Below are 57,034 nucleotides of genomic sequence, written 5' to 3' on the forward strand. Positions count from 1 at the left end.
CGCCAAGGCCCGCGAGGCGACCGAGCGGCTCGACAAGGGCGAGGCGATCGAGGAGGTGGCGAAGTCCCTCGGCCAGGAGGCGAAGACCGCGACCGACATCGCCCGCGGCCGCGGCCGCGACGGCCTCTCGACCGAGAGCGTCGCCCGCCTGTTCGCGACGCCGGTGGGCAAGTCGGGCACCGCGTCCGGCGAGGCCACCGCCCGGGTTGTGTTCCGCGTGACGAGCGCCACGGTGCCGGCCTTCGTGCCGAGCGCGGCGAGCGCGGTGGCGGTGGAGCAGCAGTACCGCACGGCGCTCGCCGACGACGTGCTCGCCCAGTACATCGCCGACGTGCAGAGGCAGGCCGGCGTCTCGGTCAACGAGGGCGCGTTCCGTCGCGCCATCGGCGGCGAATACTGATGCTCGTCGCCCCCTCCCCGGAGGCCGCCGCGGCGGCCTATGCCGAGGACCGCCCGGTCCTCCTGCGCGCCACCCTGGTGGCCGATCTCGAGACCCCGGTCGCCGCCTTCCTGAAGCTGAAGGCGGGACGCGAGGGCGCAGCCTTCCTGCTCGAATCGGTCGAGGGCGGCGCCGTGCGCGGCCGCTACTCGATGATCGGGCTCGATCCCGACCTGATCTGGCGCTGCGCCGGGGGCCGGGCCGAGCGCGCCAGCGCGCCCAACCTCGCCGCCTTCGCGCCCGAGGAGGCTGCGCCCCTCGACAGCCTGCGGGCGCTGATCGCCGAGAGCGCGATCCCCGCCGAACCCGGCCTGCCCCCGATGGCGGCGGGCCTGTTCGGTTATCTCGGCTACGACATGGTGCGCGAGATGGAGCGGCTCGACGCGCCCCATCCCGACCCGATCGGGGTGCCGGACGCGATTCTGGTCCGCCCGACCGTGATGGTGATCTTCGACGCCGTGCGCGACGAGATCGCCCTCGTGGCGCCGATCCGCCCCCTCCCCGGCCTCTCGGCGAAGGCGGCCTACGAGGCGGCGATGGCGCGGCTGGAGCGCGCCGCCGACGCGCTGGAGGGCCCGCTGCCGGTCGAGGCGCGGCAGAACCCGACCGAGATCCCCGCGCCGTCCGCGGTCTCGAACGTCGCCCCCGACGATTTCTTGAGCATGGTGGCGCGCGCCAAGGAGTACATCGCCGCCGGCGACATCTTCCAGGTGGTGCTGTCGCAGCGCTTCGAGGCGCCGTTCACGCTACCGCCGCTCGCGCTCTACCGCTCGCTGCGACGGGTCAACCCGGCACCGTTCCTGTGCTACCTCGATTTCGGCGATTTCCAGATCGTCTGCTCGTCGCCCGAGATCCTGGTCCGGGTGCGCGACGGCGCGGTGACCATCCGCCCGATCGCCGGCACCCGCCGCCGCGGCGCGACGCCGGAGGAGGATCGCGCGCTCGCCGACGAGCTGCTCGCCGACCCCAAGGAGCGCTCCGAGCACCTGATGCTGCTCGACCTCGGCCGCAACGACGTCGGCCGCGTCGCGGAGATCGGCAGCGTGCGGGTGACGGATTCGTTCTTCCTCGAATTCTACAGCCAGGTCATGCACATCGTGTCGAACGTCGAGGGCCGCCTCGACGCGCGCCACGACGCCCTCTCGGCACTGGCCGCGGGCTTTCCCGCCGGCACGGTCTCGGGCGCGCCCAAGGTGCGGGCGATGCAGATCATCGACGAGCTGGAGCGCGAGAAGCGCGGGCCCTACGGCGGCTGCATCGGCTATTTCGGCGCCGACGGCCAGATGGACACCTGCATCGTGCTGCGCACCGCCATCGTTAAGGACGGGCGGATGCACGTCCAGGCGGGTGCGGGCATCGTGCACGATTCCGATCCGGCCTCCGAGCAGCAGGAATGCGTGAACAAGGCCAAGGCGTTGTTCCGGGCGGCGGAGGAGGCGGTGCGGTTCGCCGCGCAGGCGCGGCGGGGGCAGTAGGCGTGGTAACTCGACGTTCGACTACGAGTGCGAAGGGTCTCTAAACCTCTCGCGATAATTCGATAGACGAACCTGGCTCGCCCATTCTGGAGGTGGGCTCCTACCGGTGCCTGTGTGATTTGTGAGGACGGTGGCCGAGAGACCCGTCTTTATCCCATCCATGACCTCATCCTGATGTCTTGGGTGGGACGAAATTTGCCGATCAGCCAAACTGGATTTCAGCGCGATCGGTAGTGCGCTCACTTGTACCGACGCTTGCCGGAGCGGCACTTCGCATCCGCACTTCAACACCCGCACGGGCTGGCTGCAATCGAAATCCCGGATCAGATCGCTGCTCCTGCAGCTCCGGTTACACCTATAGATGTCGCCGCTCCCGTGGCCCCGGTTGCGCCCACATTCTGCTCTGCTCCTCTGGTCCCCTCTGCTCCCGTGGCCCCTGTTGCTCCGGTAGGCCCCTCCGATCCTCGCGGCCCTGCCGGCACAACATCCGTCCTATTCTCTGGAACACCCAAGTTTTTGCCGGCAACTGTGGCCCGCGTTCCGAAATAGAAACTGACGGCAGAAGTCATTAGTGTGCCTATCAGAACGATCAACTGCTTTCCGACATCGTTCCTTTCCGTCGAAAGTGAGTCTCGGACAAATATGGTGTAAACGCCCTTCCCGTTGTCCTCCCATCCAGCAAATGCTGTACCGAGCTTGGCGACCTGACTATCCCGGTCGCCAGCGTTCGATACGGATAGTTTTCTTAATCCAGCATCTCCCATAGTAGTAAGAACAAAAACAGAAAGTATTGCAAATAATACTATCAATGAAAGTGCTATAACGGCCTGGATAGATCCAGGCGGTAGCCCGAGAGCCTGTTTTTTATCGTCAAGATTAACTCTTACGAAAACATATGAAATCCCAGATAAACATAGGAGCAGTGATACAATACCGAGAATCGATATCATAGGAAGTATGACAGAATGCGACGCATCTTTGAGAGAGAAAATCAATAGACCAAAAATAACTGTAACAATTATGATGCCGATTAAAAATAAAATTATTTCCTTAAATTGACTTATTATACCTGCAGATTTATTGATGCTTGGCGTACTGCTTGGCATTCTTCTCTCCTGATGATTTTTTGATTCATGCAGGCAAGTTAGATCTCGGGGCTCGTATTTGCAGAGCCCGCGCATGTGCACAATGGATGAACTAAACTATCAATTCAAGTCGCGCTCATGGCGATCGAAAGATTTCTGCACGCTGCAAGTGCATGTCAAAAAAATATTATATTTTTTATATCAAAATAAAATTGGATATAATTTTTTGTATAGACTGTTTTTGTTTGTGTCTCTTAACTAAAATCGGTAATTATATTTTAAATAATATAATATTAAATTAATAAAATTCAACTTTATATTTGAATCATACCATCTCAGCATGTCACTTGGCCATAGATATTTGAGTAGCAACCGGGAAAAGCGCGAAGATCTTGATGGGATCACCGCGCTTGGATTTTATCCGCGCAAGCCTACTCCGCCGGCGCCGGCCGCTGCCCCCCCTCGTGCCCCGGCGGCTCGTCCACCGCTCCCACGAACCGCCCGAGCAGCCGCCCCATCAGCCGCGACAGGTCGTCCATCAGGAGGAAGATCGCCGGCACGAAGACCAGCGACAGCAGGGTCGAGACGATCAGGCCCGAGATCACCGCGATCGCCATCGGCGAGCGGAATTCGCCGCCGATGCCGAAGGCCATCGCGCTCGGCACCATGCCGGCCGCCATGGCGATCGTCGTCATCACGATCGGGCGGGCGCGCTTGGCGCCGGCCTGGGTGATGGCGGTGACGCGGTCGACGCCGCGGGCCATCTCCTCGACGGCGAAATCGACCAGCATGATGGCGTTCTTGGTCACCACGCCCATCAGCATCAGGATGCCGATCACCACCGGCATCGAGATCGGCCGGTTGAAGATCAGGAGCCCGAGGATCGCGCCGCCGATCGACAGCGGCAGCGAGAACAGGATGGTCAGCGGCTGGAAGAACGAGCCGAACAGCAGGATCAGCACGCCGAGCACCATCATCAGGCCGGCGCCCATCGCCATCGCGAAGCCCTCGAACACCTCGCCCATCACCTCGGCGTCGCCGGTCTGGCGCAAGGACACCCCGGGCGGCAGGTTGCTGGCGGTGGGGGTGCTCATCGCGAGCTTGATCTGCTCGCCCAGCGCGTCCGAGCCCTGCATGTTGGCCTCGAGCGCCACGCGTACCGCCCGGTCGTAGCGGTCGATCGCGGTCGGCCCGCGGCCGAGGCTGATGTCGGCCACCGCCGAGAGCGGCACCGAGGCGCCGTTCTTGGCCGGCACCTTCAGGCTCTCCAGCGCCGAGAGGTCGCCGCGCAGGGCCATCGGCAGCTGCACCCGGATCGGGATCTGCCGGTCGGTGGCGTTGAACTTGGCGAGGTTCTGGCCGATGTCGCCGATCGTGCCGACGCGCACCGTCTCGGCGATGGTGTCGGTCGAGACGCCGAGATCGGCGGCCACGCCCGCCTTCGGACGGATGCGCACCTCGGTCCGGTCGAGCGGCGCGGTCGACATCACGTTGACGAGGTTCGGCAGGGCCGCGACCTCGCGCTGCATCCGCTCCGCCACCTCGGTCACCTGAGCGGTGTCGCCGCCGGCGACGATGAGGGTGAAGTCGCGCTGGCCGCCCTCGCGCAGCGACCAGTAGCGCACGTCCGGCTCGTCGCGCATCAGGTCCATGATCGCCGCTTCCACGTCGGCCTGCTTGCGCACCCGGGCGTTCTTCGGCGTCAGGTTGATGGTGAGGGTGGCGAGCCGCACCTCCTTCTTGCCCGGCAGCTGCCGGCCGCCGTCGACGAAGACGGAACGGACCTCCGGCAGGGTGCGGATGCGCTGCGCGACCCGGTCGGTGACGGCGATCGTATCCTCGAGCCGCGCGCCCGGGGGTAGCTCGACGACCATCAGGGTGCGGGCCGCGTCCTCCTTGGGCAGGAAGCCGGCCGGCAGCAGGCTCGTCGACATGATCGAGGCGGCGAACAGCGCGAGGCCGACCACGAGCGTCACGTATTTGTGCCGCACCGACCACAGCACGACCCGGTTGTAGGTCCGCATCACCGGACCTTCGCGCTCCTCGTGGTGGCCGTGGTCGCGCAGGAAGTAGGCCGCCATCATCGGGGTGATGAGGCGCGCGACCAGCAGCGACATGAACACCGCCGCCGCGATGGTGAGGCCGAACTGCTTGAAGTACTGGCCCGCGATGCCGCCCATGAACGAGACCGGGGCGAAGATCGCGATCAGCGTCGCGGTGATGGCGATGACCGCGAGCCCGATCTCGTCGGCGCCCTCGATCGCTGCGCGGTAGGCCGACTTGCCGAGCCGGACGTGCCGGACGATGTTCTCGATCTCCACGATCGCGTCGTCGACCAGGATGCCGGTGACGAGGGTGATGGCAAGCAGGCTCACCGCGTTGAGCGAGAAGCCCATCGCGCTCATCGCCCAGAAGGTCGGGAAGACCGAGAGCGGCAGCGCCACCGCGGCGATCAGCGTCGCGCGCCAGTCGCGCAGGAACAGGAACACCACCAGCACCGCGAGCGCCGCACCCTCCATCAGGCTGTGCATCGCGGATTCGTAGTTGCCGATGGTGTTGGTGACCGAGGAATCGATCCGGTCGAAGCGCACGCCCGGGTATTCCTTGGCGAACTGCTCGATCCGCTTCGCCACCACCTCGCCGACCGAGGCGTCGCTGGCGCCGCTCGCCCGCGAGATCGCGAAGGCGACGACCGGCTCGCCGTTGAGGCGCGCGAAGGTGCGCGGCTCCTCGGCGCCGTCGTTCAGGGTCGCGAGGTCGTCGAGGCGGACCTTGCGCCCGCCCGGCAGCACGATCGAGGTCGCCGCCAGCGTCTCCAGGGTCGAGGAGGCGGCGAGCGTCCGGATCGACTGCTCCTGGCCGCCGACCTCGGCCCGGCCCCCGGCCATGTCGGCGGAGGTCAGGCGCAACTGCCGGTTGACGTCGGCGGCGGTGATGCCGAGCGCGAGCAGGCGGTCGGGCTTGAGGGTCACCCGCACCTCGCGCGCGACGCCGCCCAAGCGCTCGACGCCGCCGACGCCGCGCAGGCCCTGGATCTGGCGCGCGACCACGTCGTCGACGAACCACGACAGATCCTCGGGCGTCATCGCGGGGGCCGACGCGCCGTAGACCATGATCGGCAGGCCGGCGATCTCGACCCGGGTGATGATCGGCTCGTCGATCGTCCGAGGCAGGTTCATCCGGATCTTGGCGATCGCGTCCTTGACGTCGTTGACGGCGCGGTCGGTGTTGACCTCGAGGCGGAACTCGATCGTCGTAGCCGACGTGCCCTCGGTGATCGCCGAGGTGATGTGCTTGACGCCCTTCACGCCTGCGACCGCGTCCTCGACCCACTTGGTGACCTGGGTCTGCAACTCGCTCGGCGCGGCGCCGGCCTGCGTCACCGTCACCGAGACGATCGGCACGTCGATGTTGGGGAAGCGGGTGATCGGCAGACTGCGGAAGCTCACGAGGCCGAGCAGCCCGAGCACCAGGAAGAGCACGATAGAGGGGATCGGCTTGCGGATCGCCCAGGCGGAGACGTTCAGGCGCATCGTTCGGGACCGCTAGAGCATTTTCCGACGAAGTGGATACCGGTTCGTCGGAGAAAATGCGGCAAAACAAGAACTTAGAGCACTTCACGATTGCAGCGCGATCGTGAAGTGCTCTAGGTAAGGGATCGGGAGCCGGGCGTCAGGGACGCCCGGCCTCGGCGGTCGCCGGGAGGGCGGGGTAGATCGGCCGGACCCGGTCGCCGTCGCGCAGGAAGCTGCCGGCCCGCGCCACCACGGCTTCGCCCGCCTTGACCCCGTCGCGGGCCTCGATGAAGCCGCCGGCCGAGAGGCCGGTGCGGATCGCGCGCGCCTCGACCCGTTCGCCGGAGACCACCAGCACGGTCGGGCCGGACGGCCCGTAGACCACTGAGGCGATCGGCACCGCCACGCCGGTGCGCCGCGCCGCCTCGACCGCGCCGCGGGCGAAGGCGCCGATGCGCAGGCGCGGATCGGCCTCGAGCTTGATCCGCACCTTGCCGAGCCGCGTCGCCCGGTCGATCTCCGGATAGACCACCCGGACGCGGCCGGAGACCGCGACCGGCCCGTCCGTCGTGTCGAGGTCGAGGCTGGCGGGGGCGCCGGCGCGCAGGCGCGCCAGCCCGGTCTCCGGCACCTCGCCCTCGAGCTCGATCTCGCCGCGGGCGATCAGCCGGAACAGCGGCTCGGCGGAGGCCGACGCCGTGGCGCCGACCCGGGCGGTGCGGCGGCTGACGATCCCGGCCTCCGGCGCGCGGATCTCGGTGCGGGCGAGCTTCAGGTCGAGTTCCGAGCGTTGCGCCCGCGCCTGGGCGAGGTCGGCCTGCGCGATGGCGAGGCCGTTGCGGGCGGCCGAGAGTTTGCCCTCGGCGCCCTTCGCGGCCGATTCGCGCTGCTCCAGCACCGCCGCGGTGCCGTTGCCGGTCTTCATCAGCGACTGCGCGCGCTCGAACGCGAGCGCCGCCTCGACCTGCGCGGCCTCGGCCTGCACGATGGTGCTGCGCGCCTGCGCCACCGCGCCCTCCGCCCGCGCGATGGCGGCGGCGTTCTGGGCGAGCTGGGTGTCGAGCATCTCGCGCGAGAGCCGCGCCAGCACCGCGCCCTTCGCGACCCGGTCGCCCTCCTCGACCAGCAATTCGGTGATGCGGCAGCCCTCGATCTCCGGCGAGACCAGGATCTCGTCGCGCGGCACCAGGGTGCCGGTGACGACGGCGCGCTCGACGATCTCGCGCTCGGCGGCCACGACGACGGTGACGGCGGGCGCCGGCGCCGCCGTGACCACGGGGCCGGCGGTGGGCAGGGTCTCGGCGGCGATGGCGGGCGCGGCGGCGAAGAGTGTCAGGATGGCGGCCGAAATGCCGGCGCGGCGACGGGGGCGGGTCATCGGGCGGGTTCCGGGTTGGGGGTGCCGGTCGGGTCGAAGCGGCCGTCGAGCGCCGCCCCGATCAGGGTCAGCATGGCGTCGACGACCGGGCCGGGGTCGAACTCGGGCGAGAGCGCGCGGCGGACCATCAGGCCGTCGGCCATCACCATGGCGAGGCGGGCGAGCGCCTCCGGGTCGGCGCCGGGCGTCGCATGCGCGGCACGATCCTGCGCGCGGCGGTAGAGACCCGAGAGGCGCGCCGCGATCTCGCGCTCGAAGTCCCGGCAGATCGCCGCCATGGCGGGGTTGCGGGTCGCCTCGGCCCACATCTCCAGGCACAGGACGGCCTTCTCGGTCGGCGCCTCGGCGAGGTGGCGCCGCGCCAGGGCGGCGAAGGCCTGCATCAGGTCCGGTGCCGTCTCGATGCCGGAAAAATCCTCCGCCACCGCCGCGCGGTCGCGCTCGGCGAGGCCGGCGACGATCGCGTCCTTCGAGGGGAAGTAGCGATAGAGGTTGCCGGGACTCATCCCGGCCTCCGCCGCCACGTCATGCATCGTGGCGCGGTGGAAACCGTGACGGACGAAGCAGGCCTCGGCCGCGTCGAGGATGCGGGTGCGGCGCTCCTCGGTCGTGTCGAGGCGGGCGGAGGTCGATGGGGACGGCACGCGGCGGGAGCCCTGAGAATGAACGTTCATTCTCTAACCCGAAAGCGGGCGTTCCCGCAACGTTCGATTCGGTGCAACCTCCATCGCGCGGCACGCGTTGAGCGTCCGGATACCAGTCTTCAGCGGGAGGACGTTTTTCATGGCCATCTTCCAGGTCAGGCAGGCCGCGACCGGCGCCATCCTGTGGACCGGCGGCGCCGAGAACGAGCAGCAGGCCCTCGACGCCATGGCGCGCGAGGCGGGCTACGCGGACTTCTCGGCGATCCCGGAATCGCTGCGCGGGGCCGGCACGAAGGTGGACCGCCTGAATCTCGGCTGAGGCGGGGCGCGCCCGATCGCCGAACGGCAAGCCGGGGTTCGCGCCCCGGCTTTTTTCATGCGCGGACAGGGTCGGGTGGTTTGGTTAAGAAAAGGTTACCGTGTGTCTCGCCGGTGTTTCGGGCCTTTATGCGGCCGGACCGGCGGTGATCCTGCGCCGGGGCGCTCCCGTCCGTGACAGGCGCCTGACCATGTTCGAACCCTCCTTTGTCACACTGGGGCCGCGCAGCGGAGCCCGGGAGGACAAAGGAGAGGTGTCGGCCGGTGCGGCAGGTCGATCGATGCTCGCGATCGAACGGTCTCTCAGGTGATCCGCCCGATGATCGCCTCCCGCGCCGCCCGCGAGCCGGACAGCCGCTTCCTCGCCCGGTCCAGCACCTCCGGCGGTGCCTCGTCCGGGGTGCCGGCACCGAAGGGCGGGGCCGGCGCGTATTCGAGGGCGAGCTGCACCGTCTCGGCCTCCTCGCGGCCGAGGAGTTCGGCCACCACCGCCAGCCCGAAATCGATGCCCGAGGTCACGCCGCCGGCAGTGATCAGGGAACCGTCACGCACCACGCGGTCCTGCACCGGCACGGCGCCGAAGCGGGCGAGGAAATCGTGCGCGTACCAGTGGGTGGTGGCCCGCTTGCCCTCGAGCAGCCCGGCCGCGCCGAGCACCAGCGCCCCGGTGCAGACCGAGGTGAGGTAGCGCACCTCCGCCGCTCGCCCGCGCACGAAATCGAGCACGTCCTCGTCCTCCAGGAGCGCATTCACCCCGGCGCCGCCGGGGACGCACAGCACGTCGAGGGGTGGGCAGGTCGCGAAGGTCGCGGTCGGCACGAAGGGCAGCCCGGTCGCCGAGCGCACCGCCTCGCCGTCCTTCCAGATCAGGTGGACTGCGCTGTCCGGCACCGAGGCGAAGACCTCGTAGGGACCGGTGAGGTCGAGCTGCTGGACCTGCGGAAAGACGAGGATTCCGAAGCTGAGCGACAAGGGCGGGCCTCCCGTTTGGGCGGCAGGATCCTATGCGGGGGGTTGGGGTGCAAGGGGCGTGAGGACGTCACCTCTCCCGCGAGCCGTAAGATCATTGTCCCTGATCCTGGAGCGGCCCTTCGCCGAACCCCAGCCGCGCCCGCACCTCGCCGGCGCTCACCCCCCGCTCCCGCAACGCCGCCAGCGCCTCCGAGCGTAGGCTCTTCGACAGCTTCTCCCCCGCCTCGTCCCGGATCAGCCGGTGATGGTGGTAGCGCGGGGTCGGCAGCCCGAGGAGCCGCTGGAGCAGGACGTGGAGGTCGGTGGCGGCCTCGAGGTCCTGGCCGCGGACCACGTGGGTGATGCCTTGCGCGGCGTCGTCGAGCACCACGGCGAGGTGGTAGCTCGTCGGCACGTCCTTGCGGGCGAGCACCGCGTCGCCCCAGCGGGCCGGGTCGGCGATGCGGATGGCGTCGGGCGCGCCGGGCGCGAAGGCGGTGTAGGCGAACGGGCCCGGGCACAGCGCCAGCGCCCGGGCCATGTCGAGGCGCCAGGCATGGGGCGCGTCCGGCACCGGCCGGCCGCGGCAGGTGCCGGGATAGAGCGGCGCGCCATCCGGATCGCGGGCATCGCCGGCTGCGTCCTGAATCTCCCGGCGGGTGCAGGTGCAGGGATAGACGAGCCCCCGCGCCCGCAACGCGTCGAGGGCGGCGCGGTAGGTGAACATCCGGGCCGACTGGCGCCAGACCGGCTCCGGATAGGCTAGGCCGAGCCAGGCGAGGTCGGCGATGAGCGCCTCTTCCAGCTCAGGCCGGCAGCGGACCGGGTCGATGTCCTCGATGCGCAGCAGCACCTCGCCGTGCAGCGCCCGCGCCTCCTCGGCGTTGAGGAGGGCCGAGTAGGCGTGGCCGAGATGCAGGCGCCCGTTCGGGCTCGGGGCGAAGCGCAGGCGGGGAGACGGCACGGCGGGATGCGGACGCGAAAGACTCTTCCAGCCATAAGCCCGCCGGCGCCCGGCGTCACCGGCCGGCTGCTCGATGACGAGGCCGCCTTGCAGGAAGGCGTGGCGGCCCTGTCGCGCCTCGATCCGGTGATGGCGCGGCTGGTGGCGGAGGGCGCGGTGCCCTCCTTGCGCAAGCGCGCGCCGGGCTTCGCGGGCCTTGCCGGCATCGTGGTGTCGCAGCAGATCTCGACCGCGAGCGCCGCGGCGATCTGGGGCCGGCTCACCGCCGCCCTGCCGGATCTCACCGCCGGGGCCCTGGCGGCGGCGCCCGACGAGACCCTGCGCGGGGCCGGCCTGTCGGCGCCGAAGATCCGCACCCTGCGGGCGGCGGCTGCCGCCGTCATCGCCGGCGCCCTGCCGCTCGACGCCCTGCCCGCGATCCCGGCCGACGAGGCCCATCGCCGGATGGTCGCGGTCCACGGCATCGGCCCGTGGACGGCGGACGTCTATTTGCTGTTCTGCCTCGGCCATCCGGACGCCTTCCCGGCCGGCGACCTCGCCCTCCAGGAGGCGGCGCGCCTCGCCGACGGGCAGGAGACGCGACCGAGCGCCGCCGCCCTGACGGCCCGGGCCGAGGCCTGGCGGCCCTGGCGCGGGGTCGCCGCCAAGGTGCTGTGGGCCTATTACCGGGTGGCGAAAGCGCGCGACGGCGCCCCCCTCCCCTGACCCGAACGGAACCCGACCCGATGGCGATCCTCACTGGCCCGCGCCTGATGCCCCGCTCCGGCGCGAAACCGCGCCAGCTCGTCGTCCTGCTGCACGGCTTCGGCGCCGACGGCAACGACCTGATCGACCTCGCGCAGGAATGGCAGCCGCTTCTGCCCGACGCCGCCTTCGTGGCGCCGCACGCGCCCGAACCCTGCATCCAGGGCTTCGGCCGGCAATGGTTCTCCCTCACCTTCCGCGATCTGCACGAGCGCTGGCGCGGGGTGAACCGGGCCGGGCCGACGCTCGACGCGTTCCTCGACGCGGAGCTGGAGGCCCACGGCCTCGGGCCCCACCAGCTCGCGCTGGTCGGCTTCAGCCAGGGCTGCATGATGGCGCTGCACGTCGCCTTGCGCCGCCCGGCCCCGGTCGCGGCTGTGGTCGGCCTGTCGGGCATGCTGGTGATGGAGGAGGGAACCGGGCCCGAGAGCCTGAAGCCGCAGGTCCGCGCGGTGCCGCCGATCCTGCTCGCCCACGGCGACCAGGACGAGGTGATCCCGGTCGACGCGCTGTTCCTCTCGGCCGAGGCGCTGGCGGCGGCGGACGTGCCGGCGGAGTGGCACCTCTCCGCCGGGATCGGCCACGGCATCGACGACGGCGCCCTCCATCACGGCGGGCGCTTCCTCGCCGCCGGCTTTGCGCGGGCCGCGCGCCGGGGCTAGCCTCGCGCCTCCCGCAAGGCGGCGGCCGCGCCGGCCCGGAGCAGGGGACCATCGCCCGAGAGCGCGATCAGGTCGAAGCCCTCGGCGATCAGCTCGCGGGTGCGCGGGCCGGACAGCGAGTAGATGCCGATCCGCTTGCCCGCCGCCCGGGTGCGCGCCATCGCGTGCTTGAGCGCGTCGCGCACCGCCGCGCCGTCGGGGTCGAGGCCGGCACCGTTCGAGAGCGCAATCGAGAGGTCGGAGGGGCCGATGAAGATGCCGTCGATCCCGTCCACCGCCAGGATGTCGTCGAGGGCGGCGAGCGCCTCCCGGGTCTCGATCATCGCCAGCGTCTGGCAGAAGCCGTTGGCCTCCTTCAGGTAGGCCTCGGGCGCGAGGCCCGAGAGAGCGAGCGCCGGGGCCGGGCCCCAGCTGCGCTCGCCGAGCGGCGGGTACTTGGCCATCGCGGCGAAGCGCTTCGCATCCTCGACGGTGTTGACCATCGGGGCGATGATCCCGGAGATGCCGGCGTCGAGCAGGCGCGACACGGTCGCGAATCCGCCGACCGGCACCCGCGCCAGGGTCGGCTTGCCGCGGGCCGCCACCAGGGCGACCGTGCGGGTGATGCTGTCGAAGTCGTGGGCGCCGTGCTGCATGTCGAGGGTGACGGTGTCGAAGCCTTCCGCGGCCAGCAGCCCGGCGATCGTCGGCTCGGGGATGCCGCACCAGGCCGTGATCAGCGGCTTGCCCTCGCGGAACCGCGCCGCCAGCGCGGCCACCGCCCCGCCGCGTTCCGCCATCGCCCGTTCCGCCATCGTCGTCCCTCCCGGATCGGCCGCGTGATCGCCGCGGCTCGTCGCGCGAGCTTAGGGCAGGGGCAAGCCCGCCGTCGAGGCGCGAGGCCCCCCGCCCGCGACATGCCGCCCCCTCCCGCCACGCTTGCAACATCGTCGCGGCATGCGCATATCGACGCGACCAACGACCGCAATCCATCGCAGCGGCGACCGGGCTCGTCCCGGCGCATCGGCTAACGCGTTGTGCTGCCTTCGCGGTTCGGGTAATTTGCCCCCGGCCGCCGGGACGCCCCGGATCGACGCGTCCCCCGGCCCGACCTCTTGTCGTCAGAGGTCGCCGCGCCGCGGGTCCACACGTCGTCAGGAGCCTCGGCCCCATGGACTTCCTCAAACCACGGTACACGCCTATGAACCGCCGCCGTCGCATCTACGAGGGCAAGGCGAAGGTCCTCTACGAGGGGCCCGAGCCCGGCACGCTCATCCAGCATTTCAAGGACGACGCGACCGCCTTCAACGCCAAGAAGCACGAGGTGATCGACGGCAAGGGCGTGCTGAACAACCGGATCTCCGAGTTCGTGTTCCAGCACCTCAACGACATCGGCGTGCCGACGCACTTCATCCGCCGGCTGAACATGCGCGAGCAGCTGATCCGCGAGGTCGAGATCATCCCGCTCGAGGTGGTGGTGCGCAACGTGGCGGCGGGCTCGCTGGCGACGCGACTCGGCCTGGAAGAGGGCACGCAGCTCCCGCGCTCGATCATCGAGTTCTACTACAAGAACGACCAGCTCAACGACCCGATGGTGTCGGAGGAGCACATCACCGCCTTCGGCTGGGCGACGCCGCAGGAGATCGACGACATCATGGCGCTGGCCATCCGGGTCAACGACTTCATGTCGGGTCTCTTCCTCGGCGTCGGCATCCGCCTCGTCGACTTCAAGATGGAGACCGGCCGGCTCTGGGAAGGCGACATGATGCGCATCGTCGTCGCCGACGAGATCTCCCCGGATTCCTGCCGCCTGTGGGACATCAAGAGCCAGGACAAGCTCGACAAGGACCGCTTCCGCAAGGATCTCGGCGGCCTGATCGAGGCCTATTCCGAGGTGGCCCGCCGCCTCGGCATCCTGGGCGAGAACGAGAAGGTGCAGACCGGCGGGCCGCGGCTCGTGCAGTGACGCGCTCCGGCTGACGCCGGATCGAGACGAGGGCGGGGCCGCTTCCGGGAGGAGGCGGCCCCGTCGTCGTCTCGGTGCGGGTCCGCAAAATCGAAAACGTTTCACGGTAGAGCGCGTCCCCCTCTCCCGTGTGGGAGAGGGGTTAGGGGTGAGGGTGACACGCTTCAGTATAATCCTGAGAGTGTCGGACTGGCAGCGTGACGGTTCAACTTTATTCTGAAGCGCGTCACCCTCACCCCTACCCCTCTCCCACACGGGAGAGGGGATCCCGCGACTCTCTGGAACTCAGCAGAATTCAGCGGAAACGGGCTCACCGCATCCCTGCCCCCTCCCACGTCCGCAACCGCGCGTACGTCCCCGTCCGCGGATCGAAGCCCGGGTGGTACCAGGGATCGGCGTCCAGCCGCGCCCCCCACCGCGCCCGCAAAGCCGCCACCTCGGCCTCGTGGCGGTTCTTCGCCTCCGGGTTCCAGCGCCGGCTCGCCGCCTCGTGGTGGTAGAGCACGGCCCCCGGCACCATCATCGTCCGGTATCCCGCCGCCTCCAGGCGCAGGCAGAGGTCGACGTCGTTGAAATCGACCGCGAAGGCCTCCGCGTCGAAGCCGCCGACCGCCCGGAATTTCTCCGCCTCGACCGCGAGGCACGCCGCCGTCACCGCCGAGACCCGGTGCGTCGCCCGCAAGGAGGCGAGGTAGCCCGGCGCGGTGCCGGGGAAGTGGCGGTGGGCGTGGGTGACGAGGCCGCCGGTGCCGAGCACGATGCCGCCGTGCTGGATCCGCTCGCGCACGTCGAGGAGCTTCGCCCCCACCGCGCCGACCTCCGGCCGCAGGGCCTCCTCGGCCATCCGCCGCAGCCAGTCGCCCCGATACGCCACGACGTCGTTGTTGACGAAGACCAGGAGCGCGCCGCGGGCCTCGGCGGCGGCGCGGTTGTTCATCGCCGCGAAGTTGAACGGGCCGGGACAAGGCAGCACCCGCACCCCCTCCCCCGCCAGCCGCTGGAGATAGGCGAATGTGCGCGGGTGACGGCTGTCGTTGTCGCAGACGATGATCTCGAGGGATGGCCAGTCGGTATGGGCGCGCAGGCTCTCGATGCAGGCGCGCAGCAGCTCGACCCGGTCGCGGGTCGGGATGATGAGGCTGGCGAGCGGCGGATCGGGCAGGTTGCGGCGCAGGTTGAGAATCCCGCCCGTCACCTCGACGCGGCCGGTTCCGGCGAGGTGGCGCTCGGCGAGTGCCCGGTGCGACGCCGCCCAGGCATCGGGCGGTGCGGCCGCGAAGGGCGCCCAGGTCGAGAGGAGGCGCGGCAGGTGGCGCACGCCCGCTTCCAGCCGCAGCAGCAGGTCGGGGACTTCCGCTCCCGGTAGGGTGGGATCGAGCCCGAGTCGGTCGAGCACCGCCCGGCGAAAGGCAACCACCGGGCCGACGTAATCCGCGGCGAGCAGGTAGTCGGGGTCGAAGGCCGGGCGCAGCAGCGGCAACAGCGGCTCGCCCCGGGGCCCGAGCACCACGGCGTCGCCGTAGAGGGCGTCGAGGCCGGGATCGGCCGCGAACGCCGCCGAAATGGCCCCGGCCGCCCCCGGCACGAGCCGGTGGCCAGGGGCCGTCAGCACCACGATCTCGGCCGGGCCGGTGCCGCCGGACAGGATCTCGGCCGGGGTGGCGATGCGCAGGCCCGGCACCGTCTCGGCCTCGCCCGCCGGGAGGGAGGGCGGCGTCAGGGCGTGGCGGGCGCCCCACAGGATCGCGGCGCGGTCGCGCGCCCGCACGCGCTTGCCGGCGAGCGCCGCCCGGACGACCTCCCAGGCCTCGCCGGGGCGCTGGAGCGCCAGGAGCAGCCGCACGATCCAGCGCCGGGCGGGACCGGGCTGGTTCTGCGTGAAGCGCAGGATGTCGAAGGCCGGGTGAGGCGGCAGCCTCATTCCAGCTCCTCCCCGAAGGTCGTGACCGAGAAGGCCGGGTGGTAGTACGGATCGTCGCGGATCACCGCCCGCCAGCGCGCGGCGAAGCGGTCTCCTTCCGCCTCGAACCGCGCCCGCGCCGGACCGACGCTCGGGCCGCGGCTGACCGATTCGTGGTGGGCGAGCACCGCCCGCGGGGTCCAGACCGACCGCCAGCCCCGGGCGGCGAGGCGCAGGCAGAGATCGATGTCGTTGAAATCGACCGGGAACGCCTCGGCGTCGAGCCCGCCGACCGCCTCGAACTTGTGCCGTGCCACCGCAAGGCAGGCGGCGGTGACGCCCGCGACCTCGTGCGCGACGGTCAGACGATTCAGATGGCCCGGCGTGTCGGCGGGTCGGTTGCGCAGGATGTGCCCGGCCCGGCCGCCGAGCCCGACCACGACGCCGGCATGCTGGATCCGCCCGTTGCCGAACAGGAGCTTGGCGCCCACGGCGCCGACCTCCGGCCGCAGGGCCTGGCGCACCATTGCGGAGAGCCAGTCCGGATGCAGCGCCTCGACGTCGTTGTTGAGGAGCACCAGCACCGCGCCGCGGCTCGCAGCCGCGCCGTCGTTGACGAGGCGCGAGAAGTTGAACGGGCCCGGCCGGTCGAGCCGGCGCACCCGCGGGTCCGCCTCCCACTCGGCGTAGAGGGCGGCCACTGCCGGATCGGTCGAGCCGTTGTCGACGATGACGAGCTCGATGGCCGGATAGGCGGTGTCGTGCAGCACGCCGCGCACGGCGACGCGCAGCAATTCCGGCCGGTCGCGGGTCGGGACGATGACCGAGACCAGGGGGGGGTCGTCGGGCAGAGGCCAGTCGAGGTCGAGGGTGTCGCCGTTCCGCACCAGGGCGGCGGGGGCGCCGGCCCGGTCGAGCGCCCGCGCCAGGTCGGCGGCGTGGCCGGCGGGATCCGGCGCGTCCGTGGCGACGCGGCAGAGGATGCGGGGGATGCGCCGCACCCGCTCGGGGCCGGCGAGCGTGGCGGCGAGGAGGAGCGCGCGGGTCCCCTCGCCCGGCGCCCAGCCGCTGCGCGTGACGAGGTCCCGCGCCACCAGGAGCGGGCGCCCGGGATAGAGCGTGGTCAGGGCGAGGTCCGGGCTCCAGCCCGGCTTGAACCGGGGGCGCGGGCCCTCCGGGGTTTCGGCCTCGCTGTCGGCATAGGCGAGGTCGGCGGGCTTTCGCCCCGCGAAGGCGGCGGCGAGATGGGTGAGCGCGTCGGGGGCCAGCGCGTCGCCGGGGCTCAGATAACCGATCGCGACGCCGTCCGGCAGGGTGTCCGCGGAGATCCGCAGGTCGCCGGGGAGGCCGGCGGGCGCCGGCCCGCGCCAGTGCAGGGCGAGGCGCCAGTCGCGGTGGCTCTGGGCGAGTAGCGTCGCGAGGGTGCGCCGCACCGCCTCGTCGTCCCCCGGCGCCGCCTCCAGGATCAGGCCGAGGCGCGGCAATTCCGGCGGCACCCGGTCGAAGGCGGGCTCGAACGGCCGGGCCCGCTCGGTCTTCCACAGCGGGTACTGCGCCAGTGGCCGCACGCCGGCTGCGATGCGCAGGGTGTTGCGCAGGCGGCGCGCGTCGCGGCGCAGCCACTGGTAGAGCGCGATCGGCAGCTTGTCCGGCCGGCGGCGGGCGCAGAAGGCGAGCAAAGCCGCGCGGGAGTGGAGCCGCGCCGCCTCGATCCGGAACCCCTCCGCCGGAGCGGCGAGCCGGATCTCATGGGTGCCCGGCGGCACCGGCCCGAGCCACGAGGCGCGGCCGAGCACCGGGCCCGGCAGCAGCGCATCCTCGTGGGTGCCGTCCGCGAGGATGAAGCGCAGCATCGGCCGCACCGGGTCGGCGAAGCGGTCGAGGGCGTAGTCGAGGGCGAGCCAGCGCTTGTCCGTCGGCCGCTCGAAGACCAGGGCGCGGGAGAAGTCCGGATCGTCCGGGCGGGAGGCGATCCGCCAGGCTGCGGCCCTGGCGGTCAACCGTCGGCCGGCGCCGCGGCGGCGGGCTTGCGCCGCGGCGCCCGGGCGGGCTTCGGCGCGCCGCCGAGGCCGACCTCGATCTCGAAGTCCTGCGCGAGGTTGGCCGGCACGGAGATCCCCTCCTCCACGACCGTGAAGCTGCCGCTGGCCGAGCCGGCGGGAATCGTCGCCGCGGCCTGGCGGCTGCGCCGGGCGATGACCTGGGTGCCGCTCTTGACCGTGATGGTCACCGGGGCGTTGAAGCGGCCGGGAGCGCCGCCGGGCCCGAGCAGGACCACGCCCTGCACGCCGACCGCGACGGTGACGCCGCCGCCCGGTCCGGGCTGGCAGGACCGGCTGATCTGGCCGAGGCGGATCTGCGTGCGCACCGTGCCGCCCGCGATCGTCTGCAGCGAGGAGCCGCCCTCGCTGATGTCGATGATCGGGCAGTAGACGTCGTCGACGCTCGGCGGCGCCTCGGGCGGCTTGGTGGTGCCGCCGTACTTGAAGATGTTGAGGAGCGGATTGCCGCCCTCCTGCGGTGCGGCGGTCTGCGCCCGCACCGGGGTGGCGAGCACGCCGAGCGCCGCAGGCACGCCCAGCGCCAGCGCGAGGCCCAGGGTCCCGAGGCCGAGGGTGCGGAGACTGCGAGCCGTCACGGTCCTCTCCCGTTCGTCGATCACTTCAGGCTGTCGAAGCCTTCCTTGAACCCCTTGAGGGAGAGCGGGATGCCCACACCCTCCTCGGGCGTCTGGAAGACGATGAAGGTGGCCTGCTGGCCGCCCTTGAGCTGGCTGATGAGCTTGTCGTCCATCACCACCTCGGCGACGCAGCCGGTGGAGAGACAGCGCACGAACGAGGTGCGGCCGATCTCCGCCTGGTCGACCTTGAGCCCGAGGCCCGAGGGCAGGAGCACGCCGAGCGGCGCCACCACCCGCAGCAGGATGCCGCGGTTGTCGGCGGTCTTCAGCACGATCACCACCAGGGAGAGGTTCGGCCGGTCCTCCGCCGCGACGTACTGCACCAGGGCGCATTGCTCGGCCTTGGCGCCGGCGGGCGTCTCGCAGCGCAGCTGCCAGTCGTCGAAACTCTGCTTGACCGCGCCCTGCGCCAGGGCGGTCCCGGCCGGCAGGCCGAGCGTCAGCGCGAGCCCGAGGGTAGCGGCCCGCACCCGGCGTCCGATCCGTCGCACGCTGTCTCCCACGCCGCTCACCGCTCCGCTGCCCGGGCCATCGTCCGGCCCGGGGGCGTTCCGACCACGGGGCCGGGATGCTGTCAAGCCGAGGCGCCGATTCGTCATCGGGAACTGTCATCGAGAACTCTTGCCGGGAACCGGTGCCGCCGGACCGGCTTAGCTTTATGGCCCGAGCCGGGCTGCGTCCGGGGCCGCCTGCCGTTAGTGGTTGTGCATGGTTTCCGGTTCATATCGGACCGACCGACCCGGACACGCCGTCACCGTCCTCGCGAGAGCCCCCGATGAGACTCGCCGCCCCCTCCCTCGCCCTCCTGATCCTGGCCGCCGGCCCGCTCGCCGGCGCCGCGGCCGCCCAGTCGCTGCCCGTCGACGAGACCACCTATGTCGAGCGCTCGCTCAACCGCGACGCGACGCTCACGATCGAGCACCCGCCGGTGCCGCGCAACCCGCGCGGGCGCCGGGCGTCGCGCTCGGCCGAGATCGCCGGGTTCTGCCGCGACGCCGGGGTGATCCGGCGCCGGGGCGAGCAGGGCGAGATCATCCTGCGCCAGCGCGAGACCTGCGACAGCATCGCGCCCCGCACCCTCGCCCCCGGCGAGGTCGATCCGCGTCCGGCCTGGCCGGTGCAGCGCCAGCGCGTCGTGGTCGTGCGCACCAAGGGCTGATCCGTCACCCGTAGCGGTGCAAGTCAGTGCCGTGCCGTTTCAGCCAGGCCTCGGGCTCGTCGTAGCCCGGGGAGAGCTTGTCGACGACGCGCCAGAACCGGTCCGAGTGGTTCATCTCGGCCAGATGCGCGACCTCGTGCGCCGCCAGGTAGTCGAGCACCGGGGGCGGCGCCATGATGAGGCGCCAGGAAAAGTTCAGCTGGCCCGCCGCGGTGCAGGAGCCCCAGCGGCTGCGGGTGTCGCGCACGGTGAGGCGCTTCGGCGTGCGGCCGAGCGCGCCGGCATGGCGCGCCACCGCCGCGGTGAGGTCGCGGCGCGCCTCGGCTTCCAGGAAGTCGCGGACCCGCCGCGCCACGTGCGGCAGCCCGCACGACACCGCGATGACCGGCGCGCCGTCCGGGTCGGTGGTGGCGACGGTCGCGCCGGCGGCGGTCGACCAGTGCAGGATGCGGTGGGGCACGCCGCGCAAGGGCACGACCGCGCCGGGCACGAAGGCGACGCGCTCGGGCAGCTTCGCCACCCGGGCGGCGATCCAGGCGCCGTGCGAATCGGCGAAAGCCTGCGCCGCCGCGAGGGCGGTGCGCATCGGCAGGGTCAGGACGATCTCGCCGGTGGCGCTCGAGACCCGCAGGGTGATGCGGCGGGCGGCCGTGCGGCGGCGAACAGCAACCGGGTAGCAGGTGCCGGCGTGGATGACGGTGACGTGGGTGGGTTCGGGCGCCGAACGGCGAAGGAGCGCGACTCGCATGCCACCCTTGTACCCGGGAGAGCCGGTCTCTGTCAGCGTCCCGCTCGGTCGCGCGAGGCGGAGGAGACGCGAGACCCAGTCGCGCAGGGAACGGCTAGACGGCATCGGCGGGGAGCCGGCGCCGCGGGGCGGCGCCGGATTGCCTGACGATCAGGAGGCCGCGCGCAGGTCCTCGACGGCCTGCGTGCCCTGCATCGCGTGCATGAAGGCGGAGATGCGCGGCGCGATGTTCGAGCGGAAGCGCGAGCCGTTGAAGACGCCGTAATGGCCGACGCCCTTCTGGAGATGGTAGAGCTTGCGCTCCGGGGCCAGGTTCGGCGTCAGGTCGTGCGCCGCCAGGGTCTGGCCGACACCCGAGATGTCGTCGTTCTCGCCCTCGACCGCCATGATGGCGCAGTGGCGGATCGCCGTCGGTTCGACGAGCTCGCCGTGGTGGCGCATCGTGCCCTTCGGCAGGGCGTGCTCGACGAACACGGTGTTGACGGTCTGGAGGTAGAACTCCGCCGTCAGGTCCATCACCGACAGGTACTCGTCGTAGAAGTCACGGTGCTTCTCGGCCGAGTCGCCGTCGTGGCGCACCAGGTGCTTGAACATGTCCCAGTGCGCCGTCAGGTGCCGGTCGAGGTTCATGCCCATGAAGCCGGAGAGCTGGAAGAAGCCCGGATAGACCTCGCGCCAGGTGCCGGGATAGCCCGGCGGCACCACGGTGATGCAGTTGCGCTTGAACCACTCCGAGCCGCGCTCGGCGGCGAGGCAGTTCACGGCGGTGGGCGAGCGGCGGGTGTCGATCGGCCCGCCCATCAGGGTCATCGAGGTCGGCACGCCGGGCATGCCCTGCGCCTCCATCCGGGCGACGGCGGCGAAGACCGGCACCGAGGGCTGGCAGACCGCGATCACGTGCAGGTCCGGGCCGAGGGCCTGGAACATCTCGATCATGTAGTCGATGTAGCTGTCGAGGTCGAACCGGCCGGCCTCGAGCGGCACCATTCGGGCGTCGATCCAGTCGGTGATCATCACCTCGTGGGCCGGCAGCAGCGCCTCGACCGTGCCGCGCAGCAGCGTCGCGTAGTGGCCCGACATCGGCGCCACCACCAGCACCTTCGGCTGGGCCTGGACCGTCGGGCGCTTCAGGGCGCGGTCGAATTTGAGGACCTGGCAGAACGGCTTCGACCAGACCACCCGCTCGGTGACCTCGGTCACCAAGCCCTCGACCACGGTCGTGGGCAGGTTGAAGGACGGCTTGCCGTAGCGGCGCGTGGTGCGCTCGAACATCTCGCAGGCCGCCGACACGGTCCGGCCGTAGGGAGTATAGGTGATCGGGTTGACGGGATTGTTGAACACGAGCTGCGTGGCGTCGGCGGCCGCCCGGGCAGGCGTCAACATCCAGTGCGCGGCTTCATACCAGAAATACGAGAGATCCATGACGCCACCGTCCACGATTGACCCAGCGGCGCGCGCACCGTCGCCGTGAGACGCCTGTCCCGATCGGGAATCGGGACAATAGAGAAACGATATAGAAGGGCAACATCTGCGGAAATCCAAGGTGTCAAAAGGTGGAACTGTGCCTTTTTTACCTCAATTCCTGCGTGTGCCTTGTGCAGTGCGGCAACCGGGCCAGCCCCGCCGCTTAGGCGAGGCTGAACCGGCGAGTTCACCACCCACAATAACGCACTGGAGCACGAAGGGTTTCCGCCCCGTCGCCCTGGCCGCCCGGCGGTCGCGCACTATGGTTTCGACCATGTTCGAGACCTTGCAGACCGACCTGGTGCGCGACGCCCGCCACCTGCGCCTCGATACCCTGGTGCGGCTGCGCTGGCTCGCGGTGGCGGGCCAGGGCGCGGCGGTGGCCGGCGCCCATCTCGGGCTCGGCCTGCCCCTGCCCTTCGGCTGGTGCTTCCTCGTCATCGCGGCCTCGTCCTGGCTCAACCTGACGCTGCGCATCCGCTACCCGGCGAGTCACCGGCTCAGCGACGACGCCGCGGTGCTGCTGCTCGCCTTCGACATCATCCAGCTCGCGGCCCTCCTCTTCCTCACCGGCGGGTTGCAGAACCCGTTCGCGCTCCTGTTCCTCGCCCCGGTGCTGATCTCCGCCACCGCCCTGCCGCCGGCCCGCACCCTGGCGCTCGGCCTCCTGGCAGTCGGCCTCTCGACGCTGCTGGCGCTGGTCTACCGGCCGCTGCCGTGGTTCGCCGGCGAGAAGCTCGAGCTGCCGTTCCTCTACGTGTCGGGGGTCTGGACGGCGATCCTGCTCGGCACCGCGTTCACGGGGGTCTATGCCTGGCGCGTCGCCGAGGAGGCGCGCCAGCTCGCCCAGGCGCTCGCCGCGACCGAACTGGTGCTCGCCCGCGAGCAGCACCTGTCGCAGCTCGACGGCCTCGCCGCCGCCGCCGCCCACGAGCTCGGCACGCCGCTCGCCACGATCACGGTGGTGGCCAAGGAACTCGACCGCCAGCTCGGGCCCTCCGCCTCCCCGAGCGTGGCCGAGGATCTGGCGCTCCTGCGCGACCAGGTCGAGCGCTGCCGCGGCATCCTCGCCAAGCTCACCTCGCTCGACGCCGACCAGGGCGGCTTCATCGAGACCATCTCGCTCAGCCACCTCGTCGAGGAGCTGGTGGCGCCCCAGCGCGCGCTCGGCATCGTGCTCGACGTCACGACGAAGGGCGACGGGCCGGAGCCGGCCTGCCGGCGCAACCCGGGCGTGATGTTCGGGCTCGGCAACATCGTCGACAACGCGGTCGACTTCGCGGAGAGCTGCGTGGCGATCGAGGCGCGCTGGAGCCCCGACCGGGTCTCGCTGGAGATCCGCGACGACGGGCCGGGCTTCGCCCCCGAGGTGCTGCTGCGGGTCGGCGAGCCCTATGTCAGCACCCGCAGCGCCGCCAAGGCCGCGCAGGACAGCGCCGGACCGGACGGCGGAACCGGCCTCGGCCTCGGCCTGTTCATCGCCAAGACCCTGATCGAGCGCTCCGGCGCGCAGCTGGCGCTCGCCAACGCGGTCGACCCCTCAACAGGCGCGGTGGTGCGGATCGTCTGGCCGCGTCACGTTTTCGAGAGGGAGGCCAAAGGCCCGCGAATCCCGGGTACGGGGGCCGCCGCACCCCTGACGCAGGCGCCCGGCGTTCCTATATAACGCTCTGAAGAGACTGATTGAAATTCGAAGGAGCGTCTCCTGATGACGCAGTACGGAACACTGAGCCCGGAGGCCGCGGCGGGGACCATCCCGGAGGGCGACGCCCTGCTCAACCACGCCGACCGCAGCCTGCTGATCGTCGACGACGACAAGCCGTTCTCGACCCGCCTCGCCCGGGCGATGGAGGCGCGCGGCTACCGGGTGCACGTCGCCGAGAGCGTCGCCGAGGGCGTGTCGGCGGTCGACGCGCAGCCCCCGGCCTTCGCGGTCATCGACATGCGGCTCGGCGATGGCAACGGCCTCGACGTGATCGCCCGCCTGAAGGAGCGCCGGCCCGAGGCCCGCGGCGTGATCCTCACCGGCTACGGCAACATCGCCACCGCGGTGACCGCGGTGAAGCTCGGCGCCTTCGACTACCTGGCGAAGCCCGCCGACGCCGACGAGATCCACGGCACCCTGATGGCCGAGCCCGGCGAGCGCGCCGACCCGCCCGAGAACCCGATGTCGGCCGACCGGGTGCGCTGGGAGCACATCCAGCGCGTCTACGAGCTGTGCGGCCGCAACGTCTCGGAGACGGCGCGCCGGCTCAACATGCACCGGCGCACGCTGCAACGGATCCTGGCGAAGCGCGCGCCGCGCTGAAGAGCCAGTCCCGCGAATCTCGAGAAGGGCCTGATGCCTGCCGGCACCGGGCCTTTCCCGCGTTCGTAGACTACCTGAGCAAGTCACCGGATGTAACATCCGTGCGTCTCCGCCCTGCCGCACCCCATTGATACCCTGGCGTGAGAAGCTGTGCGGGCGAAGCGATGAGCGAAGACCCTCGGCGGGATTTCGACGGCGCGATCCCGGATTTCTACGAGCGCGGCATGGCGCCGGTGATGTTCGCGCCGGCTGCCGCGGTGACCGTGGCGCGGATCGCGGAACTCGCGCCGCAAAGGGTTCTCGAGATCGCGGCCGGCACCGGGCAGGTAACCCGGCTGCTCGCCCCGAGGCTGCCCTCCGGCACCGCGATCACCGCGACCGACCTCGCCCCCGCGATGCTGGCGCTCGCTGGCGAGCACCTGCCCGCCGACGTGGACCTGCGCCCGGCGGACGCCCAGGCGCTGCCCTTCGCGGAGGCCGCCTTCGACCTCGTGCTGTGCCAGTTCGGCGTGATGTTCTTTCGCGATCGGGCCGGCGCCATGAGGGAGGCGGCGCGGGTGCTGCGCCCCGGCGGGCGATTCGTGTTCACCACCTGGGACACCCGGGACGCGAACCCTTATGCGAAAGTTGCGGCCGAGCTCGTCGTCGAGACGATCGGCGAGTCCGGGGTCTTCGGCCTCGCCTACGGTCTGACGAGCCTCGACGCCGTCCGGACGCTGGTGCAGACGGCGGGCTTCACGAGCTTTCGCGCCGAGGTGATCCGCCTCGATGCGCCGGTCCCGGATGTCGGGCTGTTCGCGGCCGGTCTCCTGCGCGGCAACCCGACCGCCGCCCTGCTGCACGAGCGCGGGGTCGAACCGGAACGGCTGGTCGCAGAACTGGAGCACCGGCTGCGTGAGACGCTCGGCGAGCCCGCGACGGCCCGGATGCAGATGCTGCTGTTCGAGGCGGTGAAGCCGTGAGGGCGGTCTAAGTGTCTCTCACAAAACTCCCGCTGCGCTGGCGCTGCCACATCGAGCTACGCCAGCGACCGGGAGTTTTGTGAGGTGCACTAAATTCCAGCCACCCCGCCATCCGAGCGCGGGTCGTGCGTCGCTTCGACCCGCCCGTTGCCCGGGTGGCGCACCAGCAGGCCGGCATGGCCCAGCGAGTCGATGTACGACCCGCCCAGCTCCTCGACCTCGTGGCCCATCCGCGCGAGCGCCGCGATGCAGGACGACTCGAACCGGTCCTCGACCTTCACGGTCATCGACTCGGCGCCCCAGGTTCGGCCGAACAGGAAGCGCGGCGCGTCGACCGCGTCCGCGACGCCCATGCCGTAGGTCGCGTAGCGGGTGTAGACCTGGGCCTGGAATTGCGGCTGCCCGTCGCCGCCCATGCTGCCGTAGGATAGCACTCGCCCGTCGGCGAGCACGGCGAGAGCCGGGTTGAGGGTGTGGAACGGGCGCCGTCCCGGCTCCAGCGGGTTCACCGCCCCCGGATCGAGCGAGAAGGCGACGCCGCGGTTCTGCCAGGTGATGCCGGTGCGCGGCAGGACGAGGCCGGAGCCGAACTCCCAGTAGACCGACTGGATGTAGGAGACCGCGACGCCGGCGGCGTCGATCGCCCCCATCCACACCGTGTCGCCGTCGCCCACCGGTCGCACCGGATAGGGCGAGGCCCTGTCCATGCGGATCGCCGCGGCCTCCGCCTCCAGGCGCCCGGGCGTCAGGGAGGTCGCAGGGTCGTGGCGCAAGCGGTCGAAATCGGTCACCACCGCGTCGCGGACCCGGAAGGCGCGCTTCGTCGCCTCGATCAGCCCGTGATAATGCGCCGCCGTCTCGGGGCGGAGGCTTCCCAGCCGCTCGTAGAGGCCGAGGATCATCAGGGCCGCGAGCCCCTGGCTCGGCGGCGGGCAGTTGTAGACCGTGCCGCCCGCGAGCTTCAGCGACAGCGGCGCCCGCGACACCGCCCGGTAGCGCTCGATGTCGCCGCGCGTGACCGGGCTCCCGGCCCGCTCCAGGTCGGCGGCGACCTCGCGGCCGATATCGCCGCGGTAGAAATCCTCCAGCCCGGCATGGCCGAGCTGTTCGAGCGTCGCGGCGAGCGCCGGCAGCGCCCGCTTCGTCCCGGCCTTCGGCGGCTTGCCGTCGATCAGGAAGGTCTCCTTGAAGCCCGGCTGGTCGTGGAGCGTGTCGAGTTCCTTCGGGACGTAGCGCGCCTCGGAGGCCGAGACCGCCACGCCCTCGCGGGCGTGCCGGACCGCGTCGGAGAGGAGCAGGGGAAGCGGCAGGCGCCCGCCGAGGTCACGGGCGATCGCGTGGGCGAGCGTCCAGCCGCCGACGGCCCCGGCCACCGTCAGCGCCGCGTCGGGCCCGCGCTCGGGGATCGCGTCGTAGCCCTTGTCGCGATAGCGCCGGATCGTCGCGAGGCTGCCGGCCGGTCCGCAGGCCTCGATCGCCCGCACGACGCCGTTCGGGCCGCGGATGAGCCAGAAGCCGTCGCCGCCGATGCCGTTCATGTGGGGGTAGACCACCGCGATCGTCGCCGCCATGGCGAGCATCGCCTCGACGGCGTTGCCGCCCTCGGCGAGGATCGCCCGGCCGGCCTCGGCCGCGAGGTGGTGGGGGGCCGCGCATGCAGCGCGGGAGAAGACGGGGGTCTCGGGCATCTCACCGATGGATGACGTTGCGGGAGCGGCGCGCATGGTTGCGCGGCATCGCCGGTTCAGGCTAGTCCCCGCAGCCATGAAACGATAGGCGCTCCCTCGGCCGCCTTATCGCCCGCCCACAAGGACAAGGATCAGGCCGCGTGCCCGCATCAGGTTCCCTCAAGCCCCGCAGCCTCGTCACCATCCTCAGCATCATGGTGCTGGTTGGCGTCGAGGTGTTCGCCGTGGCGATCGCGGCGGGCTGGGCGCTCGCCGGCATCTTCGAGCTCGGCGACACCGTCGGCCACGTCCTGATGGTGCTGTTCAGCCTCGGCGCGCTCTCGATCATGGTCCAGCTCTGGCGCCGGGCCACCAGCATCGAGCCGATCCGCTAGGGGCGCCTCGCGATGATCGACCGCCGTACGCTACTGGCCGGCGCCGCGCTCCTGCTCGGTTCCGGCCCCGAAGTGCTGTCCGCCGAGCTGCCGCTGGGTAGCCCCGAAGCCTTCAGCTTCGATGCCCTCAAGGCCCGTGCGCGGGACCTTGCCGCCCGGCCCTACGCCGCGCCGGCGATCCCCGACCGCGACGTCCTCCAGGCGATCGACTACGACGCCCACGGCAAGCTGAAGTACAAGCCCGACCACGCGCTCTGGGCCGACGGCCCGAGCGCCTTCCCGGTCACGTTCTTCCATCTCGGCCGCTACTTCCAGAAGCCGGTGCGGATGCACGTGGTCGAGGGGGGGCAGGCGCGCGAGATCATCTACGACCCGGCCGCCTTCGAGATGCCGGCCGATTCACCGGCCAAGCGGCTGCCGCCGAATCCGGGCTTTGCCGGCTTTCGCTTCCAGGAGCGCCGCGGCGGTCCCCTCGACTGGCGCCGCAACGACTGGGTCGCCTTCCTCGGCGCCTCGTATTTCCGGGCGATCGGCGAGCTCTACCAGTACGGCCTGTCGGCCCGGGGGCTCGCCCTCGACACGGTGATGCCGGACCGCCCCGAGGAGTTTCCGGACTTCACCCACGTCTGGTTCGAGACCCCTGCGCCGGAATCCGACACCGTCACGGTGCTGGCGCTCCTCGACGGTCCCTCGGCCGCCGGTGCCTACCGCTTCAGGATGCGCCGCACGAAGTCGGTGGTGATGGACATCGAGGCGAGCCTGCACCTGCGCAAGGATGTCGGCCGCTTCGGCCTGGCGCCGCTCACCTCGATGTACTGGTTCTCGGAGACCGCCAAGCCCACTGCCGTGGACTGGCGCCCGGAGGTGCACGATTCCGACGGCCTAGCTCTCTGGACCGGCACCGGCGAGCGGATCTGGCGGCCCCTGCGCAACCCGCCCCGCACCATGGTCTCGGCCTTCTCCGACGAGCGCCCGCGCGGCTTCGGGCTGATGCAGCGCGACCGCCTGTTCGACCATTACCAGGACGGCGTCTACTACGACCGCCGGCCCTCGCTCTGGGTCGAGCCCCTGGGCGACTGGGGCAAGGGCAGCGTGCAGCTCGTGGAGAATGCCACCGACGACGAGATCCACGACAACGTGGTGGCGATGTGGGTGCCGGCGGAACCGGCCCGCGCCGGCTCCTCGCACGACCTCGCCTACCGCCTGCACTGGGTCGCGGACGAGCCCTATCCGAGTAACCTCGCCCGGGTGGTCGCCACCCGCGAGGGCAATGGCGGCCAGGCCGGCACCGACCGGCCGAAGGGCGTGCGCAAGTTCGTGGTCGAGTTCCTGGGCGAGCCGCTCGGCCGCCTGCCGGCGGGCGTGAAGCCGGAGGCGGTGCTCACCGCGTCGCGCGGCACCTTCCCGCTCGCCCGCACCGAGGCGGTGCCGGACGACGTGCCGGGCCACTGGCGGGCCGAGTTCGACCTCGCGGTGACGGGGGCGGAGCCGGTGGAATTGCGGCTGTTCCTGCGCCGGGGCGACGAGACGCTGAGCGAGACCTGGACGTACCAGTACATCCCGGCGGCTTGAGCCTGCCTTGACGGATTCGACACCCTCCATCGTCATACCGGGGCCGCGCAGCGGAACCCGGGATCCATAGACGCTGACGTTTCAGGATGAAGCGGAACGCTGACCGACTCGTTTGGCAGCGCCAGCGGTTATGGATCCCGGGTTCTCGCCTTCGGCGAGCCCCGGGATGACACGGTGGGGCGGAAAGGCCGGCGACCTGATCTCAGAAAAAGAAAAAGCCCCGCGGCTCGCACCGCGGGGCTTCTTGTCTTCAGAGGGTCAGGCCGTCTCAGCCCACCCGCACCCGCCAGATCTCCTCGGCGTATTCCCGCATCGTCCGGTCCGACGAGAACCACGCGGTGCGCGCCGTGTTGAGGATCGCCGAGCGCCACCAGGTCCGGGGCTTGCGCCACGCCGCATCGACCTCGCGCTGCGCCCGCCAGTAATCGTCGAAGTCGGCGGTGAGCAGGAAGCGGTCGCCGTGGGTGAGCTCGTCGACGAGCGGGCGGAACCGGCCCGGCTCACCGGGCGAGAATCCGCCCGCCGCGATCATGTCGAGGGCGGCGCGCAGCCGGGGAGAGGCCGCGATGGCTCGGCCGGCATAGCCCGGCTGGCTCTGCGTGCGCTGCACGCCCGCCGCATCGAGGCCGAAGATGAAGATGTTGTCGGGACCGACATGGTCCTTGATCTCGATGTTGGCGCCGTCGAGCGTGCCGATGGTGAGCGCGCCGTTCAGCGCCAGCTTCATGTTGCCGGTGCCCGAGGCCTCGAGGCCCGCGGTCGAGATCTGCTCCGACAGATCGGCGGCCGGGATGATCGATTCGGCGAGGCTCACCGAGTAGTTCGGCACGAACGCCACCGTCAGGCGGCCGGCCACGTCCGGATCGGCGTTGACGCGCTTGGCGACGTCGCTGGCGAGCCGGATGATGAGCTTGGCCTGGGTGTAGCTCGGCGCCGCCTTGCCGGCGAAGAGCTTGACCCGGGGCGTCCAGTCGCGGTGCGGCTCGGCCTTGATCGCCTGGTAGAGCGCGACCGTCTCCAGGATGTTGAGGAGCTGGCGCTTGTACTCGTGGATGCGCTTGATCTGGACGTCGAACAGGGCATCGGGATCCAGCGTGATGCCGGTGCGGTCCTCGACGACGCGGGCGAGCGCTTCCTTGCGCTCGCGGCGCACCGCCGCGTAGCGCGCCTGGAAGCCGGCATCGTCGGCGAGCGCCGCCAGGCCTTCGAGGTGGCGCGGATCGTCGAGCACTTTCGCGCCGACCGCCTCGACGGCGAGGCGGGTGAGGCCCGGATTGGCGTTGTGGAGCCAGCGCCGGAAGGTGATGCCGTTGGTCTTGTTGACGATCTTGTCTGTGTCGAGGGCGTGGAGCGGCGCGAACACCGTCTGGCGCATCAGCTCGGTGTGGAGCGCCGAGACGCCGTTGACGCGGCGCGCGCCGAGGAAGGCGAGGTGGCCCATCCGCACCCGCTTGCCGTGGCTCTCGTCGATCAGCGAGACCTCGGCGAGCTGCTCGGTCGAAGCGCCGTGCTTCGACACCTCCTCGAGATGCATCCAGTTGATGAGGTAGATGATCTGCATGTGGCGCGGCAGCAGCCGCTCCATCAGCTCCACCGGCCAGGTCTCCAGCGCCTCCGGCATCAGGGTGTGGTTGGTGTAGCCGAGCGTCTGGGTCGTGACGTGCCAGGCATCCTCCCAGGACATCCCGTGGATGTCGACGAGGAGCCGCATCAGTTCCGGCACGGCGATGGCCGGATGCGTGTCGTTGAGCTGGATCGCCGCGTGGTCGGGCAGCGAGCGCAGGTCGCCGCGCTCGGCGACGTGGCGGCGCACCAGGTCCTGGAGCGAGGCCGAGGTGAAGAAGAACTCCTGGCGCAGCCGCAGCTCCTGGCCGGCCGGCGTGCCGTCGCTCGGATAGAGCACCCGCGAGATCGCCTCGGCCCGGGCGCGCTCGGCCACCGCGCCGACATGGTCGCCGGCGTTGAAGCGGGCGAGGTCGATCGCCTCGGGAGCGCGGGCCGCCCACAGGCGCAGCGCGTTGACGTGCTTGGCCCCGCGGCCGATCACCGGGGTGTCGTAGGGCACGGCCCGCACGGTCTCGGCCGGGCGCCAGACGCGGCGGAGCGTGCCGTCCGGCTGGACGCTCATCGCCACGTCGCCGCCGAAGCCGACCTCGCAGGCTGCCTCCGCCCGCTCGAACTCCCAGGGGTTGCCCTCGGCAAGCCAGGTCTCCGGCACCTCGCGCTGGACCCCGTCCTCGATCACCTGCCGGAACAGGCCGTGATCGTAGCGGATGCCGTAGCCGTAGGCGGGAATCGCGAGGCTCGCCATGCTCTCCATGAAGCAGGCGGCCAGCCGCCCGAGGCCGCCATTGCCGAGCGCCGCGTCGGGCTCGGCGCCCGCCACCGCGTCGAGGTCGACATCGAGGCCGGCGAGCGCGGCCCGCACGGTCTCGGCGACGCCGAGATTGCCCATCGCGTCGGAGAGCAGGCGCCCGATCAGGAATTCGAGCGAGAGGTAGTGCACGCGCTTAGGGGGCACGATCCCGGCCGAGATCGCGCTCGCGGCGACCGCGCGGTCACGCAGGGCGAGCGCCGTCGCCACGAACCAGTCGCGGTCGCGGGCGGTGGCGGGCGTCTTGCCCAGCGCGTAGGCGAGCTTGGCCAGGATCGCGGTGCGCATCACCGTGACCTCGTCGCCCGCGGGCGCGGCGGGCGCGGCTTGCGGCATCCAGGAGCGCGTCGTGTCGGACTCGTGCGGGGCATGCGCCTCCCGCTGAGTCTCTTCGCGCTGGCGACCGGACAGAAGAACTTCGTTGAGCACCTTGGAAACCCCCTTCCCTGCCGCAGGTCATTCGGTGCTGCAGCGCGATCTCGCGTCGCGTGCTGTGCAGCAAACCTTCGGCCACGGCAGCATGGTGTGACTGTGGGACGGCGATGTCGAGACGCCGAGACTAAGCTTGAGCACGTGATTCGCCGCGTGTTGCTGTCCCGACACGTCTCACGGAAACGAGACTTGATTTTGGCGAAGCGGCCTGAAGCGAGTGTGAACGCGTTCGGTGCCGTCCGCAGGCCGAACATTCGGGTTAGGCAATGCCGCGAGGGAAACGTTAGCCGTCGGGGCATGGTTTCACCAAAAATCCGGCTTCCCGGTCGCGGCGCCTCGCTCTTCCGGCGGATTGGCCGCGGATCGTCCCGGCACGGGCGCGGTCGCGCCTCCCTCCATGCCGGCGACGTCGTGATGGTGTCGCGGCCGCCGGTGATGCAGGCGTGCCACGCACGCGGTCCCGCGCGCGAGGCACGGGAACCGGACGCGGCGGGGCGGTTTCCCTAGGGGCCCCCCGCCGCGGGCGCTTCATATAGGGGCAGCCGTCCGGCCGCTCAACCCCGGCGCCCCACCCGCCCGGCGGTCCTCCCGATCCCACCCGTCTCGACTCCCCAGGAGCCCAGCATGACCGAGGACGCGAAGCCCGCAAACCTGCTGGCGGGTGAGCTTTGGTGGAAGGCGGGGGTCGTCTATCAGGTCTATCCGCGCTCGTTCCAGGACACCGACGGCGACGGCGTCGGCGACCTCAAGGGGGTGGCGTCCCGGCTCGACTACCTCGCCTGGCTCGGGGTCGACGCGGTGTGGCTGTCGCCGGTCTGCCGCTCGCCGATGGCGGATTACGGTTACGACGTCTCGGATTACTGCGACATCGACCCGCTCTTCGGCACGCTCGATGATTTCGACGCGCTCGTGGCCGAGGCGCATCGCCGGCGCCTGCGCGTCATCATGGATTTCGTGCCGAACCACACCTCGCAGGAGCATCCGTGGTTTCGCGAGGCGCGGTCCTCGCGGGACAACCCGAAGCGCGACTGGTACATCTGGCGCGATCCCGGCCCGGACGGCGGACCGCCGAACAACTGGATCAGCAATTTCGGCGGGCCGGCCTGGACGCTCGATCCGGCGACCGGCCAGTACTACTACCACGCCTTCCTGCGCGAGCAGCCGGACCTGAACTGGCGCAACCCGCAGGTGCGCGCCGCGATGATGGACGTGCTGCGCTTCTGGCTCGACCGCGGCGTCGACGGGTTCCGGGTCGACGTGATCTGGCACCTGATGAAGGACGAGGCGCTTCGCGACAATCCGGTCAACCCCGACTACGTCGCCGGCGAGCCGGAGATCAACACGCTGCTCCAGCTCCACTCCGCCGACCAGCCCGAGGTGATGCAGGTCATCGCCGAGATGCGGGCGGTGCTGGAGGAGTACGAGGCGCGGGTGCTGATCGGCGAGATCTACCTGCCGCTGGAGCGGCTGGTGGCCTATTACGGCGTCGATCTGTCGGGCGCGCACCTGCCGTTCAACTTCCAGCTGATCCAGACGCCGTGGCACGCCGACGCCGTGGCGCGGCTGATCGGCGAGTACGAGGCCGCCCTGCCCGCGGGCGGCTGGCCGAACTGGGTGCTCGGCAACCACGACCAGCCCCGCATCGCCGCCCGCGTCGGGGATCCGCAGGCCCGGGTGGCGGCTGTGCTGCTCCTCACCCTGCGGGGTACGCCGACGCTCTATTACGGCGACGAGATCGGCTTAGGCCGGGTGCCGATCCCGCCCGAGCGCGTCCGCGACCCCTGGGAGCACAACGAGCCCGGCCGCGGCCGCGACCCGGAGCGCACGCCGATGCAGTGGGCGCCCGGCCCCCAGGCCGGCTTCTCCACCGTCGAGCCCTGGCTGCCCCTCGATCCGCAGGCCCAGACCCGCAACGTCGAGTGCTTGCGCGACGATCCCGCCTCGATCCTGACCCTGCACCGGCGCCTGATCGCGCTCCGGCGCGAGTACGCCGCGCTCAGCGTCGGCGCGCACCGGGCGGTGTCGGTGACCGGCGACGTCCTCGTCTACGAGCGCCTGCACGGCGACGAGGTGATCCGGGTCGCGCTCAATTTCGGGCACGAGGCTTGCTTGGTTCCGGTGCCGTCCGAGAGCGCCTGGGAGGTGCTGCTGTCGAGCGCGGGCGGCCGGCGCGGCGAGGCCCCGGAGGACGGGCATTTCGCACTTGCGGGAGACGAGGCCCTGGTGCTGCTCCGGCGCGCGCCGGCGGGGAACGGCTGAAGCCAGCGTTTACCCGCCTAAGCTCCCGGAGCGGCGCGGCACAGCTTCCGGAATCGGCGAAAATCGGAATTTTTGCTTTCCGTTAATCTCTTTCGTCTTGCCGACTCCGCCATTCATGATATTGTGCAGTGCACTGGAACCGGGGTCGGAGTCGTGCGTTGTCGTGGCGGTACGCCGCGGCATCGTCCGCTCGCAGTCCGTCCGGCTCGCGGCGTGGGGGCTCTTCATGACATTTCCGGCGTCGGCACGGTCGGCTTCGCAAGCGCCGGTCCTGCCGTCTGGTGGCTCCCCGCGGGAAGCCGTCGAGGCGTTGCGCGGCTCGCTCAAGCCGCGGATCCTCTACGCCACGCCCGAGATGGCCGATTTCGTAAAGACCGGCGGCCTCGGCGAGGTCGCGGCCTCCCTTCCCCGGGCCCTGCGCCAGCACTACGACGTGCGCATCCTGATCCCGGGCTACCGCCAGGTCGTCGAGCGCCACCCCGAGCTCACCGTCGTGGCCCATCTCGCCGGCAGCGCCGAGATGCCGCCCTGCGACCTCGGCCTGATCGAGACCGGCGACGGCCTGCCGGTCTACGTCATCCTCAATCCCGGCCTCTACGAGCGCGACGGCTCGCCCTACGGCGACCAGGGCGTCGACTTTCCCGACAACGACCTGCGCTTCGGCCGCCTCAGCCTCGCGGCCGCCGAGATCGCGCAAGGCGTCGATCCCGAGTGGCGCGCCGACCTCCTCCACCTCAACGACTGGCAGACCGCCCTGGCGCCGGCCTACCTCGCCTGGCTCGGCCTGCGCACGCCGAGCGTGCTCACCATCCACAACCTCGCCTACCAGGGCCTGTTCCCGTGGGAGAATCTCGGCCGCCTCGGCGTGCCGGAGAGCGCCTTCCACATCGACGGGGTCGAGTTCTACGGCAAGCTGTCCTTCCTCAAGGCCGGCCTGTACTACGCCTCGCACGTCACCACCGTCAGCGAGACCTACGCCCACGAGATCACCACGCCGGAATTCGGCTGCGGCCTCGACGGGCTGCTGCGCACCCGCGCCCACCAGGGCCGGCTCGCCGGCATCCTCAACGGCATCGACGACACCTGGGATCCGCAGACCGATCCGCTGCTCGCCACCCGCTTCGAGGCAGGCGACTGGAAGGGCAAGCGCGCCAATGCCGACGCGGTGCGCACCCGCTTCGGCCTCGGCGTCTCCCGCGGACCGCTCTTCGCCATCGTGTCGCGCCTCGTGCACCAGAAGGGCGTCGACCTGACGCTGGCCGCCGCCGAATCGATCGTCGCCGAGGGCGGCCAGCTCGTGGTGACCGGCCAGGGCGAGCCGCGCTTCGAGGCCGCCTTCCTCGACCTCGCCCGGCGCCATCCCGGCTCGGTCGGGGTGCGGGTCGGCTTCGAGGAGACCGACGCCCACCGGATGTTCGCCGGCAGCGACTTCCTGCTGATGCCGTCCCGCTTCGAGCCCTGCGGCCTCGCCCAGATGTACGCCCAGCGCTTCGGATCGCTGCCGATCGCCCACCGCACCGGTGGACTGGCCGACACCGTCGAGGACGGCGTCACCGGCTTCCTGTTCGGCGAATCCTCCCTCAAGGGCCTGAGCGGCGCGATCCGCCGCGCCTTCGACGCCTTCGCCTCGAAGCGCCGCCTCGGCGCGATGCGCCGCAGCGCCATGGCCCGCGAGTTCGGCTGGGACAAGGCCGCCGACAGCTACTCCTCGCTCTACACCCGCGTCGTCGGCAACGGCGCCGACCTAATGCGCGCGCGCGCGGCGGCCTGACGCCGCTTCGTCTCGACCTGTCCGTCCCTCGACCCCGCGGCGCCTACGGCCCCGCGGGGTCGTTCGCGTTCGGGGGCAACGTGAGCGCGCGATGTCCGGTCTTCGATCCGGCCCTCCTTGACATATGCCCCGACGGCATCAACACTTGAGCACGTGTTCATATGTCGAGGAGAGGGCGTGCGGCTGCTGTCGCCCGGGCAGGTCGGAGACGTGGCGGAGGTTTTTCGGCTCCTCGGCGAGCCGAACCGCCTGCGCATCGTGCTCGACTGCCTGGAGACGGACCGCACGGTCGGCGAGATCGGCGAGGCGCTCGGTCTGTCGCAATCGCTGACCTCGCACCACCTGCGCCTGCTGCGGACCGCCCGCATCCTGCGGGCGATCCGCCACGGCCGGCACGTCGCCTACGCGATCGACGACGATCATGTGCGCGACGTTCTGCGCGGCATGGTCGCCCACTACACCGAGCCGCACGAGCACGCCCACCACCACGAACACCCCGAAGAGGAACCGGACCCATGACCAGCCCCAACGCCGAGACCGTGAAGTGCGCCTGCGAGGATTGCGTCTGCGTGGTCCCGGTGGCCAACGCCGTGTCCCGCGACGGCAAGGCCTTCTGCTGCGAGGAATGCGCCGAGGGCCACCCCCACCACGCCGGCTGCGACCATGCCGGCTGCGCCTGCCACGGCTGAGCCACACGAGCAGGGTCGCGCTCCGGCCCCGCCTTGCTCCAGGGCGTTTTCCGACGAGGTGGGCACCGGTTCGTCGAAGAAAATGCGGCAAGACAAAGACTTAGAGAGCTTCGCGATTGCAGTGCGATCGTGAAGTGCTCTAAAGCCCCGCACACGAGGAACGCCCGGGCCCCTGCCCGGGCCGGGGATGGACGACGCCGATGATCGCGGGCTGGACGGTGGTGCTGGCGGCCCTCGTCTACATCTGCGCCCTGTTCGCGGTGGCCCATTGGGGCGACGTGGCCGGGCGGACCCTGATGCGCGACGCGCGGGTGCGGCCGACGATCTACGCCCTGTCGCTCGCGGTCTACTGCACCTCCTGGACGTTCTTCGGCTCGGTCGGCCTTGCGAGCCATGCCGGGCTCGACTTCCTCACCATCTATGTCGGCCCGATCCTGGTGATCGGCCTCGGCTACCGGCTCGTCGCCCGGGTGGTGCGGATCGCCAAGGCCCAGAACTCGACCTCGATCGCCGACTTCATCGCCGCCCGCTACGGCAAGAGCGAGCGCATCGCGGCCCTGGTCTGCCTGATCGCGGTGGTGGGCGCGGTGCCCTACATCGCCCTGCAATTGCGGGCGGTGGCAGCCTCGCTCCAGGTGTTCCTGCGCGCCACCGACGGGGTCGGGGCGCCGGCCGGGATGCTGGGCGATCTCGGCCTGTTCGTCGCCCTGGTGCTGGCGGGCTTCGCGGTCGCATTCGGCACCCGCCACGCCGACGCCACCGAGCACCAGGACGGGCTGACGCTGGCCGTCGCCCTCGAATCCCTCGTCAAGCTGCTCGCCTTCCTCACCGTCGGCGGCTTCGTGGTCGGCTGGATGCTCGGCGACCTGCCGGCGGCCTCGAGCGCCGTGCACGGGGTCGGCACCCTGGTCGGGCAGACCTCCGGCCCCGCGACGCTGATCGTCCAGACGCTGCTCTCGGCCGCGGCCGTGCTGCTGCTGCCGCGCCAGTTCCACATGGCGGTGGTGGAGAACCGGGCGGTCGCCGATGTCGGGCGGGCGGCCTGGACCTTCCCGCTCTACCTCGTGCTCATCAACCTGTTCGTGGTGCCGCTGGCGCTCGCCGGCCTCGCCCTCTTCCCGGAGGGCATGGTGCAGCGCGACATGACGGTGCTCGCCCTGCCCCTGCACGAGCGGGCCGACGGCATCGCCCTCGTCGCCTTCATCGGCGGCCTCTCGGCGGCGACCGCGATGGTGATCGTCGAGTCGGTCGCGGTGGCGATCATGATCTCGAACCACCTCGTCATCCCGGTCGCCTTGCGCCGGCGCAACCTGGTCGCCGGCGCGCCCTCGCCCGAGCCCGGCGCGCCGGATCTCGGCGGCTACGTGCTGGTGGTGCGGCGCATCGCGATCGTCGCGGTGGTGCTCGTCGCCTACGCCTATTCGCGCATCGCCGGCGAGGTGGCGCTCGCCTCGATCGGGCTCCTCTCCTTCGCGGCGGTGGCGCAGATCGGCCCGGCCTTCGTCGGCGCGCTGTACTGGGGCCGGGGCACGGGCCTCGGCGCCGCGGCGGGGCTGATCGTCGGCTTCGCGGTCTGGCTCTACACCCTGCTGCTACCGAGCCTCGTCACCGGCGACGGCTGGGCGGCCTCGCTCATCGCCGACGGACCGTTCGGCATCGAGGCCCTGAGCCCGACGGCCCTGATGGGCATCGACGACTTTCCCCGCCTCGTCCACGGCACGCTGTGGAGCCTCGGCCTCAACACCCTGGCCTATCTCGGCTTCTCGCTCCTGCGCCCCCCGACCGCGATCGAGCGCCTGCAGGCCGAGGCCTTCGGGCAGGTGGCGGGCTTCGACGAGGTCGGGCCGGGCGCGCCGAGCTTCCGGCTGTTTCGCAGCGCCGTGACCCTGGGCGAGTTGCGTGCCACCGTGGCCCGCTTCCTCGGCGAGGAGCGGGCGGTGCGGGCCTTCGAGGAGTTCGCCCAGGGACAGGGGCGCGGCCCCTTGCGCGACGACGCGGTCGCCGGCCTGCCCGAGCTGCGCCACGCCGAGCACCTGCTCGCCTCGGCGATCGGCGCCGCCTCAGCCCGGCTCGCCCTGTCGCTGCTGCTGCGCCGGCGCAACGTCTCGCCGAAGGCCGCGCTCAAGCTCCTCGACGACGCCTCGGCGGCGTTCCAGTACAGCCGCGACGTCCTCCAGCACGGCCTCGACCACGCCAAGCAGGGCATCACGGTCTTCGACCGCGACATGAAGCTGATCGTCTGGAACCGGGCCTTCGCCGACCTCTACGACCTGCCCCCGGAGATGATCCAGACCGGGATCGGCCTGGAGGCGATCGTGCGCTTCAACGCGGGACGGGGCGCATACGGGGCCCGGGACGCCGACGCGCTGGTCGCCGAGCGCATCGCCTCCTTCCGGCTCGAGGCCGGGCCGCAGCGCCTGCGGCTGCACCCGAGCGGCCGGGTGATCGAGATCCGCGCCAACCTGCTGCCCAATGGCGGCGTGGTGGCAACCTACACCGACGTGACCGACTCGGTCGCCGCCGAGGAGGCCCGCACGCGGCTCAACGAGGAGCTGGAAACGAGGGTCCGCGAGCGCACCGAGGAGCTGACCCGCCTCAACGCGGCGCTCACCCGCGCCAAGGCCGAGGCGGAGGAGGCCAACGCCTCGAAGACCCGCTTCCTGGCGGCGGCCAGCCACGACATCCTCCAGCCGCTCAACGCCGCGCGGCTCTACGCCAGCGCGCTCGTCGAGCGCGACCGGACCACCGACCCGACGCTCGCCGAGAACGTCGACGCCTCCCTCGACGCCGTCGAGGAAATCCTGACGGCACTTCTCGAGATCTCGCGCCTCGATACCGGGGCGTTGAAGCCCCAGCTCTCGATCGTGCGGGTCTCGGAGCTGTTCCGCCAGGTCCAGCGCGAGTTCGGACCCCTGGCGCAGGAGAAGGGCCTCGAACTCACCGTGATGCCCTCGTCGCTGGCCCTGCGCTCCGACCGGCAATTGCTGCGCCGGCTCCTGCACAACCTGGTGTCGAATGCCATCAAGTACACGCCGGCGGGACGCGTCCTCGTCGGCGCGCGGCGGCGCGGCGGCCGGGTGGTGCTGATGGTGGTGGATACCGGGCTCGGCATCCCGGCGGCGCAGCAGAAGCTGGTCTTCCGCGAGTTCCAGCGCCTCGACCAGGGCGCCCGGGTCGCCCGCGGGCTCGGCCTCGGCCTGTCGATCGTCGAGCGCACTGCGCGGCTCCTCGAGCATCCGGTGAGCCTCGCCTCGCGGCCCGGCCACGGCTCGGCCTTCTCGGTCGCGGTACCGGGCGCCCCCTTGCGGCCGGCGGTCGAGGCGCAGGGCGAGGCGCCGCGACCGGCCACCGTCCCGCTCGCCGGGCTGACGGTGCTCGCGGTCGACAACGAGCCGGCGATCGTCGACGGGATGCGGGTGCTCGTCGGCAGCTGGGGCTGCGCCCTGCACACCGCCGGCTCGCTGTCCGAGGCCCTGGCCCTGGTGCTCGGCGGCGCGTTGCGCCCGGACGTGATCGTCGCCGACTACCACCTCGACCAGGGCACCGGCCTCGACCTGATCGCGGGCTTGCGGGCGGCGCTGGCCGCCGACATTCCGGCGGTGCTCCTCACCGCCGACCGCTCGCCGGACGTGCGCGACGCGGCGGGCGCGCAGCGCGTCCAGGTGCTGAGCAAGCCCTTGAAGCCGGCGGCGCTCCGCGCCCTGCTGACCCAGTGGCGCAACCGGCAGGCGGCGGCGGAGTAGTAGCGCGTTCCAGGATCTCGCAGGGCAAGACGGTGGCGGGACTCTCCCTCCGAGCCACCGTCGGGGATCGCGATGCGGTCCCGCTCAGTGCCGCACCCACATCACCCGGGCCATCCAGGCGATCTCCGAGACCGGCACCACCCGGTCGGGATCGCCGGGCGACGGCCCGCTGAGCTCGGCGGCCCGGGGCGTGCGCCGCTTCAGCTCGGCGACCAGGATGCCACCGCCGCCCAGGCAGGTCACCACCCGGTCGCCCCTGCGGATCGCCGCGGTGGCCGACACCACCAGCACGTCGCCCTCCCGGTAGAGCGGGGCCAGGGCGCCGTCCCGGACCTCGATGGCGAAGCAGCGCTCGTTGTCGGCGCCCGGCAGCTCCACCTCCGCCGTGGCGCTGCCGTTGCCCGGCAGGCCGTTGGCGCCGATATGCCCCGCTGCGCTCTCGCTGCCGATCAGCGGCACCGCGGTTCGCCCGCCATGCTGCGGCTCGATCAGGCGCAGGAAATCGTCGAGGGTGGCCCCGGTCGCCGCCAGGATCTTGGCGACCGATTCGGTCGAGGGCCAGCGCTTGCGTCCGTCCGGGCTGATCCGCTTCGAGCGGTTGAAGCTCGTCGCGTCGAGCCCGGCGCGCTTCGCGAGGCCCGACGCCGTCAGATTGTTGCGCTGGGCGAGTTGGTCGATCGCGGACCAGATTCGCTCGTGGGACAGCATGGGGGACCTGGCCTGACGCGGGGGGTGTGTTCACCACCGAACTAACAAATGTAAAGTACCGAACCCTCACCGAAAGGCAACGGGCGTTGCCCGACCGTCCCGGGGCGGCTATCGCTCGCCCGCACCCCGCCGAGGAGGCCCGCGGCGTCCATGACCCTCATCTACAAGATATGTCCGGCTCCCCTGTGGCGTGAAGCCGAGGCGGCCGGACGGTTCGACGGCGCGCCGGTCGATCTATCGGACGGCTTCATCCACTTCTCGACCGCCGCGCAGGCTCCCGAGACGGCGGCCAAGCATTTCTCGGGACAGGACAATCTTCTCCTCATTACGGTCGACGCGGACGCGCTCGGCGAGGCGCTGCGCTACGAGCCGTCCCGCGGCGGCGCCCTGTTTCCCCACCTCTACGGCCCGCTGCCGCTCTCGGCCGTCCGGCACGTCGCGCCGCTGCCTGCGGGACCCGGCGGAGTCCATGTTTTTCCTGATCTGACAAGGACTTGATCTTGCTCTCGGCCGTCTTCCCGCTCGTCCGTCCGCTGCTGCACGCCGTCGATGCCGAGACCGCCCACGATTTGACCGTTGGGGCACTCGCGCGACTTCCCTTACGACAGGCACCAGTCGACGATCCCCGTCTCTGCGTAACGGTTATATCGCGGACCTTTCCAAACCCGATCGGTCTCGCGGCCGGGTTCGACAAGGGTGCGCGCGCCCCGGACGCCCTGCTCTGGCTAGGCTTCGGCTTCGTCGAGGTCGGCGGCGTGGTGCCCCGCCCGCAGCCGGGCAATCCGCGTCCGCGGGTGTTCCGGCTGCCGGAGGACGGAGCGGTGATCAACCGGTTCGGCCTCAATAGCGAGGGGCTGGCGGTGGTGCGGGCCCGGCTCGCGGCGCGGCGCGGCCGGCCGGGAATCGTCGGGGTCAATATCGGGGCGAACAAGGACTCCGCCGACCGCCTCGCCGACTATGTCGCCTGCACCCGGGGCCTTGCCGGGCTCGTCGACTTCATCACCGTCAACGTCTCGTCGCCCAACACCCCGGGCCTGCGCGACCTCCAGGGCGAGGCGTTCCTCGACGATCTGCTCGCCCGGGTGATCGCGGCCCGCGACGAAACCGGGAGCGGCACGGCGGTGCTGCTCAAGATCGCCCCCGATATCGGCCTCGACGGCCTCGATGCGATGGCCGCCACCGCGCGCCGCCGCGGCGTCGACGCGCTCGTCGTCTCCAACACCACCGTGGCGCGGCCGGCGAGCCTCGCCGCGGCGGCGAGGACGGAGACCGGCGGCCTGTCGGGCCGGCCGCTCTTCTCCCCCTCGACGCGGCTCCTCGCCGAGGCCTATCTCCGTGTCGGGACCGCACTGCCCTTGATCGGCGTCGGCGGCGTCGATTCGGCCGAGGCCGCCTGGACAAAGATCCGGGCCGGCGCCAGCCTGGTCCAGCTCTACTCGGCGCTGGTCTATGCGGGCCCGGGTCTCGTTGGCGAGATCAAGGCGGGGCTGGTGCACCGGATGGAGGCGGAAGGAATCCGGAGCCTCGCGAGCGTCGTCGGGCGCGACGCGGCGGACCTGGCGCGCTCGGCGTGAGGCACCGACAGCGTCGGAGCACCCGGCTCCGGAGCTTTTCCCCAACGAAACTCGGGCTCGCCCGGGTTTCCCGTCCCTAGGCCCGAACCGGGGCAAGCCCGAACGGGAATGGGGGAGAGCGGCGCGCCGAGCGAGGCGGGAGGGGCCGAGACCCGCCGCGCGCGGGTGCAGCAGGGTGTGTGCCTCGTGCCGGACAATCCCCCAACAGCCCTGCTGGACGAAGCGTGAGGAGGGACGGGATCCCGCCCCTACCGCGCCTCCGCCGCCGCCGGCGGCTCGCGCTCGACGGTGCGGAACCCCTCCAGCTCGCCGAGATAGCTCCGGGCCCACCAATCGACGTCCTCGCGCGCCATGCGCTCGAACATCGGCTTCCAGCGCTCCACCCGCTCGGCCTTGGGCATGTAGAGGGCGGCACGGATGGCTTCCGCCACCTCGAACCGGTCGTAGGGGTTGACCAGCAGGGCCTCCGGCAGCTGCCGGGCGGCGCCTGCGAACTTTGACAGCACCAGCACGCCCGGATCGTCCTCGCTCTGGGCGGCGACGTATTCCTTCGCGACGAGGTTCATGCCGTCGCGCATCGGCGTGACGACGCCGACCCGCGCCGCGCGGTAGAGCCCGGCCAGCACCGCGCGTGGATAGGCCTTGGTGACGTACTGGATCGGCGTCCAGGACGGCTCGCCGAGCGATCCGTTGATGTTGCCGAGCACCTCGTTCACGTCGCGGCTCAGCTGCTCGTACTCGGGCACCTCGGTGCGCGATTTCGGGGCGATCTGCAGGAAGACGACGTTGCCGCGCTGGTCGGGGTTCGAGGCGAAGAAGCGCTCGACCGCCTCCATCCGCTCCGGCACGCCCTTCGAGTAGTCGAGCCGGTCGACGCCGATGAGGAGCTTGCGGGTGCGCAGGCCCGCCACCGTGTCGCGCACGGTGCGGTTCATGCCGGCGCGCTCGGCGGCCTGGCGGAACCCGTCGACGTCGATGCCGATCGGGAAGCTGCGGATGCGGGTGCGGCGCCCGTCGACCATCAGCGAGCCGCCGCCGAGCGGGATCGCCCGCAGCTCGTCGACGAGGTTGCGGGACAGGTTGTGGACGTCGCTGTCGGTCTGGAGCCCGATCAGGTCGTAGTCGGAGACCGCGCGCAGGAGCTCGGTCGAGGCCGGCAGGGTGTTGAACACCTCGCCCGAGGGCCACGGGATGTGGTGGAAGTAGCCGATCGGGTTTGAGACGCCGAGGCCCCGCAGCTCGGAGGCGAGCGGGATCAGGTGGTAGTCGTGGACCCAGATCAGGTCGCCCGGCTCGATCAGCCCGGCGAGCGCCTGGGCGAAGATGCGGTTGACGCGCTGGTAGCCGGCATAGTCGGCCCGCGAGAACGCCGCGAGGCCGAGGCGGTAATGCATGATCGGCCAGAGCGCGCGGTTGGCAAAGCCGCTGTAATACTCGCGATGGTCCTGGGGCGAGAGGTCCATCACGGCGTATTGCACCCGCCCCCGGTCGGCGATGACCGGCTCGGAGGACGGATTGTCCGTGATCTTGCCGCTCCAGCCGAACCACAGCCCCTTGTAGGCGTTGAAGGCCTCCTTGAGGGCGACGGCGAGCCCGCCGGCCGCGACCGCCTTGGAGCCCGCATCCGGGACGGCGACGCGATTCGACACGATGATGAGGCGTGACACGGCGGGTATGGACTCCGGCTGCACGGACCTGGCGCATTCTTTCGACGACGTGGCACCGGTTCGTCGAAGGAAATGCGGCAAAACTTCAGTGACCCGGGGCTTCCTCCGACCGCCACGTGATCGGAAGGACGCCCCAGAGGGACGGGAACGTCGCCGCGTCCATCCGCCCCCGATGGACAAAACGCACCGGCAGCAAGCGCGATCCGCACGAATTGGTCAACCCTTTCGGCGAATCCGGCAGCGCTCCCACCCGTGCGGGCTGTGCCCGGCGCTCCACAGGAATCCCGCCGCAATTCGACCTTGGTTCAGGCCGGAACCGGGCGCCTTGGCTGCTGTTACTCGCAATATCGTCGCATGTGGTCGGCGCGGCGGCCGTTCAGGCCCGCCCGCCGCGTCGCGTAAGAACGGAGTTGCCTGATGAGCGCGGGTTACGACAACGGACAGCACCAGGCCGGCGATGAGCGCCCGGCGGATTGGAACGACCTGCGCCACGACGTGCGCCAGCTCGGCGATGTCGCGATGGAGCGCGGCTTCAACCTCGTCGAGTCGGCCCGCGAGCAGGTCCACGGCTACGTCGACCGGCGCAAGGGCGACGCCGCCCAGTCGGTCTCCGACCTCGCCCAGGCCCTGCGGGATTCCGGCGGCAAGCTCGACCAGCAGCCGAACGTCAAGGCGTTCTTCGACAGCGCGGCGGATGGCCTGGAGCAGCTCTCCGGCTCGATCCGCGAGCGCAGCTTCGAGGACTTCTACAGCGAGATCGAGTCGGTGGCCCGGCGCCGGCCGGCGGCGGTCGCGGTGGCGACCTTCCTCACCGGCTTCCTCGCCGCCCGCTTCATCCGGGCCTCGGCCCACCCGTCCCACGTGCTCGACGGCCGCGAGGCCTTCGCGCGGGGCCCTGAAGTCGGCGCCGACCGCGCGCGGGGCACCTCGTACGATCCCTACGCCTCGCGCCACCGCGACGTGCCGGGCGCCCATAGCGAGCCCGAGACCGCCCGCCCCGATCCGTACCGCACCGGCGCGTCCGGCCCGCGCTACTCGGCCTGACGGAGGATCGCCACGATGGCCGACACGACCGACAGCCGCCCGATCGGCGGCACCGGGGCCCCTGGAAGCATCCAGGGGCTCCTCGGCGATGCCCTGCGCGAGACCACCGACCTCGCCCGCAAGGAGATCGCCCTCTTCCGCACCGAGATGTCGAACAACCTGAGGTCGCTGTTCCTCGGGCTCGGCATGATGGTGGCCGCCGCGGTCTTCGCCGTGGTCGCCCTCCTGGTGCTCACCGACGCCCTGGTGAAGTGGCTCGCCACGGTGGTGCATTCCGAGGCGCTGGCCGCGCTCATCGTCGGGGCGGTGTTCCTGGCGATCGGTATCGGCCTCGCCTTGTGGGGCCGCAGCGCCATGTCCCTGTCCACGCTGACGCCGACCCGCACGACGCGCCAGGTGCGCCAGGATGCGAGGGTCCTGTCCGAGAGGGTGTCGGGATGACCCAGTCGATCAACGATCTCGAGCACGACATCGAGGAGACCCGGGCCCGGCTCGACCGCACCATCGACCAGATCCAGGGCCGGCTCTCCCCGGCCAGCATCGTCGACGAGATGCTCGGCACGGTGAAGCAGTCGCCGGCGATGAGCGGCCTCTACGACGGCGCGCTGGCGGCGGTGCGGCGCAACCCCGTCCCGGTCATGCTGATCGTCGCCGGGGTGGGCTGGCTGGTCCACCGCGTCGCCCGGGAATCGCAGCGGCGCCAGCACCTCGACGCCACGATGAACGGGGCGGAGGCCGTGCCGGTGCTGAAGACTGGTGCGGCCCGGGTCTACGACCCCGACCGCCCGACCGCCCACCCGGCCGCGGACCGCGTCGCCGACAGCATGCGCATGTAAGCAGGCGCCGGCCCGCGGGCCGGCGCCCGTTTCCCTAAGACACCTTCGATCGGCCGCAGGCTCCGGCGGCACCAGCCTGCCGGAAGACCTGCCAGGGAGTACCCGAGTCATGGCAGAGCACACCATCAACCCGGCCAATCCGGGCGCGCCCTCGGCCCACACCCCCGCGACGGGGCCCGAGCGCAACCTGCACCAGGACCACGACACCGTCCGCCAGAACCTCGATTCGGCGCAGTCCGCGGCCCGCGATGCCGGCCACACGGTGAAGGACACCGTGAAGGACGCCGCGTCCGAGGCCTCCGAGCGGGTCAGCGACACCGCCTCGGCCATCGGCGAGCGCATCAGCCAGACCGCCGACCAGCTGCGCGCCAAGGCCGACGCCGCCGCCGACCGGCTGCGGCAGGGCGCCAACGAGGCGGTCGACCGGGCCCACGCTCAGGCGAGCCAGGCCTACGGCGCCGTCGGCGGCCGCAGCTCGGACACCATCGACCGCGCCCGCGATTGGGCGAGCGACCGGATCGAGACCGGCTCGCGCCGCTACGCCGACCTGCGCGACCGCGGCAGCGACCGCCTCGCGCAGGGCCAGAACGCCGTCGAGCGCTTCGTGACCGAGAACCCGGTGCTGGTCGGCGTCGTCGGCCTCGCCGCCGGCATGCTGCTCGGCGCGCTGCTGCCGCGCACCCGCCAGGAGGATCAGACCGTCGGCCCCTACGCCGACGAGGTCCGCGACCAGGGCCTGCGCTATGCCCGCGAGGCGACCGAGCGCGGCCGCCAGTTCGTCGAGAGCGCCCTCGATCAGGCCCAGGACGCCGCCGTCGCGGCCGCCAACGCGGCAAGCGAGGAGCTGCGCAAGAACCAGCCGGGCCAGTCCCAGCCGGGCACCGGCGAGCCGGGGCGCCAGACGCACTGATTTTTTTCGCGATCTTGAGCAGCACGGGCCGGCCCCTCGGGGCCGGCCTTTTTTTGTCGAGCGAACCCCTACTTCCCATCCGTATCGCGTGGACCCGCGGCGGCGCACGCCGCGTTGTCCGCCATGACCTCCGCCGCTTCCTCCCCCCGCCTCGGCTTCTGCTGCAAGTTCATCCCGGACGAGCCGCCCGGCCGGCACAAGACCCTGAAGGCGGCGAAGGACGCCGCCATGGTGATGAACGTCACCACGGTGACGATCGCGCATCTGCGCAAGCTCGATCCGGCGGCGGCGCGGGCGAAGCTGGTCGCGGTGGTGACGCACAATCTCGCGGCGATGGGGCGCCAAGTCGCCTGGGTGGCGGCCCGGCCGCCGCTGGAGCGGTTGCTTCGCCTCGCGAGCTCGATCCTCCCGGGCTACACCCACCCCGAGGTGCGCGACCTCTACGCCGATCCGGAGTTCCGCCGCACGATCGAGGCGGGGCTCGCGGCGGTGGGCGAGGCGGCGCGGGCGGGCGGCGTGCGGCTCAGCATGCATCCGGGCCCGTTCTGCATCCTGGCGAGCCGCAACCCGGCGGCGCTCGACAACGGCATCGCCGAGCTCGACTACCACGCCGAGGTGATGGCGATGATGGGCTATGGCGGCGGCTGGCACCCGCACGGCGCCCACGTCAACATCCATGTCGGCGCCCGCGACCCAGGCGTCGAGGCGTTCCGCGAGAACCTGGACCGCGTCAGCCAAGTGGCCCGCGACCTCGTCACGGTCGAGAACGACGAATCGGCCTTCGGCCTCGACGAGGTCCTGCGCCTCGCCGACCGGGTGCCGGTGGTGCTCGACCTGCACCACCACTGGATCCACAGCCGCGGCGACTACATCGAACCGGACGACCCACGGATCGCCCGGGTGATCGAGTCCTGGCGCGGGGTGCGGCCGGTCGGGCATGTCAGCGTCTCGCGCGAGGACGTGCTGCCCGGCCACGCCGCCGACGCCCTGCCGGACTTCGCCGCGCTCACCGGGGCGGGCCTCAACGGCCGCGACCTCGCCGCCCATTCCGACATGATGTGGAACCGCGCGCTCAACGACCTCGTCGCCCGCCACCTCGCCTGGTGCGATATCGAGGTCGAGGCCAAGTTGAAGAACCTCGCCTCGACCGGCCTGGCGCTGCATGTCGGCCCCGGGCTGCTCGGTGTCGCCCCGGCGGCGGTCGCCGCCGAGTAAGGGGTCTCGACGCCCCCGCCTCCCGGCTGTAACGGTGCGGCATGAAATCGGCCGATTGCGACATCCTCGTCGTCCCGGGCTACACCAATTCCGGGCCCGACCACTGGCAGAGCCGCTGGCAGGAGCGGCTCTCGACCGCCCGCCGGGTGACTCAGGAGAGCTGGGACCAGCCCGAGCCCGAGGCCTGGCGAGACGCGGTGATCGCTGCGGTACAGGCGGCGGCCCGGCCGGTGGTGCTGGTCGGCCACAGCCTCGGCGTGATCTCCTGCGTGCAGGCGGCGCCCTATCTGCCCCCGGGCCGCGTCGCCGGCGCCTTCCTGGTGGCACTGCCGGACGTCGAGCGGCCCGACACGCCGGCGGTCCTACGCACCTTCGCGCCGATTCCGCGCGATCCCCTGCCCTTCCGGTCGGTCCTGGTGGCGAGCCGCACCGACCCCTACACGGCCTACGACCGGGCCGCGGACTTCGCCGCCGCCTGGGGGGCGGAGCTGGTCGATGCCGGCGAGTCCGGGCACCTGAATGCCGAGAGCGGGCATGGGCCCTGGCCGGAGGGGCTGATGCGCTTCGCCGGCTTCCTGCGCGGTCTCTAGGGCACGTCGTGGTATCCTATCTCGACATGGTCGAGCCGGCGACGGCGGCGACCTTCCGCGAGGCCGACTACCTCGCCGCCAACCCGGACCTCCACCTCGCTGTGCGCGAGGGCCGGCTCGCCAGCGGGCGGGCGCATTTCGAGCGTCACGGCCTGCGTCAGGGCCGGCGCCAGAGCCGCCTGCCGGAGGGGCTGGAGGCGATGCGGGCCCAGAAGCTCGCGCGGCTGGCGCCGCTGATGCGGGACGACCTGCCCCACCGCCGCCTCGGGGAGAAGTACGATTATCTAAGCGAGGAGTTGCGCGCCCTCTCGGGCGCCGAGGACAGCCCGAACGTCTCGCAGAACGCCTATGACGGCCACGTCCAGGAGCTGATCGCGGCGCATCCCGACGGCCTGGTCCTCGATTGCGGCGCCGGGCGGCGCGACCGCTACTACGCCAACGTCGTCAATCTCGAGATCGCCGATTACGACACCACCGACGTGCTCGGCATCGGCGAGGTGCTGCCGTTTCGCGACAACAGCTTCGACGGGGTGATCTCGATCGCGGTGCTGGAACACGTGCGCGATCCCTTCGCCTGCGCCCGCGAGATCGCCCGGGTGCTCAAGCCCGGCGGTCGGCTGGTCTGCGCGGTGCCGTTCCTGCAGCCGCTGCACGGCTACCCGCACCACTACTACAACATGACGGGCGAGGGCCTGCGCAACCTGTTCGCCGACAAGCTCGCGGTCGATCACCAGTACGTCCCGGCCTCGCTTCTGCCGATCTGGAGCCTGACCTGGATCATCCAGTCCTGGGCCGCCGGCCTGCCGCCGGACGTGCGCAAGCGCTTCCTGTCGCGCCGCCTCTCGGACTTCACCGCCGACCCTCTCTCGCTCCTCCAGGAGCCCTACGTGACGCAGCTCGGCGACCAGAAGAACATGGAGCTGGCGAGCGGCACCTACCTGTTCGCGCACAAGGAATAGCGGGCGCATCGGGGGCGCCCCTCTGCCCTCCCCGTAAATCCCCGAGGAGACCGCCGATGTCCCGCCCGCCGCTGCCGCCCTTCGACGAGGAAAGCGCCGTCCGGAAGGTCCGCCTCGCCGAGGACGGCTGGAACGGCCGCGACCCGGCCAAGGTGGCTCTCGCCTACACCACCGACACGCGCTGGAGGAACCGCGTCGAATTCCTCAGCGGCCGCCAGGAGGTCGAGGCGTTCCTGACCCGCAAGTGGAACCGTGAGCTCGACTACCGCCTCATCAAGGAACTCTGGGCCTTCGCCGGCAACCGCATCGCGGTGCGCTACGCCTACGAGTACCACGACGACAGCGGCCAGTGGTTCCGCGCCTACGGCAACGAGAACTGGGAGTTCGCCGAGGACGGGCTGATGCGGGTGCGCCATTCCAGCATCAATGAGCAGCCGATCGCGGAAGCCGACCGCCGCTTCCACTGGCCGCTGGGCCGCCGGCCGGACGACCATCCCGGGCTCAGCCACTTCGGCTTCTGACCGCGGCGCCGGGACGGTCCCGGCGCCGTCGCGCCTTCCGCGGCGATCGGGTGGCGGTCCGAAGCAATCGGCCGGGTGCGCGCAAGTGCCACCGTCTCCACCTGCGCACCCGCATGCGCCGCGCATCGTTCTCGCGATGTCGACCGGGCGCGCTCCGCCTCGCCCGGACGGGATATTCGCGGTTCGGCCATGCAGCGGCGGTCGAACCTGCGGTGTTGTTAGTGCATCACCCACCCGGTGCCATCTGACCTGGGGCCTGACCCAAGGACTAACAGACGGTATAGCTTCATCCGCTTGCCACAACGCAGCGACAGTCGGTCCCAATAACATCTCATTTATTGACGATGATTTCGGCCGTTGGCCGGCTTCGGATTAATATTTGTATTTCATGGGCGTGGTGTCGGCTGGTGATCCAGCGTCATCGGCGGCGGAGCAACGATGGGATGCGCTTCCCAGGACGGCGATTCCGGTCACGCTATGCTTCTTTCGATCACCGATTGATTGATAAGTAGTTACATACTGAAACATCTAATCTAAAAAGCAATATGCCGAAGATTCTACCCGCTCGTATGTTCGAACACAAACGATCCCCGCCTGTTCCCATGTTGCATCAAGTCAACAAAACTCAACCAACGGTGAGTGGCCCGATTGAAGTGACAGGTTACCCTTGGTAATATGCTCCTCGGCGGAATCGCGAATGAGGGGATGTTCATGCTGACGGAGGCGCAGTGGGCGGTACTCGTGCCCTTGCTCGAGGGCTGCAGGCCTCGCGGCAAGACGCAGCCTCACGACCTCAAGCGGACCATCGACGCGATACTCTGGCGCCACTGGCACGACACCAACTGGCGCGCCGTGCCGGCGCATTACGGCCCGTGGTGGATGGCGGCCCAGACCTTCATCCGCTGGTCGCGCCTCGGCGTCTGGGGGCAGCTGCTCACCCGCCTCGAGCACTACTTCGAGGAGACCGGACTGCCGGTCCCGGGCATCGACCACGACGAGTTCGCCTATGGCGGCGCCCGCAAGAAGGAATTGCAGGACAGCGAGCTGCAGGTGCGCCAGATCGCCAACATGCTGCTGAGCCTCCAGAAGCGGGCGGCGGTGGCCTGACGCCGCCGCCTCGGGGGTTCCGCCGAGGGCGTGTCCCGTGAGACGGGTCCCTTCTCGGGACGGGCTCTCCTCACGCAGCAACGGGGACCGGACGCTCGAGGCCCGAAGATCGTTGGCAAGGCGGCCGAGGAGCGGACATGCTGTCCGCCAGGGCCCGCGAGCCCGACCCGAGGGCCATGCCGTCATGATCGTATCCATCCTGGTGAGGCCGTGACGACCTGGCCGTCGGGAGACGGCGAGATGGCCCGGCGCATCCGGGACCACGACTGGTCGGCGACACCGCTCGGGCCGAACGAGGCCTGGGCCCCGCCGCTGCGCGCCGCCATCGACCTCATCCTGCCTGCGGCCACGCCGATCGGCCTCTACTGGGGTCCCGACCTCGCTCTGGTCTTCAACGACGCGTGGCGCCGCCTCGTCGGAACGAAGCATGCCGTCGCCCTCGGCCGCCCGGCCCGCGAGGTGTTTCCGGAGATCTGGGGCGAGATCGGGCCGATGCTCGCAGGCGTGCTGGCCGGCAGGGGCGCCGCCCAGGTCGCGGACCGGCGCCTGCCGCTCGACCGCGCCGGCCGGATCGAGGATGCCTGGTTCAGCTTCAGCTTCGACCCAGTCCTGCTCGGCGACGGATCTGTCGGCGGCGTCCTCAACATCGCCACCGAGACCACCGGGCGAATCCTCGCCGACCGGCGGCGCGAGGAGGCCGAGCGAGCCCTGCGCGACAGCGAGGAGCGCCTGCGGCTGACGGTCGAGCTCGTCCCGGCCATGCTGTGGTGGTGCGACGCGCACGGGCGCGACATCGCCATCAACCACCGCTGGCGGTCCTATACCGGCCAGGACCGTGCCGAGGTCCAGGACGACGGCTGGCTCGACGCGATCCATCCCGACGACGCCGCGGCGACGCAGGCGGCCTTCGCCCACGCCTTCGCGACCGGCGACCCGGTCGAGCGCCAGCAGCGCATCCGCCGCACCGACGGCGCCCATCGCTGGCACCTTGTGCGGCAGGTGCCGATCCGCGGCCCTGACGGGGCGGTCACCCAGTGGTTCGGCGCCGCGATCGATATTCAGGACCTGCACGAATTGCAGGAGCGCCAGCAGGCGCTCGTCGCCGAGCTCCAGCACCGGACCCGCAACCTCCTCGGCGTGATCCGCGCGCTGGCCGACAAGATCGCGGCGCGCTCGACCGACCTCGCCGATTTCAACGACCGCTTCGGCGACCGGCTGGCGGCGCTTGCCCGCGTCCAGGATCTGCTGTCGCGCCTCGCGGAGGGGGAGCGCGTCACCTTCGACGCGCTCCTGGGCATCGAGCTCGCCGCCCTGAACGGCCAGACCGGCCGGGTGGCGCTCGAGGGGCCGGTCGGCGTCGCCCTGCGTTCCTCGACGGTGCAGACCTTCGCGCTCGCCCTGCACGAGCTCGCCACCAACGCGATCAAGTACGGGGCGTTCTCGCAAGCCGGCGGGCGGCTCGACATCCGCTGGCGCGTCGAGCGCCGGCCCGAGCCCTGGCTCCACGTCGACTGGCGCGAGCGCCACGTCGCGATGCCGGCCGCCCCGCGGGAGAACGGGTCCGGCCGGGAGCTGATCGAGCGGGTGCTGCCCTATCAGCTCGGCGCCGAGACCACCTACGCGCTGGAGGCGGACGGCGTCCACTGCACCATGGCGCTGCCGGTCTCGACGCGACAAGCCCCGGGCGGTTGAGGGAGCAAGGCCCCTACTCCGCCGCCTCGCGCAGGCGCGGCGGTGCCTCGTCCTGCGTCGCCTCCTCCTCGTCCCGCGGCCCGTGCGAGCCGCCGGACAGGTAGGTCGCGAGCTTGTCGAGGTAGATGTAGATCACCGGGGTGGTGAACAGCGTCAGCACCTGGCTCACCGCGAGGCCGCCGACCATGGCGTAGCCGAGCGGCTGGCGGATCTCCGAGCCGGTGCCGGTGCCGAACATCAGCGGGATGCCGCCGAGCAGGGCCGCCATCGTGGTCATCAGGATCGGGCGGAAGCGCAACAAGGCGGCACGCCGGATCGCCTCCTCGGGTCCGATGCCCTCGTGGCGCTCGGCGACGATCGCGAAGTCGACCAGCATGATGCCGTTCTTCTTCACGATGCCGATCAGCAGGATGATGCCGATGAGCGCGATCAGGCTGAAATCGTAGCCGAACCACAACAGCATCGCGAGCGCGCCGACGCCGGCCGAGGGCAGGGTCGAGAGGATCGTCAGCGGGTGGATGTAGCTCTCGTAGAGGATGCCGAGGATCAGGTAGACCACCACGAGCGCGGCGAGGATCAGCAGCGGCACCGTCGAGAGCGATTGCTGGAACGCCTGCGCGGTGCCCTGGAAGCCGGTCGAGAGCGTCGCCGGCACGCCGAGCTCCTTGGCGGCGGCGTCGATCGCGTTCGTCGCCTGGCCGAGCGCGACGTTCGGCGCGAGGTTGAAGCTAATCGTCACCGAGGGGAACTGGCCCTGGTGGCTGATCGAGAGCGGGCGCACCGGCTCGGTGGTCCAGGTGGCGAAGGCGGCGAGCGGCACCTGCCCGCCGGTCGAGGGCGACTTCACGTAGATGTTGCGCAAGCTGTCCGGGTTGCCCTGGAGCGCCGGCAGGATCTCCATCACCACGTGATAGCTGTTGAGCTGGGTGAAGTACTGCGCCACCTGACGCTGGCCGATCGCGTCGTAGAGCGTGTCGTCGATCAGCTGCGGCGTGATGCCGAAGCGCGAGGCGGCGTCGCGGTTGATCGCCAGGGTCAGCGTCGTGCCGCTGGTCTGCTGGTCGGTGGCGACGTCGCGCAGCTCCGGCAGGGTCTTCAGCTTTTCGAGGAGCCTCGGCGACCAGGCGTTCAGCTCGTCGAGGTTCGGGTCCTGGAGCGTGTACTCGAACTGGGTGCGCGAGGAGCGGCCGCCGGTCCGCACGTCCTGCGCGGCCTGGAGGAAGACCTTGACGCCCTCGAGCTGCGCCAGCTTCGGCCGCAGGCGGTCGATGATCTGGAAGGCGTTGGCCTTGCGCTCGTCCCGGGGCTTCAGCGTGATGAACATCCGGCCCGAGTTGAGCGCCTGGCCGCTGCCGCCGATCGACATCGCGACGCTCGCGACATCGGGGTCGGCCTGGATCACCGCGCCGACGGCGCGCTGGCGGTCCTCCATGGCGGAGAACGAGATGTCCTGCCCGCCTTCCGTGATGCCCTGGATCAGGCCGGTATCCTGCTGCGGGAAGAAGCCCTTCGGGATCACGACGAACAGGTAGCCGGTGAGCGCCACCGTGCCGAGGAAGGTCAGGAAGGTGACGACGTGGTGGCGGAGCGCCACGTCGAGGGCGGATTCGTAAGCCGACAGCAGGCTATCGAAGACGCGCTCGCTCCAGCGGTAGAGGCGTCCGTGATGCTCGTCCTTGTGCTCCTTGAGGAAGCGCGAGGCCATCATCGGGGTCAGCGACAGCGACACGAAGGCCGAGACGCCGATCGTCATCGACAGCACCACCGCGAACTCGCGGAAGAGCCGGCCGATGATGCCGCCCATGAGCAGCAGCGGGATCAGCACCGCGATCAGCGAGACCGAGATCGACACGATGGTGAAGCCGATCTCGCCGGCGCCCTTGAGCGCGGCCTCCATCGGCTTCATTCCCTCCTCGACGTAGCGGGCGATATTTTCCAGCACCACGATCGCGTCGTCGACGACGAAGCCGACCGCGATGGTGAGCGCCATCAGCGACAGGTTGTCGAGGGTGTAGCCGGCCAGCCACATCAGCGCGCAGGCGCCGAGCAGGGCCAGCGGCACCGTCACGCTCGGGATGATCGTCGCCCAGATCGACCGCAGGAAGACGAAGATCACCGCGACGACGAGTGCGATGGTGATGAGAAGCGTGAACTGCACGTCCTCGACCGAGGCGCGGATGGTCTGGGTGCGGTCGCTCAGCGTCTCGACCTTCACGCCCGCGGGCAGCGAGGCGGTGATGCGCGGCAGCTCGGCCTTGATCCGGTCGACCGTCTCGATGACGTTGGCGCCGGGCTGCTTGAAGATCACCAGGAACACGCCGCGCTTGCCGTTGGCCCAGGCCGCCTGCTTGGTGTCCTCTGGCCCGGCCACGGCGTGGCCGATGTCGCGCACCCGCAACGGCGCCCCGTTGCGGTAGGCGATGATGACGTCGTTCCAGTCCTTCGAGGCGGTCAGCTGGTCGTTGGCGTAGACCGTGTAGCTGCGGGTCGTGCCGTCGAAGTTGCCCTTCGGGTTGTTGACCGTGGTGAGCGAGAGCTGGGTGCGGACATCCTCCAGCGACAGGTCCTTGGCGACGAGCTTCGCCGGGTCGATCTGCACCCGCACCGACGGCTTCTGCTGGCCGCCGATCAGCACCTGGCCGACGCCCGAGACCTGGCTGATGCGCTGCGCGAGCTGCACGTCGGCGGCGTCGTCGACCTCGATCAACGGCAGGGTGTCGGAGGTGGCGGAGAGCAGCAGGATCGGCGAGTCGGCCGGATTCACCTTGCGGTAGGTCGGCGGGCTCGGCAGGCTCTTCGGCAACTGGCCGCCGGCGGCGTTGATCGCCGCCTGGAGGTCGTTCGCCGCCCCATCGATGTTGCGGCCGAGGTCGAACTGTACGGTGATCGACGAGATGCCGAGTGCGCTCGTCGAGGTCATCTGGCTGACGCCCGGAATCTGGGCGAACTGGCGCTCCAGCGGCTGGGCCACCGAGGACGCCATCGTCTCGGGGCTGCCGCCGGGCAGCTGCGCCGTCACCTGGATCGTCGGGAAGTCGACCTGCGGCAGCGGCGCCACGCCGAGCAGCGGGTAGGCGACGATGCCGATGAACAGGATCCCCGCCATGATGAGCGAGGTCGCGACGGGAAAGCGGATGAAGTAGCCGGAGATGCCGGTGCGCACGGCCTTCTCCTGCTCCGGCCCGGATCCGAACTGCATGTCAGCGTGCCTCGCTCGCGGCCAGGGCGGCGTTGTCCGCTTGACGCGCTTCCTGGGTTGCCGGCTTCGCTTCGGCGACGAGCGCCCCCTCGACTACCCGCGACTGGCCGCGCCAGATCACGGTCTGGCCGGGGGTCAGCCCCTTCGTCACCTGGGTGCGGCCGTCGGTGGAGCGGCCGACGCTGATCGGCTGCATGTGGGCTCGTCTCTGGTCGTCGACCACGAAGGCGTAGAGCCCCTTCGGCCCGTGCTGCACCGCGTCGTCCGGCACCGTGACGGCGTCGGGAATCGTGCCGGTGCGCATCTTCGTCGAGACCGACAGGCCCGGCCACAGGGCGTGGTCCTTGTTGGCGAAGGACGCCTTCAGCCGCACCGTGCCGGTGGCGGTGTCGACCTGGTTGTTGACGAGGTCGAGACGGCCCTCCGACAGCTTCGTTGTCGCGTCGGTGCTCCAGGCCTCGACCGGGACCGAGCCGGCGGCGAGCGCCTTCGTCACCTCGCGCAGCTGCTCCTCGGGCGCGGTGTAGACGACGAAGATCGGCTCGACCTGGGTGATGGTCACGATCGCGGTCTGTTGCGCGGCGTTGACGATGTTGCCGACGTCGATCTGGCGAAAGCCGGTGACACCGTCGATCGGCGCCTGGATCGTCGCGTAGGAGAGCTGCGTCGCCGCGTTGTCGATCGCCGCCTGGTCGGAGGCGACCTGGGCGGTGAGCTGGCTCACCTGCGCGCTCTGAGTGTCGGTCTGCTGGCGCGAGGCGTAGTCGCC

At 70.8% G+C, this 57,034-nt stretch carries 48 protein-coding genes (2 of these 48 cut by a window edge); 29 read left to right on the forward strand and 19 right to left on the reverse strand.

What is annotated here, in order from left to right; translation table 11 throughout:
* On the forward strand, positions 1–400 hold the end of the coding sequence (locus ACS5PV_RS01790; protein ID WP_455393659.1) for a SurA N-terminal domain-containing protein. It extends 1,505 nt beyond the left edge of the window; only the last 400 of its 1,905 coding nucleotides appear in the window; its start codon lies beyond the left edge, outside the window; the stop codon is at positions 398–400.
* Positions 400–1,914, forward strand: a complete 1,515-nt coding sequence (gene trpE / locus ACS5PV_RS01795; protein ID WP_455393660.1) for an anthranilate synthase component I — start codon at positions 400–402, stop codon at positions 1,912–1,914. Before ACS5PV_RS01790 ends, trpE begins: the two co-directional genes overlap by 1 nt.
* 323 nt (positions 1,915–2,237) lie before the next feature.
* On the opposite strand, the gene ACS5PV_RS01800 is transcribed toward trpE, so the two are convergent.
* From ACS5PV_RS01800 to ACS5PV_RS01815, 4 genes are all read right to left on the reverse strand, one after another.
* Positions 2,238–3,020 carry a hypothetical protein gene (locus ACS5PV_RS01800; protein ID WP_455393661.1) on the reverse strand — a complete coding sequence of 261 codons (783 nt, stop codon included), beginning with the start codon at positions 3,018–3,020 and terminating at the stop codon, positions 2,238–2,240.
* A gap of 410 nt (positions 3,021–3,430) precedes the next feature.
* On the reverse strand, positions 3,431–6,532 hold the full coding sequence (locus tag ACS5PV_RS01805; RefSeq protein WP_455393662.1) for an efflux RND transporter permease subunit: 3,102 nt from the start codon (positions 6,530–6,532) through the stop codon (positions 3,431–3,433).
* Between the two features lie 139 nt (positions 6,533–6,671).
* Positions 6,672–7,892, reverse strand: coding sequence for an efflux RND transporter periplasmic adaptor subunit (locus tag ACS5PV_RS01810; protein ID WP_455393663.1), 1,221 nt, complete (start codon positions 7,890–7,892; stop codon positions 6,672–6,674).
* On the reverse strand, positions 7,889–8,566 hold the full coding sequence (locus ACS5PV_RS01815) for a TetR/AcrR family transcriptional regulator (protein WP_455393664.1): 678 nt from the start codon (positions 8,564–8,566) through the stop codon (positions 7,889–7,891). The genes ACS5PV_RS01810 and ACS5PV_RS01815 overlap by 4 nt, the downstream gene beginning before the upstream one ends.
* A 109-nt stretch (positions 8,567–8,675) precedes the next feature.
* Here ACS5PV_RS01815 and ACS5PV_RS01820 point away from each other — a divergent pair, with 109 nt between their 5' ends.
* On the forward strand, positions 8,676–8,855 hold the full coding sequence (locus tag ACS5PV_RS01820; RefSeq protein WP_099901822.1) for a hypothetical protein: 180 nt from the start codon (positions 8,676–8,678) through the stop codon (positions 8,853–8,855).
* Between the two features lie 302 nt (positions 8,856–9,157).
* On the opposite strand, the gene ACS5PV_RS01825 is transcribed toward ACS5PV_RS01820, so the two are convergent.
* Positions 9,158–9,826: a DJ-1/PfpI family protein gene (locus ACS5PV_RS01825; RefSeq protein ID WP_455393665.1), complete on the reverse strand. Its 669-nt coding sequence runs from the start codon at positions 9,824–9,826 to the stop codon at positions 9,158–9,160.
* Positions 9,827–9,917: 91 nt separating this feature from the next.
* Positions 9,918–10,769: a tRNA glutamyl-Q(34) synthetase GluQRS gene (gene gluQRS, locus ACS5PV_RS01830; protein WP_455393666.1), complete on the reverse strand. Its 852-nt coding sequence runs from the start codon at positions 10,767–10,769 to the stop codon at positions 9,918–9,920.
* A gap of 6 nt (positions 10,770–10,775) precedes the next feature.
* On the opposite strand from gluQRS, the gene ACS5PV_RS01835 reads away from it, so the two are divergent.
* Positions 10,776–11,474 (forward strand): DNA-3-methyladenine glycosylase family protein, encoded by a 699-nt coding sequence (locus ACS5PV_RS01835; protein ID WP_455393667.1) that lies wholly within the window; start codon positions 10,776–10,778, stop codon positions 11,472–11,474.
* A 20-nt stretch (positions 11,475–11,494) separates the two neighbouring features.
* Positions 11,495–12,175, forward strand: a complete 681-nt coding sequence (locus ACS5PV_RS01840; RefSeq protein ID WP_455393668.1) for an alpha/beta hydrolase — start codon at positions 11,495–11,497, stop codon at positions 12,173–12,175.
* On the opposite strand, the gene ACS5PV_RS01845 is transcribed toward ACS5PV_RS01840, so the two are convergent.
* Positions 12,172–12,954, reverse strand: a complete 783-nt coding sequence (locus tag ACS5PV_RS01845) for an HpcH/HpaI aldolase family protein (RefSeq protein WP_455393886.1) — start codon at positions 12,952–12,954, stop codon at positions 12,172–12,174. The genes ACS5PV_RS01840 and ACS5PV_RS01845 overlap by 4 nt on opposite strands.
* Before the next feature lie 371 nt (positions 12,955–13,325).
* On the opposite strand from ACS5PV_RS01845, the gene purC reads away from it, so the two are divergent.
* Positions 13,326–14,120, forward strand: a complete 795-nt coding sequence (purC, locus tag ACS5PV_RS01850) for a phosphoribosylaminoimidazolesuccinocarboxamide synthase (RefSeq protein ID WP_048429422.1) — start codon at positions 13,326–13,328, stop codon at positions 14,118–14,120.
* 310 nt (positions 14,121–14,430) lie between these two features.
* Here the strand turns inward: purC and ACS5PV_RS01855 are convergent, their stop codons facing one another.
* The 4 genes from ACS5PV_RS01855 to ACS5PV_RS01870 are packed head-to-tail and all read right to left on the reverse strand — an operon-like array spanning position 14,431 to position 19,191.
* Positions 14,431–16,041: a glycosyltransferase family 2 protein gene (locus tag ACS5PV_RS01855; RefSeq protein ID WP_455393669.1), complete on the reverse strand. Its 1,611-nt coding sequence runs from the start codon at positions 16,039–16,041 to the stop codon at positions 14,431–14,433.
* Complete coding sequence (locus ACS5PV_RS01860; protein WP_455393670.1) at positions 16,038–18,020, reverse strand: glycosyltransferase family 2 protein; 1,983 nt, start codon at positions 18,018–18,020, stop codon at positions 16,038–16,040. Before ACS5PV_RS01860 ends, ACS5PV_RS01855 begins: the two co-directional genes overlap by 4 nt.
* Entirely contained in the window at positions 18,017–18,658 is a 642-nt protein-coding gene (locus ACS5PV_RS01865; RefSeq protein WP_455393671.1) for a hypothetical protein, read from the reverse strand. Before ACS5PV_RS01865 ends, ACS5PV_RS01860 begins: the two co-directional genes overlap by 4 nt.
* 20 nt (positions 18,659–18,678) lie before the next feature.
* Positions 18,679–19,191, reverse strand: coding sequence for an invasion associated locus B family protein (locus ACS5PV_RS01870; protein ID WP_455393672.1), 513 nt, complete (start codon positions 19,189–19,191; stop codon positions 18,679–18,681).
* A gap of 284 nt (positions 19,192–19,475) precedes the next feature.
* Between ACS5PV_RS01870 and ACS5PV_RS01875 the strand changes: the two genes are divergently transcribed.
* On the forward strand, positions 19,476–19,859 hold the full coding sequence (locus tag ACS5PV_RS01875; RefSeq protein ID WP_455393673.1) for a hypothetical protein: 384 nt from the start codon (positions 19,476–19,478) through the stop codon (positions 19,857–19,859).
* A 4-nt stretch (positions 19,860–19,863) separates the two neighbouring features.
* Here the strand turns inward: ACS5PV_RS01875 and ACS5PV_RS01880 are convergent, their stop codons facing one another.
* Positions 19,864–20,607 (reverse strand): M48 family metallopeptidase, encoded by a 744-nt coding sequence (locus ACS5PV_RS01880; protein ID WP_455393674.1) that lies wholly within the window; start codon positions 20,605–20,607, stop codon positions 19,864–19,866.
* A gap of 150 nt (positions 20,608–20,757) precedes the next feature.
* Positions 20,758–22,029: a polyhydroxyalkanoate depolymerase gene (locus ACS5PV_RS01885; protein WP_455393675.1), complete on the reverse strand. Its 1,272-nt coding sequence runs from the start codon at positions 22,027–22,029 to the stop codon at positions 20,758–20,760.
* A 316-nt stretch (positions 22,030–22,345) separates the two neighbouring features.
* Here ACS5PV_RS01885 and ACS5PV_RS01890 point away from each other — a divergent pair, with 316 nt between their 5' ends.
* From ACS5PV_RS01890 to ACS5PV_RS01900, 3 genes are all read left to right on the forward strand, one after another.
* Positions 22,346–23,737: an ActS/PrrB/RegB family redox-sensitive histidine kinase gene (locus ACS5PV_RS01890; RefSeq protein ID WP_455393676.1), complete on the forward strand. Its 1,392-nt coding sequence runs from the start codon at positions 22,346–22,348 to the stop codon at positions 23,735–23,737.
* 42 nt (positions 23,738–23,779) lie between these two features.
* Positions 23,780–24,379 carry an ActR/PrrA/RegA family redox response regulator transcription factor gene (locus ACS5PV_RS01895; protein WP_093567068.1) on the forward strand — a complete coding sequence of 200 codons (600 nt, stop codon included), beginning with the start codon at positions 23,780–23,782 and terminating at the stop codon, positions 24,377–24,379.
* A 164-nt stretch (positions 24,380–24,543) separates the two neighbouring features.
* Positions 24,544–25,341, forward strand: coding sequence for a class I SAM-dependent methyltransferase (locus ACS5PV_RS01900; protein WP_455393677.1), 798 nt, complete (start codon positions 24,544–24,546; stop codon positions 25,339–25,341).
* 89 nt (positions 25,342–25,430) lie between these two features.
* Here ACS5PV_RS01900 and ACS5PV_RS01905 read toward each other — a convergent pair whose 3' ends face one another.
* Positions 25,431–27,029, reverse strand: a complete 1,599-nt coding sequence (locus ACS5PV_RS01905; RefSeq protein ID WP_455393678.1) for a gamma-glutamyltransferase family protein — start codon at positions 27,027–27,029, stop codon at positions 25,431–25,433.
* 194 nt (positions 27,030–27,223) lie between these two features.
* Here ACS5PV_RS01905 and ACS5PV_RS01910 point away from each other — a divergent pair, with 194 nt between their 5' ends.
* Positions 27,224–27,403, forward strand: coding sequence for a hypothetical protein (locus ACS5PV_RS01910; protein WP_204165599.1), 180 nt, complete (start codon positions 27,224–27,226; stop codon positions 27,401–27,403).
* Positions 27,404–27,415: 12 nt separating this feature from the next.
* Entirely contained in the window at positions 27,416–28,975 is a 1,560-nt protein-coding gene (locus ACS5PV_RS01915) for a glucan biosynthesis protein (RefSeq protein WP_455393679.1), read from the forward strand.
* Between the two features lie 268 nt (positions 28,976–29,243).
* Here ACS5PV_RS01915 and ACS5PV_RS01920 read toward each other — a convergent pair whose 3' ends face one another.
* Entirely contained in the window at positions 29,244–31,685 is a 2,442-nt protein-coding gene (locus ACS5PV_RS01920) for a glycogen/starch/alpha-glucan phosphorylase (protein WP_455393680.1), read from the reverse strand.
* Positions 31,686–32,405: 720 nt separating this feature from the next.
* Here ACS5PV_RS01920 and ACS5PV_RS01925 point away from each other — a divergent pair.
* From ACS5PV_RS01925 to ACS5PV_RS01945, 5 genes are all read left to right on the forward strand, one after another.
* A complete protein-coding gene (locus ACS5PV_RS01925) occupies positions 32,406–34,040 on the forward strand; it encodes an alpha-amylase family glycosyl hydrolase (protein WP_455393681.1) in 1,635 nt (544 codons plus the stop codon).
* A 226-nt stretch (positions 34,041–34,266) separates the two neighbouring features.
* Positions 34,267–35,811, forward strand: coding sequence for a glycogen synthase GlgA (glgA, locus tag ACS5PV_RS01930; protein WP_455393682.1), 1,545 nt, complete (start codon positions 34,267–34,269; stop codon positions 35,809–35,811).
* Positions 35,812–35,988: 177 nt separating this feature from the next.
* Positions 35,989–36,330, forward strand: a complete 342-nt coding sequence (locus tag ACS5PV_RS01935) for an ArsR/SmtB family transcription factor (RefSeq protein ID WP_455393683.1) — start codon at positions 35,989–35,991, stop codon at positions 36,328–36,330.
* Entirely contained in the window at positions 36,327–36,500 is a 174-nt protein-coding gene (locus ACS5PV_RS01940; protein ID WP_455393684.1) for a metallothionein, read from the forward strand. The genes ACS5PV_RS01935 and ACS5PV_RS01940 overlap by 4 nt, the downstream gene beginning before the upstream one ends.
* A gap of 200 nt (positions 36,501–36,700) precedes the next feature.
* Positions 36,701–40,243 (forward strand): NahK/ErcS family hybrid sensor histidine kinase/response regulator, encoded by a 3,543-nt coding sequence (locus ACS5PV_RS01945; RefSeq protein ID WP_455393685.1) that lies wholly within the window; start codon positions 36,701–36,703, stop codon positions 40,241–40,243.
* An 84-nt stretch (positions 40,244–40,327) separates the two neighbouring features.
* Here ACS5PV_RS01945 and ACS5PV_RS01950 read toward each other — a convergent pair whose 3' ends face one another.
* Positions 40,328–40,951 carry a LexA family transcriptional regulator gene (locus tag ACS5PV_RS01950; protein ID WP_455393686.1) on the reverse strand — a complete coding sequence of 208 codons (624 nt, stop codon included), beginning with the start codon at positions 40,949–40,951 and terminating at the stop codon, positions 40,328–40,330.
* A gap of 150 nt (positions 40,952–41,101) precedes the next feature.
* Between ACS5PV_RS01950 and ACS5PV_RS01955 the strand changes: the two genes are divergently transcribed.
* Positions 41,102–41,449 carry a DUF952 domain-containing protein gene (locus tag ACS5PV_RS01955; RefSeq protein WP_455393687.1) on the forward strand — a complete coding sequence of 116 codons (348 nt, stop codon included), beginning with the start codon at positions 41,102–41,104 and terminating at the stop codon, positions 41,447–41,449.
* Positions 41,450–41,451: 2 nt separating this feature from the next.
* A complete protein-coding gene (locus tag ACS5PV_RS01960; protein ID WP_455393688.1) occupies positions 41,452–42,525 on the forward strand; it encodes a quinone-dependent dihydroorotate dehydrogenase in 1,074 nt (357 codons plus the stop codon).
* A 248-nt stretch (positions 42,526–42,773) separates the two neighbouring features.
* Here ACS5PV_RS01960 and ACS5PV_RS01965 read toward each other — a convergent pair whose 3' ends face one another.
* Positions 42,774–44,192, reverse strand: coding sequence for an alpha,alpha-trehalose-phosphate synthase (UDP-forming) (locus tag ACS5PV_RS01965; RefSeq protein ID WP_455393689.1), 1,419 nt, complete (start codon positions 44,190–44,192; stop codon positions 42,774–42,776).
* 417 nt (positions 44,193–44,609) lie between these two features.
* On the opposite strand from ACS5PV_RS01965, the gene ACS5PV_RS01970 reads away from it, so the two are divergent.
* From ACS5PV_RS01970 to ACS5PV_RS02015, 10 genes are all read left to right on the forward strand, one after another.
* Positions 44,610–45,236, forward strand: coding sequence for a hypothetical protein (locus tag ACS5PV_RS01970; RefSeq protein WP_455393690.1), 627 nt, complete (start codon positions 44,610–44,612; stop codon positions 45,234–45,236).
* A 15-nt stretch (positions 45,237–45,251) separates the two neighbouring features.
* Positions 45,252–45,677 (forward strand): phage holin family protein, encoded by a 426-nt coding sequence (locus ACS5PV_RS01975; protein ID WP_455393691.1) that lies wholly within the window; start codon positions 45,252–45,254, stop codon positions 45,675–45,677.
* Entirely contained in the window at positions 45,674–46,072 is a 399-nt protein-coding gene (locus ACS5PV_RS01980; RefSeq protein WP_455393692.1) for a DUF3618 domain-containing protein, read from the forward strand. Before ACS5PV_RS01975 ends, ACS5PV_RS01980 begins: the two co-directional genes overlap by 4 nt.
* Before the next feature lie 109 nt (positions 46,073–46,181).
* The gene (locus ACS5PV_RS01985; RefSeq protein ID WP_455393693.1) at positions 46,182–46,982 is read left to right on the forward strand and encodes a hypothetical protein; all 801 of its coding nucleotides are present in this window, start codon (positions 46,182–46,184) and stop codon (positions 46,980–46,982) included.
* Between the two features lie 123 nt (positions 46,983–47,105).
* Positions 47,106–48,197, forward strand: a complete 1,092-nt coding sequence (locus ACS5PV_RS01990; protein ID WP_455393694.1) for a UV damage endonuclease UvsE — start codon at positions 47,106–47,108, stop codon at positions 48,195–48,197.
* A gap of 41 nt (positions 48,198–48,238) precedes the next feature.
* Positions 48,239–48,787, forward strand: a complete 549-nt coding sequence (locus tag ACS5PV_RS01995; RefSeq protein ID WP_455393695.1) for an RBBP9/YdeN family alpha/beta hydrolase — start codon at positions 48,239–48,241, stop codon at positions 48,785–48,787.
* An 8-nt stretch (positions 48,788–48,795) separates the two neighbouring features.
* A complete protein-coding gene (locus ACS5PV_RS02000; RefSeq protein ID WP_455393696.1) occupies positions 48,796–49,746 on the forward strand; it encodes a methyltransferase domain-containing protein in 951 nt (316 codons plus the stop codon).
* A 56-nt stretch (positions 49,747–49,802) separates the two neighbouring features.
* Positions 49,803–50,267: a nuclear transport factor 2 family protein gene (locus tag ACS5PV_RS02005; protein ID WP_455393697.1), complete on the forward strand. Its 465-nt coding sequence runs from the start codon at positions 49,803–49,805 to the stop codon at positions 50,265–50,267.
* Between the two features lie 705 nt (positions 50,268–50,972).
* Positions 50,973–51,374 carry a transposase gene (locus ACS5PV_RS02010; protein WP_455393698.1) on the forward strand — a complete coding sequence of 134 codons (402 nt, stop codon included), beginning with the start codon at positions 50,973–50,975 and terminating at the stop codon, positions 51,372–51,374.
* Between the two features lie 240 nt (positions 51,375–51,614).
* Positions 51,615–53,066: a sensor histidine kinase gene (locus tag ACS5PV_RS02015; protein WP_455393699.1), complete on the forward strand. Its 1,452-nt coding sequence runs from the start codon at positions 51,615–51,617 to the stop codon at positions 53,064–53,066.
* Positions 53,067–53,079: 13 nt separating this feature from the next.
* Here the strand turns inward: ACS5PV_RS02015 and ACS5PV_RS02020 are convergent, their stop codons facing one another.
* Together ACS5PV_RS02020 and ACS5PV_RS02025 are read right to left on the reverse strand one after the other, a co-directional pair.
* Positions 53,080–56,265 (reverse strand): multidrug efflux RND transporter permease subunit, encoded by a 3,186-nt coding sequence (locus ACS5PV_RS02020; protein WP_455393700.1) that lies wholly within the window; start codon positions 56,263–56,265, stop codon positions 53,080–53,082.
* Between the two features lies 1 nt (position 56,266).
* Positions 56,267–57,034, reverse strand: the 3' portion of a protein-coding gene (locus tag ACS5PV_RS02025; protein ID WP_455393701.1) for an efflux RND transporter periplasmic adaptor subunit. The gene runs 438 nt beyond the window's last position; 768 of the gene's 1,206 nt are visible here — the last part of the coding sequence; its start codon lies off the right edge, out of view; it ends in the stop codon at positions 56,267–56,269.

Source organism: Methylobacterium sp. Gmos1 (assembly GCF_053764715.1).

Bases quoted from the DNA above. Each gene is read 5' to 3' on its own strand.
- trpE (WP_455393660.1), top strand. From the start codon at position 400: ATGCTCGTCGCCCCCTCCCCGGAGGCCGCCGCGGCGGCCTATGCCGAG.
- ACS5PV_RS01800 (WP_455393661.1), bottom strand. From the start codon at position 3,020: ATGCCAAGCAGTACGCCAAGCATCAATAAATCTGCAGGTATAATAAGT.
- ACS5PV_RS01805 (WP_455393662.1), bottom strand. From the start codon at position 6,532: ATGCGCCTGAACGTCTCCGCCTGGGCGATCCGCAAGCCGATCCCCTCT.
- ACS5PV_RS01810 (WP_455393663.1), bottom strand. From the start codon at position 7,892: ATGACCCGCCCCCGTCGCCGCGCCGGCATTTCGGCCGCCATCCTGACA.
- ACS5PV_RS01815 (WP_455393664.1), bottom strand. From the start codon at position 8,566: ATGAACGTTCATTCTCAGGGCTCCCGCCGCGTGCCGTCCCCATCGACC.
- ACS5PV_RS01820 (WP_099901822.1), top strand. From the start codon at position 8,676: ATGGCCATCTTCCAGGTCAGGCAGGCCGCGACCGGCGCCATCCTGTGG.
- ACS5PV_RS01835 (WP_455393667.1), top strand. From the start codon at position 10,776: ATGCGGACGCGAAAGACTCTTCCAGCCATAAGCCCGCCGGCGCCCGGC.
- ACS5PV_RS01840 (WP_455393668.1), top strand. From the start codon at position 11,495: ATGGCGATCCTCACTGGCCCGCGCCTGATGCCCCGCTCCGGCGCGAAA.
- ACS5PV_RS01845 (WP_455393886.1), bottom strand. From the start codon at position 12,954: ATGGCGGAACGCGGCGGGGCGGTGGCCGCGCTGGCGGCGCGGTTCCGC.
- purC (WP_048429422.1), top strand. From the start codon at position 13,326: ATGGACTTCCTCAAACCACGGTACACGCCTATGAACCGCCGCCGTCGC.
- ACS5PV_RS01855 (WP_455393669.1), bottom strand. From the start codon at position 16,041: ATGAGGCTGCCGCCTCACCCGGCCTTCGACATCCTGCGCTTCACGCAG.
- ACS5PV_RS01875 (WP_455393673.1), top strand. From the start codon at position 19,476: ATGAGACTCGCCGCCCCCTCCCTCGCCCTCCTGATCCTGGCCGCCGGC.
- ACS5PV_RS01880 (WP_455393674.1), bottom strand. From the start codon at position 20,607: ATGCGAGTCGCGCTCCTTCGCCGTTCGGCGCCCGAACCCACCCACGTC.
- ACS5PV_RS01885 (WP_455393675.1), bottom strand. From the start codon at position 22,029: ATGGATCTCTCGTATTTCTGGTATGAAGCCGCGCACTGGATGTTGACG.
- ACS5PV_RS01890 (WP_455393676.1), top strand. From the start codon at position 22,346: ATGTTCGAGACCTTGCAGACCGACCTGGTGCGCGACGCCCGCCACCTG.
- ACS5PV_RS01895 (WP_093567068.1), top strand. From the start codon at position 23,780: ATGACGCAGTACGGAACACTGAGCCCGGAGGCCGCGGCGGGGACCATC.
- ACS5PV_RS01900 (WP_455393677.1), top strand. From the start codon at position 24,544: ATGAGCGAAGACCCTCGGCGGGATTTCGACGGCGCGATCCCGGATTTC.
- ACS5PV_RS01905 (WP_455393678.1), bottom strand. From the start codon at position 27,029: ATGCCCGAGACCCCCGTCTTCTCCCGCGCTGCATGCGCGGCCCCCCAC.
- ACS5PV_RS01910 (WP_204165599.1), top strand. From the start codon at position 27,224: ATGGTGCTGGTTGGCGTCGAGGTGTTCGCCGTGGCGATCGCGGCGGGC.
- ACS5PV_RS01915 (WP_455393679.1), top strand. From the start codon at position 27,416: ATGATCGACCGCCGTACGCTACTGGCCGGCGCCGCGCTCCTGCTCGGT.
- ACS5PV_RS01920 (WP_455393680.1), bottom strand. From the start codon at position 31,685: ATGCCGCAAGCCGCGCCCGCCGCGCCCGCGGGCGACGAGGTCACGGTG.
- ACS5PV_RS01925 (WP_455393681.1), top strand. From the start codon at position 32,406: ATGACCGAGGACGCGAAGCCCGCAAACCTGCTGGCGGGTGAGCTTTGG.
- glgA (WP_455393682.1), top strand. From the start codon at position 34,267: ATGACATTTCCGGCGTCGGCACGGTCGGCTTCGCAAGCGCCGGTCCTG.
- ACS5PV_RS01940 (WP_455393684.1), top strand. From the start codon at position 36,327: ATGACCAGCCCCAACGCCGAGACCGTGAAGTGCGCCTGCGAGGATTGC.
- ACS5PV_RS01945 (WP_455393685.1), top strand. From the start codon at position 36,701: ATGATCGCGGGCTGGACGGTGGTGCTGGCGGCCCTCGTCTACATCTGC.
- ACS5PV_RS01950 (WP_455393686.1), bottom strand. From the start codon at position 40,951: ATGCTGTCCCACGAGCGAATCTGGTCCGCGATCGACCAACTCGCCCAG.
- ACS5PV_RS01955 (WP_455393687.1), top strand. From the start codon at position 41,102: ATGACCCTCATCTACAAGATATGTCCGGCTCCCCTGTGGCGTGAAGCC.
- ACS5PV_RS01970 (WP_455393690.1), top strand. From the start codon at position 44,610: ATGAGCGCGGGTTACGACAACGGACAGCACCAGGCCGGCGATGAGCGC.
- ACS5PV_RS01975 (WP_455393691.1), top strand. From the start codon at position 45,252: ATGGCCGACACGACCGACAGCCGCCCGATCGGCGGCACCGGGGCCCCT.
- ACS5PV_RS01980 (WP_455393692.1), top strand. From the start codon at position 45,674: ATGACCCAGTCGATCAACGATCTCGAGCACGACATCGAGGAGACCCGG.
- ACS5PV_RS01985 (WP_455393693.1), top strand. From the start codon at position 46,182: ATGGCAGAGCACACCATCAACCCGGCCAATCCGGGCGCGCCCTCGGCC.
- ACS5PV_RS01990 (WP_455393694.1), top strand. From the start codon at position 47,106: ATGACCTCCGCCGCTTCCTCCCCCCGCCTCGGCTTCTGCTGCAAGTTC.
- ACS5PV_RS01995 (WP_455393695.1), top strand. From the start codon at position 48,239: ATGAAATCGGCCGATTGCGACATCCTCGTCGTCCCGGGCTACACCAAT.
- ACS5PV_RS02005 (WP_455393697.1), top strand. From the start codon at position 49,803: ATGTCCCGCCCGCCGCTGCCGCCCTTCGACGAGGAAAGCGCCGTCCGG.
- ACS5PV_RS02010 (WP_455393698.1), top strand. From the start codon at position 50,973: ATGTTCATGCTGACGGAGGCGCAGTGGGCGGTACTCGTGCCCTTGCTC.
- ACS5PV_RS02015 (WP_455393699.1), top strand. From the start codon at position 51,615: ATGGCCCGGCGCATCCGGGACCACGACTGGTCGGCGACACCGCTCGGG.
- ACS5PV_RS02020 (WP_455393700.1), bottom strand. From the start codon at position 56,265: ATGCAGTTCGGATCCGGGCCGGAGCAGGAGAAGGCCGTGCGCACCGGC.